The organism is Caldimonas mangrovi (assembly GCF_023721835.1).
GTDB lineage: Bacteria > Pseudomonadota > Gammaproteobacteria > Burkholderiales > Burkholderiaceae_C > Caldimonas > Caldimonas mangrovi.
In genome coordinates, this window is the sequence record NZ_JAMKFE010000011.1 from 57,672 (window position 1) to 114,303 (window position 56,632).

At 66.6% G+C, this 56,632-nt stretch carries 50 protein-coding genes (2 of these 50 only partly in view); 10 read left to right on the forward strand and 40 right to left on the reverse strand.

Annotated features, from left to right (window positions below; translation table 11 throughout):
- The 4 genes in view from M8A51_RS17390 to M8A51_RS17405 are tightly spaced (at most 52 nt apart) and all read right to left on the reverse strand, a layout consistent with a single transcriptional unit that may run on beyond the window.
- A protein-coding gene (locus M8A51_RS17390) for a thermonuclease family protein (protein ID WP_251779789.1) crosses the window boundary here: on the reverse strand, positions 1–208 show its 5' portion. Its footprint begins 308 nt before the window's first position; 208 of the gene's 516 nt are visible here — the first part of the coding sequence; the start codon lies at positions 206–208; its stop codon lies off the left edge, out of view.
- Complete coding sequence (locus M8A51_RS17395; RefSeq protein ID WP_251779790.1) at positions 205–597, reverse strand: YkvA family protein; 393 nt, start codon at positions 595–597, stop codon at positions 205–207. Before M8A51_RS17395 ends, M8A51_RS17390 begins: the two co-directional genes overlap by 4 nt.
- A complete protein-coding gene (locus tag M8A51_RS17400; RefSeq protein WP_251779791.1) occupies positions 594–3,041 on the reverse strand; it encodes a ligase-associated DNA damage response DEXH box helicase in 2,448 nt (815 codons plus the stop codon). The genes M8A51_RS17395 and M8A51_RS17400 overlap by 4 nt, the downstream gene beginning before the upstream one ends.
- Positions 3,042–3,093: 52 nt before the next feature.
- Complete coding sequence (locus tag M8A51_RS17405; RefSeq protein ID WP_251779792.1) at positions 3,094–3,921, reverse strand: DUF429 domain-containing protein; 828 nt, start codon at positions 3,919–3,921, stop codon at positions 3,094–3,096.
- A 95-nt stretch (positions 3,922–4,016) separates the two neighbouring features.
- Here M8A51_RS17405 and M8A51_RS17410 point away from each other — a divergent pair, with 95 nt between their 5' ends.
- Positions 4,017–5,123, forward strand: a complete 1,107-nt coding sequence (locus tag M8A51_RS17410) for a DUF748 domain-containing protein (protein ID WP_251779793.1) — start codon at positions 4,017–4,019, stop codon at positions 5,121–5,123.
- A 16-nt stretch (positions 5,124–5,139) separates the two neighbouring features.
- On the opposite strand, the gene M8A51_RS17415 is transcribed toward M8A51_RS17410, so the two are convergent.
- The 11 genes from M8A51_RS17415 to M8A51_RS17465 all read right to left on the reverse strand — a co-directional run bounded on the left by M8A51_RS17415 (position 5,140) and on the right by M8A51_RS17465 (position 15,603).
- Positions 5,140–5,565, reverse strand: coding sequence for a BLUF domain-containing protein (locus M8A51_RS17415; RefSeq protein ID WP_251779794.1), 426 nt, complete (start codon positions 5,563–5,565; stop codon positions 5,140–5,142).
- A gap of 10 nt (positions 5,566–5,575) precedes the next feature.
- Positions 5,576–6,295: a GTP cyclohydrolase I gene (folE, locus tag M8A51_RS17420; RefSeq protein ID WP_251779795.1), complete on the reverse strand. Its 720-nt coding sequence runs from the start codon at positions 6,293–6,295 to the stop codon at positions 5,576–5,578.
- Positions 6,296–6,364: 69 nt separating this feature from the next.
- On the reverse strand, positions 6,365–8,050 hold the full coding sequence (locus M8A51_RS17425; protein ID WP_251779796.1) for an ATP-dependent DNA ligase: 1,686 nt from the start codon (positions 8,048–8,050) through the stop codon (positions 6,365–6,367).
- Between the two features lie 9 nt (positions 8,051–8,059).
- The gene (locus M8A51_RS17430; protein ID WP_251779797.1) at positions 8,060–8,551 is read right to left on the reverse strand and encodes a hypothetical protein; all 492 of its coding nucleotides are present in this window, start codon (positions 8,549–8,551) and stop codon (positions 8,060–8,062) included.
- Positions 8,548–9,594, reverse strand: coding sequence for a ligase-associated DNA damage response exonuclease (locus tag M8A51_RS17435; protein WP_251779798.1), 1,047 nt, complete (start codon positions 9,592–9,594; stop codon positions 8,548–8,550). Before M8A51_RS17435 ends, M8A51_RS17430 begins: the two co-directional genes overlap by 4 nt.
- 246 nt (positions 9,595–9,840) lie before the next feature.
- On the reverse strand, positions 9,841–11,148 hold the full coding sequence (gene clsB / locus M8A51_RS17440; protein WP_251779799.1) for a cardiolipin synthase ClsB: 1,308 nt from the start codon (positions 11,146–11,148) through the stop codon (positions 9,841–9,843).
- Between the two features lie 6 nt (positions 11,149–11,154).
- Positions 11,155–11,976, reverse strand: coding sequence for an endonuclease/exonuclease/phosphatase family protein (locus M8A51_RS17445; RefSeq protein ID WP_251779800.1), 822 nt, complete (start codon positions 11,974–11,976; stop codon positions 11,155–11,157).
- Positions 11,977–11,978: 2 nt separating this feature from the next.
- Positions 11,979–12,482, reverse strand: a complete 504-nt coding sequence (nudB, locus tag M8A51_RS17450) for a dihydroneopterin triphosphate diphosphatase (protein ID WP_251779801.1) — start codon at positions 12,480–12,482, stop codon at positions 11,979–11,981.
- A 150-nt stretch (positions 12,483–12,632) separates the two neighbouring features.
- A complete protein-coding gene (gene aspS / locus M8A51_RS17455; protein WP_251779802.1) occupies positions 12,633–14,438 on the reverse strand; it encodes an aspartate--tRNA ligase in 1,806 nt (601 codons plus the stop codon).
- Positions 14,439–14,549: 111 nt separating this feature from the next.
- The gene (locus M8A51_RS17460; RefSeq protein WP_251779803.1) at positions 14,550–15,221 is read right to left on the reverse strand and encodes a DUF502 domain-containing protein; all 672 of its coding nucleotides are present in this window, start codon (positions 15,219–15,221) and stop codon (positions 14,550–14,552) included.
- A gap of 52 nt (positions 15,222–15,273) precedes the next feature.
- Positions 15,274–15,603, reverse strand: a complete 330-nt coding sequence (locus M8A51_RS17465; protein WP_251779804.1) for an FmdB family zinc ribbon protein — start codon at positions 15,601–15,603, stop codon at positions 15,274–15,276.
- A gap of 134 nt (positions 15,604–15,737) precedes the next feature.
- On the opposite strand from M8A51_RS17465, the gene M8A51_RS17470 reads away from it, so the two are divergent.
- Positions 15,738–17,168 (forward strand): sodium:solute symporter family protein, encoded by a 1,431-nt coding sequence (locus M8A51_RS17470; RefSeq protein ID WP_251779805.1) that lies wholly within the window; start codon positions 15,738–15,740, stop codon positions 17,166–17,168.
- Between the two features lie 49 nt (positions 17,169–17,217).
- On the opposite strand, the gene ubiB is transcribed toward M8A51_RS17470, so the two are convergent.
- Complete coding sequence (gene ubiB / locus M8A51_RS17475; protein WP_251779806.1) at positions 17,218–18,765, reverse strand: ubiquinone biosynthesis regulatory protein kinase UbiB; 1,548 nt, start codon at positions 18,763–18,765, stop codon at positions 17,218–17,220.
- Positions 18,762–19,286 carry a hypothetical protein gene (locus tag M8A51_RS17480; RefSeq protein ID WP_251779807.1) on the reverse strand — a complete coding sequence of 175 codons (525 nt, stop codon included), beginning with the start codon at positions 19,284–19,286 and terminating at the stop codon, positions 18,762–18,764. Before M8A51_RS17480 ends, ubiB begins: the two co-directional genes overlap by 4 nt.
- A 278-nt stretch (positions 19,287–19,564) precedes the next feature.
- On the opposite strand from M8A51_RS17480, the gene M8A51_RS17485 reads away from it, so the two are divergent.
- From M8A51_RS17485 to M8A51_RS17510, 6 genes are read left to right on the forward strand one after another with little or no spacing between them, the layout of a single operon-like run.
- The gene (locus M8A51_RS17485) at positions 19,565–20,959 is read left to right on the forward strand and encodes an undecaprenyl-phosphate glucose phosphotransferase (protein ID WP_251779808.1); all 1,395 of its coding nucleotides are present in this window, start codon (positions 19,565–19,567) and stop codon (positions 20,957–20,959) included.
- A gap of 52 nt (positions 20,960–21,011) precedes the next feature.
- On the forward strand, positions 21,012–22,250 hold the full coding sequence (locus M8A51_RS17490) for a porin family protein (protein ID WP_251779809.1): 1,239 nt from the start codon (positions 21,012–21,014) through the stop codon (positions 22,248–22,250).
- A gap of 16 nt (positions 22,251–22,266) precedes the next feature.
- The gene (gene galE, locus M8A51_RS17495) at positions 22,267–23,295 is read left to right on the forward strand and encodes a UDP-glucose 4-epimerase GalE (RefSeq protein WP_251779810.1); all 1,029 of its coding nucleotides are present in this window, start codon (positions 22,267–22,269) and stop codon (positions 23,293–23,295) included.
- A 27-nt stretch (positions 23,296–23,322) separates the two neighbouring features.
- A complete protein-coding gene (locus M8A51_RS17500) occupies positions 23,323–24,801 on the forward strand; it encodes a mannose-1-phosphate guanylyltransferase/mannose-6-phosphate isomerase (protein WP_251779811.1) in 1,479 nt (492 codons plus the stop codon).
- A gap of 48 nt (positions 24,802–24,849) precedes the next feature.
- Positions 24,850–26,061, forward strand: a complete 1,212-nt coding sequence (locus tag M8A51_RS17505) for a hypothetical protein (protein ID WP_251779812.1) — start codon at positions 24,850–24,852, stop codon at positions 26,059–26,061.
- Positions 26,045–27,193, forward strand: coding sequence for an acyltransferase family protein (locus tag M8A51_RS17510; protein ID WP_251779813.1), 1,149 nt, complete (start codon positions 26,045–26,047; stop codon positions 27,191–27,193). Before M8A51_RS17505 ends, M8A51_RS17510 begins: the two co-directional genes overlap by 17 nt.
- Before the next feature lie 46 nt (positions 27,194–27,239).
- Here the strand turns inward: M8A51_RS17510 and M8A51_RS17515 are convergent, their stop codons facing one another.
- From M8A51_RS17515 to M8A51_RS17535, 5 genes are read right to left on the reverse strand one after another with little or no spacing between them, the layout of a single operon-like run.
- Positions 27,240–28,562, reverse strand: coding sequence for a UDP-glucose dehydrogenase family protein (locus M8A51_RS17515; protein ID WP_251779814.1), 1,323 nt, complete (start codon positions 28,560–28,562; stop codon positions 27,240–27,242).
- A gap of 47 nt (positions 28,563–28,609) precedes the next feature.
- The gene (locus tag M8A51_RS17520; RefSeq protein ID WP_251779815.1) at positions 28,610–29,356 is read right to left on the reverse strand and encodes a WecB/TagA/CpsF family glycosyltransferase; all 747 of its coding nucleotides are present in this window, start codon (positions 29,354–29,356) and stop codon (positions 28,610–28,612) included.
- 10 nt (positions 29,357–29,366) lie between these two features.
- Positions 29,367–30,569, reverse strand: a complete 1,203-nt coding sequence (locus M8A51_RS17525) for a glycosyltransferase (protein WP_251779816.1) — start codon at positions 30,567–30,569, stop codon at positions 29,367–29,369.
- The gene (locus M8A51_RS17530) at positions 30,566–31,717 is read right to left on the reverse strand and encodes a glycosyltransferase family 4 protein (protein WP_251779817.1); all 1,152 of its coding nucleotides are present in this window, start codon (positions 31,715–31,717) and stop codon (positions 30,566–30,568) included. The genes M8A51_RS17525 and M8A51_RS17530 overlap by 4 nt, the downstream gene beginning before the upstream one ends.
- Before the next feature lie 5 nt (positions 31,718–31,722).
- Positions 31,723–32,943, reverse strand: coding sequence for a glycosyltransferase family 4 protein (locus M8A51_RS17535; protein ID WP_251779818.1), 1,221 nt, complete (start codon positions 32,941–32,943; stop codon positions 31,723–31,725).
- Positions 32,944–33,285: 342 nt separating this feature from the next.
- Between M8A51_RS17535 and M8A51_RS17540 the strand changes: the two genes are divergently transcribed.
- Together M8A51_RS17540 and M8A51_RS26585 are read left to right on the forward strand one after the other, a co-directional pair.
- Positions 33,286–35,094, forward strand: a complete 1,809-nt coding sequence (locus M8A51_RS17540; RefSeq protein ID WP_251779819.1) for a glycosyl hydrolase — start codon at positions 33,286–33,288, stop codon at positions 35,092–35,094.
- 535 nt (positions 35,095–35,629) lie between these two features.
- A complete protein-coding gene (locus tag M8A51_RS26585) occupies positions 35,630–37,936 on the forward strand; it encodes a glycosyl hydrolase (RefSeq protein WP_251779820.1) in 2,307 nt (768 codons plus the stop codon).
- A gap of 239 nt (positions 37,937–38,175) precedes the next feature.
- Here the strand turns inward: M8A51_RS26585 and M8A51_RS17550 are convergent, their stop codons facing one another.
- The 18 genes from M8A51_RS17550 to M8A51_RS17635 form a co-directional block, all read right to left on the reverse strand.
- A complete protein-coding gene (locus tag M8A51_RS17550; protein WP_251779821.1) occupies positions 38,176–39,600 on the reverse strand; it encodes a lipopolysaccharide biosynthesis protein in 1,425 nt (474 codons plus the stop codon).
- Positions 39,601–39,658: 58 nt separating this feature from the next.
- Positions 39,659–40,600, reverse strand: coding sequence for a phosphoribosyltransferase family protein (locus tag M8A51_RS17555; protein WP_251779822.1), 942 nt, complete (start codon positions 40,598–40,600; stop codon positions 39,659–39,661).
- 39 nt (positions 40,601–40,639) lie between these two features.
- Positions 40,640–41,503, reverse strand: a complete 864-nt coding sequence (locus tag M8A51_RS17560; protein WP_251779823.1) for a glycosyltransferase — start codon at positions 41,501–41,503, stop codon at positions 40,640–40,642.
- Between the two features lie 14 nt (positions 41,504–41,517).
- Complete coding sequence (locus M8A51_RS17565; RefSeq protein WP_251779824.1) at positions 41,518–42,672, reverse strand: glycosyltransferase; 1,155 nt, start codon at positions 42,670–42,672, stop codon at positions 41,518–41,520.
- 109 nt (positions 42,673–42,781) lie between these two features.
- On the reverse strand, positions 42,782–43,750 hold the full coding sequence (locus tag M8A51_RS17570; protein ID WP_251779825.1) for a GDP-L-fucose synthase family protein: 969 nt from the start codon (positions 43,748–43,750) through the stop codon (positions 42,782–42,784).
- A 35-nt stretch (positions 43,751–43,785) separates the two neighbouring features.
- Positions 43,786–44,802 (reverse strand): beta-1,6-N-acetylglucosaminyltransferase, encoded by a 1,017-nt coding sequence (locus M8A51_RS17575; RefSeq protein WP_251779826.1) that lies wholly within the window; start codon positions 44,800–44,802, stop codon positions 43,786–43,788.
- Positions 44,799–45,920: a GDP-mannose 4,6-dehydratase gene (gmd, locus tag M8A51_RS17580; RefSeq protein ID WP_251779827.1), complete on the reverse strand. Its 1,122-nt coding sequence runs from the start codon at positions 45,918–45,920 to the stop codon at positions 44,799–44,801. Before gmd ends, M8A51_RS17575 begins: the two co-directional genes overlap by 4 nt.
- Before the next feature lie 49 nt (positions 45,921–45,969).
- Positions 45,970–46,653 carry an exosortase-associated protein EpsI, B-type gene (gene epsI, locus M8A51_RS17585; RefSeq protein WP_251779828.1) on the reverse strand — a complete coding sequence of 228 codons (684 nt, stop codon included), beginning with the start codon at positions 46,651–46,653 and terminating at the stop codon, positions 45,970–45,972.
- The gene (xrtB, locus tag M8A51_RS17590; RefSeq protein WP_251779829.1) at positions 46,650–47,522 is read right to left on the reverse strand and encodes an exosortase B; all 873 of its coding nucleotides are present in this window, start codon (positions 47,520–47,522) and stop codon (positions 46,650–46,652) included. The genes epsI and xrtB overlap by 4 nt, the downstream gene beginning before the upstream one ends.
- 14 nt (positions 47,523–47,536) lie before the next feature.
- Positions 47,537–48,454 carry a polysaccharide biosynthesis tyrosine autokinase gene (locus tag M8A51_RS17595; RefSeq protein WP_251779830.1) on the reverse strand — a complete coding sequence of 306 codons (918 nt, stop codon included), beginning with the start codon at positions 48,452–48,454 and terminating at the stop codon, positions 47,537–47,539.
- A complete protein-coding gene (gene epsF, locus M8A51_RS17600) occupies positions 48,454–49,878 on the reverse strand; it encodes a chain length determinant protein EpsF (protein WP_251779831.1) in 1,425 nt (474 codons plus the stop codon). Before epsF ends, M8A51_RS17595 begins: the two co-directional genes overlap by 1 nt.
- A gap of 15 nt (positions 49,879–49,893) precedes the next feature.
- Complete coding sequence (gene epsE / locus M8A51_RS17605; protein WP_251779832.1) at positions 49,894–50,706, reverse strand: polysaccharide export protein EpsE; 813 nt, start codon at positions 50,704–50,706, stop codon at positions 49,894–49,896.
- Entirely contained in the window at positions 50,707–51,690 is a 984-nt protein-coding gene (locus M8A51_RS17610; protein WP_251779833.1) for an EpsD family peptidyl-prolyl cis-trans isomerase, read from the reverse strand.
- 311 nt (positions 51,691–52,001) lie between these two features.
- On the reverse strand, positions 52,002–52,922 hold the full coding sequence (locus M8A51_RS17615) for a Tim44 domain-containing protein (protein WP_251779834.1): 921 nt from the start codon (positions 52,920–52,922) through the stop codon (positions 52,002–52,004).
- Positions 52,923–52,982: 60 nt separating this feature from the next.
- Positions 52,983–53,714, reverse strand: coding sequence for a bifunctional demethylmenaquinone methyltransferase/2-methoxy-6-polyprenyl-1,4-benzoquinol methylase UbiE (ubiE, locus tag M8A51_RS17620; protein ID WP_251779835.1), 732 nt, complete (start codon positions 53,712–53,714; stop codon positions 52,983–52,985).
- 127 nt (positions 53,715–53,841) lie between these two features.
- The gene (locus M8A51_RS17625) at positions 53,842–54,258 is read right to left on the reverse strand and encodes a gamma-butyrobetaine hydroxylase-like domain-containing protein (protein ID WP_251779836.1); all 417 of its coding nucleotides are present in this window, start codon (positions 54,256–54,258) and stop codon (positions 53,842–53,844) included.
- Between the two features lie 18 nt (positions 54,259–54,276).
- On the reverse strand, positions 54,277–55,911 hold the full coding sequence (locus M8A51_RS17630; protein WP_251779837.1) for a ShlB/FhaC/HecB family hemolysin secretion/activation protein: 1,635 nt from the start codon (positions 55,909–55,911) through the stop codon (positions 54,277–54,279).
- Positions 55,912–55,949: 38 nt separating this feature from the next.
- A protein-coding gene (locus M8A51_RS17635; protein WP_251779838.1) for a FecR family protein crosses the window boundary here: on the reverse strand, positions 55,950–56,632 show its 3' end. The gene runs 715 nt beyond the window's last position; 683 of the gene's 1,398 nt are visible here — the last part of the coding sequence; its start codon lies off the right edge, out of view; it ends in the stop codon at positions 55,950–55,952.

Genomic DNA, 56,632 nt, shown 5'->3' on the forward strand with positions numbered 1-56,632 from the left:
GCGACCCCCAGGGCTGGCAACGCTCGGGGGCGTCGATGCCTTCAAGCCGCAGCTTGACCGGCTTGCTCGCCGGCTCCTCGCCTTCGATGCGCAGCCACAGCGTGTCGCCGTCGCTGACGCGCGTCACCGTTCCTTCGAGCCGCTGCCCGTCGGCGTGTGCCAGAGCGCAGGCACACGCCATGGCGAGCGCAAGGCTCAGGCCCCTCATGCGCCGGCCCGGGTCACCAGCCACCAGATGAACCAGCCGAGCAGGACAGCCCAGAACAGCGCGACGAACACCGCCCCCCAGACCAGCCTCGGCAGCTTCTCGCGCGAGACTTCCGCCTCGCGCAGCAGTTGCTGCCACAGCGGCTTGGGCGTCAGCTTCACCACCGCCGCGACCCCGAGCGGGATCAGGATCAGGTCGTCGAGCTGGCCGAGCACCGGAATGAAGTCGGGAATCAGGTCGATCGGGCTCACCGCATACGCCAGCACGACGATCGCCGTGATCTTCGCCGCACGCGGCGTGCGCGGGTCGCGGAACAGCTTCCACAGAGCGATCAGGTAGGTGGCGAGGCGCGCAGTGTTGGCGGCGCGCACCAGCTTGGTCAGTTTCATGGCGTCTTCTGCAGGGTTTTCTCGGCATCCCGCAGGATGCGGTCGAGGCGGTCGGCCAGCTTCTCGGTCGTCAGCTGCTCGCGGAAGCGCTCCACCATCAGCGGCAGCGACATCGGGCTGGGGTGCTTGAGCACCACCTCGTCGATGCGCTTGGCACCCATGGCCTTCAGCGTGGCACGCAGCCGGCGAATGTCGAGCTCCTGGCTCAGCACTTCGCGCTCGGCCTGCGCGAGCAGCAGGTTGCCTGCATCGTACTTGCGAAACACCTCGTAGAAGAGCGAGCTGGAGGCCTGCAACTGCTTCATGCTCTTGGGCGCTCCGGGATAGCCGGTGAACACCAGCCCGGCCACACGGGCAATCTCTCGAAAGCGCCGCTGCGACAGCTCCGACGAATTGAGGCTGGCGAGCACGTCTTCCAGCAGGTGCTCGGTCGAGAACGCACTGCCGTCCAATACGCTGCTCACGTCGACGGGCAAGGCGCTGAGCAGTTCCAGTCCGTAATCGTTGAACGACAGGCTGAAGGTGTTGGGCCGGTCTTTCGCGAGCCGCCATGCCAGCAAGCTGGCGAGCCCCATGTGCACGTAGCGGCCGGCGAACGGGTAGAGATAGAGATGGTGTCCTTCGCGCGACACATGGCGCTCGATCAGCAACGTCTGCGGCGTCGGCAGGTGCGACAAGCGCTGCTGCGTCACCAGCATCGGCTCGGCCGCCTGCAGCTCGGGCTCGAAAAAGTCGCCTTGCTCCACGCCGCGCAGCACCTCCAGCATCATGTCTGCCATCTCGTTGGACAGCGGCATCTTGCCGCCGTTCCAGCGCGGCACCGCACCCCGCTTGCGCTCGGCCTTCCTCACATAGGCCACCAGGTCCTGCACGCGCACGAACTCCAGGAGCCGACCGCCGAACAGGAAGCAGTCGCCTTTCTTCAGGCGCGCGATGAAGCTCTCCTCGATCGTGCCGATCTTGCCGCCGCTCATGTATTTCACCTGCATCGTCGCGTCGCCGACGATGGTGCCGACCTGCAGCTTGTGCCGACGCGCGATGCCACGGTCCGGGACGCGGTAGACCCCATCGACGAGTTGCACCCGGTGGTATTCGGGATACGCGTGCAGGCTCTCGCCGCCGCGCTCGACGAAATTCAGCGCCCATCGCCATTCCGCGGGCGTCAGATCGCGATACGCGTAGGCGCTGCGCACCTCGTCGTACAGTTCGTCGCTCGTGAAGCCGCCGCCGAGCGCGATCGTCACGAGGTGCTGCACCAGCACATCGAGCGGCTTGTCGGGCGACTCGCGCTTCTCGACCCGCGTCGCTTGCGCAGCCCGTCGTGCAGCGACGGCTTCCACCAGTTCCATCGTGTGCGTCGGCACCAGCGTCACGCGGCTCGGTCGCCCGGGCGCATGACCGCTGCGACCGGCCCGCTGCAGCAGCCGCGCGACGCCCTTGGCCGAGCCGATCTGCAGCACCCGTTCGACCGGCAGGAAGTCGACGCCGAGGTCGAGCGACGAGGTCGCGACCACCGCCTTCAGCCGCCCTTCTTTCAGCCCCAGCTCCACCCATTCGCGCACGTCCTTGTCCAGCGAGCCATGATGCAGCGCGACGACGCCTGCCCAATCGGGGCGTGCCGCGAGCAGCATCTGGTACCAGAGCTCCGCTTGCGAACGCGTGTTCGTGAACACCAGCGTCGTCGCCGAGCGGTCGATCTCGTCGATGACCGGCTGCTGCATCTGCTGGCCCAGGTGCCCGGCCCACGAGAACCGCCCCGGGTCGCGCGGGATCAGCGTGTCGATCAGCAGCGACTTGTCGATGCGGCCCTGCACCAGCGCGCCGTGCGCGCCCCCGAGCAACACGTCCATCGCCTGCATCAGGTTGCCGAGCGTTGCGCTGAGGCCCCAGGCGATCAGTTGCGGGTTGAAGCGGCGCAGGCGCGCCAACGCCAGCTGCACTTGCACGCCGCGCTTGTTGCCGAGCAGCTCGTGCCACTCGTCGACGATCACGGTGTGCACCTGGGCCAGCTCCTCGCGCGCGCGGTCGCGGGTCAGCATCAGGCTCAGCGACTCCGGGGTCGTGACCAGTGCCGTCGGCCAGCGGCGGTCCTGCCGCGCGCGTTCGGCCGACGGCGTGTCGCCGGTGCGCAGGCCCACGGTCCAATGCGGCGCCAGCTCGGGCAGCGGCGCCTGCAGTGCCCGGGTGCTGTCGGCCGCCAACGCCCGCATCGGTGTGATCCACAGCACCTGCAGCGGTGCGCTGCCACGGCTCGGCGCGTTCAGCTTCTGCCCGCGCAGCAGGGCGCCCAGCCAGACAGCGTAGGTCTTGCCCGAGCCGGTGGTGGCGTGCAACAGGCCGCTGCGGCCCGCCAGCATCGCCTGCCAGACCTCGTGCTGAAAGCCGAAGGCCTGCCAGCCGCGGGTGGCAAACCAGGCGTCGGCCGGAGTGAGCGGGCTGTCCATGCCCGCCATTATTCCGGGGCCCGGAGCCGACGTGCCCGCGCAGCCTGCTTCTTCATGCCGTGATGATCCAGCCTTCGAGCGGGTCGGCGTCGAGAGGCTTGCCCCAGTTCGGCTGCCCGGTGGCCCAGGCGGCCTGCATCATGCACAACACCGCATCCAGGCTGTCCGCCATCGGGTCGGCCGCCAGAAGGTCGCGCTGGGCATGCGTGATGCGCAAGCGCAAGCCCAGCCGGGTGCGGCCCTGCTCCAGCGCTTCGAGCATGTCCTTGCGGGCGATCAACCGCTCGGGCGTCTGTCTGGCACGCTCGTCGGCCTTGTAGCTGCGCGAGCCGATCAGCTCGCGCGCCAGCAACCCGGGGTAGCCTTCGAGCGCCACGCGACTGCCGTCGCCGTCGAGCAGCCCGGGAAGGTGGACACCCGCCTCGATCAGTCGGGGCACGCCCGCGTGCAACATGAACGCCACCGGCGGGTTCACCCATTTCATCGACGGCGACGATCCGGCCGGCGCATCGCAGGCCCGGTGCGCGAACTTGCCACCGGCAGGCCGTGCCGCGCAGAAGGCCGCGAAGGTGTCGCGAACCGTCTCGCGCGACAGCGACGCGTAGTGGCGAATCAACGGCAGCCATTCGGTGGGCCAGCCGAGGTGCTCGACGAGTTCACGCGGCAGGCCGAACGGAAAATCGAACGCGCCGACCCAAGGCCCCGGTGTCGCCAGCCAGTGCGCGAAGGCTTCGTCGCCGGGCAGTTGGTTCAGCGCCTTCAGCTGCACCACATCACCGCTGCGCTGGCCGCGCGCAACGGTGATCGGCTTGCGCGGCGTCGGGCGGCTCGTGAAATCGACGCCGATCACGGCCGGGTCGGGAGCGGACCAGACATCCATCGCGCCATTGTGTGATGAATGGCTACCCTGGGCGCACACCCGTCATGCTCATCCTGCAAAATCCTGTCCATCCTGCTGTCTTTCGCGCATTGGCCTTGGAACCTCACCTCCCCGTCCCGTCGAAGCTCCGCACGCGGCGCATCGCCGTCACCGTGTCGGTCGTGCTGCTGGCGCTCGTGCTCCTCGGCGCCGTCGGCTTTCGCGTCGCGGTGCGCGAACTGCAGCAGCAGATCGAAGCCGCGCTCGGTCCGCGCAGCCAGGTGGGCAGCCTGCGCGTCACGTGGGCCGGCGTCGAGGCACGGGATGTGCGCGTGCGCGGCGACCGCTCGCAACGCTGGCCGGCCGAGGACGAACTGCGCGCAGAGCGGGTGCTGGTGGTGCCGGACCTGCTCGGGCTGTTGAGCGCCGACGTGCGCATCCGCCAGGTGGTGATCGAAGGTGGCTACGTCGCGATGCAGCGCACCCGCGACGGCCGGCTCAGGGTGCTGCCGGCGTTGACCGAAGACCGACCGGGCACCGGCAAGAAGACCGGCGCCGCACCGATGCGGCCGGTGTCGATCGGCAACATCGAACTGCATGACGGCACGCTCGAGTTCTTCGACGCTTCGGTGCGCCGTCCGGCGCTGAAGCTGCGCCTGGAGCAATTGCACGCGCAGGTCGGCCCGCTCGACTTGCCGACGCTCGACAGCGCCACCAGCGTCCAACTCGACGGCGTGCTGAAAGGCGTGCACCGCGACGGTCGCCTCCGCATCGGCGGCGACCTGACGATCGCGACGCAGGACGCCGACATCGAAGCCCGTTTCAACGGCGTCGACCTGGTGGCGCTGCAGCCCTACCTGATCAAGGTGTCGGAAGCCGGCGTGCGGCGCGGCACGATGGACCTGCGCATCGACGCCACCGTGAAGGACAAGCGGCTGCATGCGCCGGGGCATCTGGTGCTGATCGACCTGCAGCTCGAAAGCGCGGGCGTGCTCGGCACCTTTGCCGGCGTGCCGCGCCAGGCGGTGATCGCGGCCATGAGCAAGGACCAGCGGCTGGAGCTGGATTTCACGCTGGAAGGCCGGCTGGACGACCCGAAGTTCTCGCTCAACGAGAACCTGGCGATGCAGGTCGCCTCGGGCCTGGCGAATGCGCTGGGCGTCAGCGTCGGCGGCGTCGTCGAAGGCGTCGGCAACGTCGTCAAGGGCCTGTTCGGCCGCTGAGCGCCGGGGGCGCCGCCTACGTGCGGCAGATGATCGACGCGGTGGCGATCAGCTCGTCGAGCAGTGCCATCGACGCCTTGCCGGACACCCGGTACGGGTCCAGCACCGGCTTCTCGGAGTACTTCAGCAGCAGCGAGGGGTTGGTCTTGGACAGGTTCACCTGCCCCATCGTCCAGCCGGCGAAGCGCCGCTCGGCAATCTCCTCGTAATGCAGGATGACCACGTCGCGGTGGCGCTCGTCGCAGACGATCTCCTTGTACAGCGTGTTGACGGCCTCGCGGCCGCCCTCGAGCACCTGCATGAAGATGTCGCCGCCGTGGCACAGGATGCCGGTGATCCCGAGCGCCGGGTTGCGGGCGCGCGACTGCGTCAGGATCTGTTCGATCACTTCCTGGCTCACCGGCTGGGCAGCGCGGCTGGCATAGAGCAAGCGGATCAGCATGGCATTCGACTCACTTCCGGTGGTTCAGCAGGGACAGGAATTCGCGTCGCAGCGACGAGTCCTTCAGGAAGGAACCTCGCATCACGCTGTTGACCATCTTCGAGTCCATGTCTTTGACGCCGCGCCACTGCATGCAGAAGTGGTCGGCCTCCATGACGATTGCCAGGCCGTCCGGCTGCATCTTCTCCTGCAGCAGGTCGGCCACCTGGGTCACCGCTTCTTCCTGGATTTGCGGGCGGCTCATGATCCACTCCGCCAGGCGCGCGTACTTCGACAGCCCGATCAGGTTGGAGTGCTCGTTCGGCATCACGCCGATCCACAGCTTGCCGAGGATGGGGCAGAAGTGGTGCGAGCACGCACTGCGCACGGTGACCGGGCCGACGATCATCAGTTCGTTGAGCCGCTCGACGTTCGGGAACTCGGTGACGGTGGGAATCTTCGCGTAGCGGCCCTTGAACACTTCCTGCAGGTACATTTTCGCGACGCGGCGCGCGGTGTCCTGCGTGTTGTGGTCGCTCTCGGTGTCGATGACCAGGCTTTCGAGCACGCCGGTCATGCGCTGCTGTACCTCGTCGAGCAGCGCTTCCAGCTCGCCCGGCTCGATGAAGTCGGCGATGTTGTCGTTGGCATGGAAACGCTGCTTCGCGGCCAGGATGCGCTCGCGGATGCGCTGGGACACCGGCACGCCCTCGTCGTGCGGTGCGGTGCTCACGGGGGAGACGGCTTTCATGGCGTGCACTGCTTGTGGTATGCCGGGCATGCTAGCAGCGTCGGCACTGCAGGAGTCACTGAAGGGGCATCAGCCGGCCAGCAGCGCCTCGAGCGTGTGCAGCGTATCCGCCTCGTGCAGCGGCTTGTCGGTGCGCATGCGCAACATCCTAGGGAAGCGCACCGCAATGCCGCTCTTGTGACGCGCGCTGCGGTTGATGCCCTCGAAGCCGAGCTCGAACACCAGCGTCGGCTTGACACTGCGCACCGGGCCGAACTTCTCCAGCGTGTGGCGACGGATCGCCGCGTCGACGACGCGGAACTCCTCGTCGGTCAGGCCCGAATACGCCTTGGCGAACGGCACCAGTTGCAAGCCGCCTTCGACCGGCGGCTCACGGCGCTCGATCGCGTCGACCACCGCCTGCGCCTCGGCGGCGGCGGCGGGGGGCCGGTTCCACACTGCAAAGGTGTAGTCGGTGTAGAGGCTTGCACGCCGGCCGTGCCCGCGCTGTGCGTAGATCAGCACGCAGTCGACACTCATCGGGTCGATCTTCCATTTCCACCAGGTGCCATCAGCCTTGGTGCGGCCGACGCCGTAGGCGGCCTCGCGATGCTTCAGCATGAAGCCCTCGACGCCGCGCTCGCGCGACTGCTCGCGCCACCCGGCCAGCGCCGCCCAGTCAGCCGCCTCGACCGTCGGCGACACCGGCAGCGGCAAGCCCGCCAACAGCTCGCGCCGCCGCCATTGCGGCTGCGCACGAACGTCCTGCCCCTGCCACTCCAGCATGTCGTAGGCCATGAAGCTGACCGGCGCGTCGGCCAGCACCTTCTTGGTCAGTGCCTTGCGGCCGATACGCTGCTGCAGCAGCGCAAAAGGCGCGGGCCGGTCATCCTTCCAGACCAGGATCTCGCCGTCGAGCACGGTGCCGTCCGGCAGTGCCTGCGCGAGCGCGACGACTTCGGGGAATCGGTCGGTCACCAGCTCCTCGCCGCGCGACCAGATCCACGCCTGCCCTGCGCGCCGGACCAGCTGTGCACGAATGCCGTCGTACTTCCACTCGACCAGCCACTGCGATGGCGGCCCCAGCCGCTCTTCGAAGCGTTCGAGCGGCAGGTCGATCTGGTGTGCGAGGAAAAATGGATACGGCTGCCCGCCATCGGCCGGTCCGTCGGCGTCGGTCGCCAGCAGCGCAGCGTAGCGCTCCGCGTTCGGCTGCGCCTCGCCTTCGCTGACCATCGACGTGAAACCCATCATGCGCTGCGCGACCAGCTTGGCGTCAATGCCGGCGTGCTCGGCGAGCGCCCGCGTCACCAGCAGACGCGAGACGCCGACGCGAAAGCCGCCGCCGATCAGCTTGCTCAGCAGGAAGCGTCCGGCCCAGTCGAGCTCGTCCCAGTACGCACGGATGCGCGCAGCCTGTTCGTCGCCCGGCATGCCACGCAGCGGCAACAGCCGCTCCTGCACCCACTGCGCGAGGCCCATCTGCGTCTGGCCGGTGCCGGGGGGCAGCACGTGCGCAATGGTCTCGGCCAGGTCGCCGACGGCCTGATAGCTCTCCTCGAACAACCAGTCGTCGATGCCGGCCACCTCGCAAGCCAGCGTACGCAGCTGCCGTGTCGGCACCACCTGCCGGGGCCGGCCGCCCGACAGGAAGTAGACCGCCCAGGCAGCGTCGGCCGGATGCGCCTGGGCGAAGTAGCGTTTCAGCGCCGCGACCTTGTCCAGCGTGCCGGTCGACGCGTCGAGCTCGGCGTACAGGCGCGCGAAAAGCTTCATCGGCGTCGCTCAGCCCGGGGCCTTCGGCTCGAGCAGCTGGCGCTTCATCGCCTCGAAGCCTTCGTCCCGGTCGGTATAGCTGGTGCGGATGTGCGCTTCGTCTTCCCGGCGTCGATCGGCGATGAAGCGCTCCAGTTCGACATGGTGATAGGGCGCGAGGTTGCGGTCGGTGAGGCGCACGATGTCGGCCACCAGCACCCAGTCGATCGTCTCGTGCGCAAGCCACAGCCGGCCGTCGACGGGCACATGGCGCATCAGTTGCACCAGGGCGGCCTGCGGATCGGGTGAGGCGATCGCCGCGACCTCGGGCCAGCGCGGCAGCACCGGTGCGCCCTCGGCCAACGGCTGCCACACCGCGACAAGGTAGTGCGGCGGATAGCGTTCGATGCGCTCTGCCTGCACGATCTCACCCTCGCCGAAAACCTGCCGGATCGCACCGATCCACAAGCCGGGGGCATGGTCGGCGCGCAAGCGGCGGGTGGCCTGGACGAAAGCGTTCATGGCGTGCTCCCCTGTGAGGCTGCCGGCGTTTCGGCCCCGGCAGCGGCCTCCTCGATGGCCTCGTCGCCGTACTCGGTACGGAAGGCGCCGGCCTCCAACCCCTGTTGCTGCAACCAGCGCACCATCACGGCCTCGTAGCCGTGGGTGACGATCACGCGCTGCGCGCCGGTCGCGCCGATGGCCTGCATCAGCCCCGGCCAGTCCGCATGGTCGGACAGCACGAACCCGCGGTCGACCCCGCGCCGGCGGCGTGCACCGCGCAGCCGCATCCAGCCGCTGGCGAAGGCGTCGCTGGCATCGGTGAAGCGTCGCTGCCACGGGCTGCCCTGCACGCTGGGTGGAGCCAGCACCAGTGCGCGCTTGAAGTCGGCCTTGTCGGTGACCTCGCTGACCAGCCGCGTCGGCGGCAGCCCGACACCCGCCGCCCGGTAGGCCCGGTTCAGCGGCTCGACCGCGCCATGCACGACGATGGGGCCGATGCCCGCGTCGATGCCGCTCAGAATGCGCTGGGCCTTGCCGAAGCTGTAGCCCATCAGCAGGCTGGGTCGGCCGGCCGCTGCATTCGCCGCCCACCACGCGTTGATGTCCGCAAACACCTCGTGTTGCTGCTGCCAGCGGTAAATGGGCAGCCCGAAGGTCGATTCGGTGACGAAGCAATGGCACGCTACCGGCTCGAAGGGGGCGCAGGTGGCGTCCGGCTCGATCTTGTAGTCGCCCGAGACGACCCAGACTTCGCCACCGCATTCGATGCGCACCTGCGCGGAACCGAGCACGTGCCCCGCCGGGTGCAACGACACCCGCACACCGCGGTGCTCCACCGTCTCGCCATACGCCACCGGCTGCAGCGCGATATCGCCCAGCCGCGCCCGCAACACCCCTTCCGAAGGCACCGCCGCAAGATAGTGCTCGTGCCCTGCTCGCGCATGATCGGCATGCGCATGCGTGATCACCGCTCGGTGCACCGGACGCCACGGGTCGATGTAGAAATCCCCGCTCGGGCAGTACAGTCCTTCCGGCCGCTCGACGACAAGGTCACCGGACATGGCAGCGCCTTTCGCCCATGCCACGGCAGGCCTTCCCGGCGAGTGACGCCGCGGATCCAGCTCCGCCGGTCCGCTGGCGTCGCCCCCTTGGGGGAGCCAGCGCAGCCGGTCGAGGGTGGTCCGTTCCATGCGCACCGCCCCTGGCGCACCGCGGAATATCGAGTGACGCCGCGGATCCGGCTCTGCCGGTCCGCTGGCGTCGCCCCCTTGAGGGGGCCGGCGCAGCCGGTAGGGGGTGGTCCATCCCTAATACCTCCCCGTCGCACCCGCCACGCGGAGGTACACGTGTGCGCACCAAGCCACGAAGCCGCGCCGCAGCCTGCTCCACCAGTTGGGCATGCCCAGCTCGGGCCGCGTGACCTCGTGCGAGACAGCGATGGCCTTGTCGATCTCCCGTGCCAACTCGCCGACGAACTGCCGGTCACGCACGATCACGTTGGCCTCCAGGTTCAGCAGCAGCGACAACGGGTCGATATTGGAGCTACCGACGGTTGCCCAGTCGTCGTCGACCAGTGCCACCTTCGCGTGCAGGAAGGCCGGCATGTACTCGTAGATGTGCACGCCGCTGGCGAGCAGCTCGTCGTACAGCACGCGTGCGGCCAGCCCTGCGATCCGGTAGTCGAGCTTGCCCTGCAGCACCAGCCGTACGCGGGCGCCGCGCCGGGCGGCCAGCTGCAGTGCGCGCCGGAAGGCGCGCCCGGGATAAAAATACGGCGACACCACGTCGACCCGCTCGCGCGCATGGCGGATGGCCTCGATGTAGCTGCGCTCGATGGTGCGGCGCTGGCGCAGGTTGTCGCGCACCACAAAGGCCGCGCGCACCGGGCGCAGGTCGGCCAGCTTGCCTTCCAGCCCGGCCCAGCGGGTGTTCTGCACACGCCGCAGGAAGCGCTTGGCGCGCGCCACGCGGTGCGGCGAGCGGGCCAGCTCCATCAATTCGTCGCGCCAGTCGCGGCCGAAGCATGCGCGCGTCCACACCGCGCGGGCGGTCTGCTCGATCGGCACGACCACCGGCCCGCGCAACTCCACCGCGTAGTCGAGTCGAGGTGACTCGCACCAGCCGTGCCGCAGGTCGAGCAGGTCGTCGATCACGTTGATGCCGCCGACGAAAGCCACCTCGCCGTCGACGACGCACAGCTTCTGATGCAGCCGCCGCAGCAGCCCCGGCTTCAGCCAGCTCCACCATCCCTTGATCGGGCGGTAAACGACCACGCCGACCCCGGCCTCGCGCAGGTGGGTCAGCAGCTTGGGCAGCGTGGCCCAGGACCCGAAGCCGTCGACGATCACCCGCACCCGCACGCCGCGCTGCGCGGCGCGCACCAGGCAGTCGCGCACGCCGAGCGCGGCATCGTCGTCATGGAAGATGTAGGTCGCGAACCAGACCTCATGGCGCGCCCGGTCGATCGCGGACACCAACGCCGGAAACAGCTCGCAACCACCGCGCAGCAGGCGCACGACATTGCCGCCGACGAAGTGCGCGCGCGACTGGGCATACCAGGCCAGCGGCCCGGTGCGCAGGTGGTCGGGGACACGGGGGTCGGTCGGCCAGGCCATTGCCGTTCAGGGCTGCAGCTGCAGCTCGGCCACCAGCGGCAGATGATCGGACATGCGCGCCCAGGTGGTGCCACGCGGCACGAAGGTGGACATGCACTTCAGCCGACGCACATAGATGCGGTCGAGCGCGAACACCGGCACGCGCGACGGAAAGGTCAGCGGCCGCTTGCCGCTGGGCGCCACCGCGCGCGTGAGTCCACAGCCCGTCATCAGCGAGTCGAGCTTTTCGCCCCAGTCGTTGAAATCGCCGGCCACGATCAACGGCGCACCGGGCGGCACGGTGTCGGCGATGAAACGGGCGAGCCGTTCGACCTGCCGCACCCGGCTCGAATGGATCAGTCCGAAATGCGCCACGATCGCATGCAGCTCGACGTCCTGCCATTGCACCGGCACGTGCAGCAGCCCGCGCTGCTCGAAGCGATGGTCGGAGACATCGTGGTGTCCGACGTCCCCGATCGCCCAGCGCGACAGCAGCGCGTTGCCGTGTTCGCCGCCGCGTGTGAAGGCGTTGGTGCGATACGCCACCTCGTAGCCTTCGGGCGCCAGGAACTCGGCCTGCGGCAGCGTCGGCCAGCCGAACGAGGTGCGCTGGAACTGCTTGGCCTCCAGGTCGTGGAAGCTGCGCACCTCCTGCAGGAAGACCAGGTCCGCGTCGAGCGCTTCGATCCCGAGCCCGAGGTTGTGGATTTCCAGCCGCTTGCCCGGGCCCACGCCTCGCACGCCTTTGTGGATGTTGTAGGTCGCCACGCGCAGCAGGTCGGCGTCGGCGGATGCACCGGTGGTGTCGCCGGACGGCAGGACGGTGGAATTGAGCGGGTTGGTGGCCATGGCTACGACAGGGCCGATGGGTCTGGAAGAAACCGCGGCAGTTGAAGGATGGCTTCCGCGTTGGACGGCGAGAAACACCGGTCGGCCGCCTCGCGCCAGGGCAGCCACGCGTGGCACAGGTGCTCGCGCGGTGCCAGCGTCACCGGGATGCCGGCTGGCACTTCGAGCCCGAACACGTGTTCGGTGTTCTGCGTGACGCCGGGAGCATAGCGATGGCGCCACACGGGGTAGATCTCGTAGACGTTGCGCAGGCCCCAGTCGCGCAGCCCGGCCAGCGCCGCTTCGGGCTGCCCGGTGCGCGGCGATTCGACGACGCGGATGCCGGTTTCCTCGCCCACCTCGCGCACCGCGGTCGACAGCGCCGGCTCCTCGGCACTGTCCTTGGAACCGGTCACGCTCTGCCAGAAGCCGGGCTGGTCGGCACGCTCGAGCAGCAGCACCTGCAGGTCGCGGGTGTGAATCACGACCAGCACGGATTCGGGGATCTTGTAGGGGCGGGCACTCACGTCTCGATGTCCTCGCGCAATCGGCGTCGCTCGGCTGATTGTGTCCCAGTCGCACGCCCGCGTGCCGTCAGTGCAACGCCGACGTGATGACCGGGCGCAAAAACGACCAAGGGCGGCCGCAGCCGCCCTTGGGTTCGGAGCCGAGCGCTGTCAGCCCTTGCTGGCCTCGGGCGCAGCCTGGGTATTGCGCAGGCGGATGTGCAGCTCGCGCAGTTGCTTCTCGTCGACCATGCTCGGCGCACCGGTCAGCAGGCACTGGGCCCGCTGGGTCTTCGGGAAGGCGATCACGTCGCGGATCGACTCGGCCTTGGTCATCAGCGTGACCAGGCGGTCCAGGCCGAAAGCCAGGCCACCGTGCGGCGGCGCGCCATATTGCAGCGCGTCGAGCAGGAAGCCGAATTTCATCTGCGCTTCCTCGGCACCGATCTTCAATGCGCGGAAGACCTTGCTCTGGACGTCTGCGCGATGAATACGCACCGACCCGCCGCCCAGTTCCCAGCCGTTGAGCACCATGTCGTAGGCCTTGGCGATGCACTGGTCGGGCGCCGTATCCATCAGGTCCTCGTGGCCATCCTTGGGCGCGGTGAACGGGTGGTGCACCGCGTTCCAGCGCTGCTCGTCCTCGTCGAACTCGAACATGGGGAAGTCGACCACCCACAGCGGCGCCCAGCGGTCCTCGAACAGGCCGCTCCTGCGGCCGAAGTCGCTGTGGCCGATCTTGACGCGCAGAGCGCCCAGGGCGTCGTTGACCACCTTGGCCTTGTCCGCGCCGAAGAAAATCAGATCGCCGGACTTGGCGCCGGTGCGCTCCAGCACCGTCTGCAAGGCCGCATCGTGCAGGTTCTTGACGATCGGCGACTGCAGGCCCTCGCGGCCCTTGGCGATGTCGTTGACCTTGATCCAGGCCAGGCCCTTGGCGCCGTAGATCTTGACGAACTCGGTGTAGGCGTCGATCTCGCCGCGGGTCATCTCGCCGCCGCCAGGAACGCACAGCGCGGCAACGCGGCCGCCCTTGGCGGTGGCCGGGCTCGAGAAGACCTTGAACTCCACGTCGGCCATCACGTCGGTCAGCTCGGTGAATTCGAGCTTGACGCGCAGATCGGGCTTGTCCGACCCGTACAGGCGCATCGCGTCGGCATACGTCATGACAGGGTAGTCGCCGAGCTCGATGTCCATCACGTTGCGGAACACCGTGCGGATCATGCCTTCGAACATCTGGCGGATCTCCTGCTCGCTGAGGAAGGAGGTCTCGATGTCGATCTGGGTGAACTCGGGCTGACGGTCAGCGCGCAGGTCCTCGTCGCGGAAGCACTTGGTGATCTGGTAGTAGCGGTCGAAGCCCGCCACCATCAGCAGCTGCTTGAACAGCTGCGGCGACTGCGGCAGCGCGAAGAAGTGGCCGTCATGCACGCGGCTCGGCACCAGATAGTCCCGCGCGCCCTCGGGCGTGCTCTTCGTCAGCATCGGCGTCTCGATGTCGATGAAGCCGTGGGCATCGAGGAACTTGCGCACCTCCATCGACACCCGGTAGCGCAGCATCAGGTTCTTCTGCATGTACGGCCGGCGCAAGTCCAGCACCCGGTGCGTCAGGCGGGTGGTCTCCGACAGGTTCTCGTCGTCGATCTGGAACGGCGGCGTCACGCTGGGGTTCAGCACCTCCAGCTCATGGCACAGCACCTCGACCTTGCCGCTGGTCAGATTGGCGTTCTCGGTGCCGGCCGGGCGGGGACGCACCTTGCCGGTCACCTTCAGGCAGAACTCGTTGCGCACGCCTTCGGCCGTCTTGAACATCTCCGGCCGATCAGGGTCGCACACCACCTGCACCAGGCCTTCGCGGTCGCGCAGGTCGACGAAGATCACACCGCCGTGGTCCCGGCGGCGGTGGGCCCAGCCCATCAGGGTCACGGTCTGGCCCATCAGCGCTTCGCTGACCAGGCCTGCGTATGTCGTTCTCATGGAATCACTCCAAATGCTTGTTCGAGGCTCGCGCAGCCCGCAACGGCTGCAAATGCGGTGGCACTGGCGGGCTGTATCGCAAGCCCTGAGGGTTGAACGGGAGCCGGCCGCTCAACCCTGCGGATTTCGCGGCAGTTCGACCAGCGGCCTGGCCTGGCTGTCGAGGATGGCAGGCGGCGCCACCACCCCCATCGAGATGATGTACTTCAGGGCCTCGTCGACGCTCATCTTCAGCTCGACCACGTCGGCACGCGGCAGCATCAGGAAAAAACCGGAGGTCGGGTTCGGCGTGGTCGGCACGTAGACGCTCAGATAGTCCTCGGGGTGCAGATGTTCGCCGACTTCGCCGCCCGGGCGCCCCGTGACGAAGGCGATGGTCCACGCGCCGTGGCGCGGGTACTGGATCAGCACCGCCTCGCGAAAAGCATTGCCGCTGCTGGAAAAGAGCGTGTCCGAGACCTGCTTGACCGACGAATAGATCGACTTGACGATCGGAATGCTCGACAGCAGCCGGTCCCATTGCTTCAACCACCACTGGCCGAAGATGTTGGCGACGAACAGGCCGGTCAGGAACATGCCGATCAGCATCAGCAGCACGCCGAGACCCGGAATCTTCGCCAGCCGCTCCAGTGCCGGGTGCAGCGTTTCCGGCGTGATGGCCTGCGCGGCCGACATCATCCAGATGAACACGCCGTCGAGCAGGCCCACCACCCACAGCAGCACCCAGACGGTGATGGCCAGCGGCAACCACACCAGCAGGCCGGTGATGATGTAGGTCCTCACCGCGTGCCCGAAGGGCGCGCGCGCGGCAGCAGGACGGGACGCCTCGCGAGGCTCAGTGACAGGCACAGGAGCTGCCGCAACTGCCGCCGGACCCCGCCGCGGCATCAGCCTTCGCTTCGCTCTTCGGGGAAGACGATTCGGATGACGAGGGCGACCCGTTCGCATCGGATTTCGACGCAGCGGCAGAGCCGTTGGACGCGCCGCCGCGGAAGTCCGTCGCATACCAGCCCGAACCCTTGAGCTGGAAGCCGGCTGCGGTCAGCTGCTTGCGGTAAGCCGAAGCGCCGCATTTCGGGCAATCGGTCAGCACCGGGTCGGAGATTTTCTGCAGCACGTCCTGCCCATGCCCGCAGGACTCGCATTTGTAAGCATAGATAGGCATACCGCCACCAAGAAGGGAAACGCAAAGCCCGCAATTATAGGTGGCCCACGTCGGGCACGTTTCGTGCATTGGGCGCGCGGCGCCCCACACCTATAATCCGCGCGCATTTATCCCTCCTGCGAAAGGATGCCCCGATGCTGCTGACCCTTGTATTCGTCTATCTGGCGGTGTCGATTGGCATCGGGTTATACGCATCGCGGCGGGTGCACAGCGCGCGCGACTACATCACGGCCAGCCGCCATCTGCCCTTCCCGATGGTGATGGCCATGGTGTTCGCCACCTGGTTCGGTGCCGAGACCGTGCTGGGCATTTCGGCGACTTTCCTGGAAGAGGGCTTCCGCGGGCTGATCTCCGACCCGCTGGGCGCGTCGCTGTGCCTGGTGCTGTTCGGCCTGGTCTTTGCGAGGCCGCTCTACAGGCTGAACCTGCTCACGCTGGGAGACTACTTCCGCACGCGCTACAGCCGCTCGGTCGAGCTGGCGGTGTCGATGTGCATTGTCATCTCCTACCTGGGCTGGGTGGCGGCACAGATCACTGCACTGGGGCTGGTGTTCAACGTGCTGTCGGGCTCCGCCGTCTCGATGAACCAGGGCATGCTGATCGGCATGGGTGTCGTACTGCTGTACACGGTGTTCGGCGGCATGTGGTCGGTGGCCGTGACCACGTTCGTGCAGATGATCGTCATCGTCGTCGGGCTGCTGCTGGTCACCGGCGAGGCCGCCAGCCAGGCCGGCGGCGTCGCCCATGTGGTGGCGAAGGCCGCCGCTGAGGGCAAGTTCGAATGGCTGCCGACGCTCGACGCGGTCGACATCCTCGGCTGGACGGCAGCGCTGCTGACGATGGCGCTGGGCTCGATCCCCCAGCAGGACGTGTTCCAGCGCGTCAACTCATCGAAAAACGAGTTCGTCGCAGTCTGGAGCACCGCGCTCGGCGGAGTCGCGTACTTCTTCTTCGCAGCGGTGCCGCTCTTCCTGGCCTACAGTGCCAGCCAGATCGACCCGGCGCTGGTCGCGCGGCTCACTGCGATCGATTCGCAACTGGTGCTGCCGACCCTGGTGCTGGAGCGCATGCCGGTGTGGCTGCAGGTGGTGTTCTTCGGCGCGTTGCTGTCGGTGATCATGAGCACGGCGTCGGGCACGCTGCTGGCGCCGGCGGTGACCTTCGCCGAGAACGTGCTGCGGCCCTACCTGAAGGGCCAGACCGATCAGCAGTTCCTGAACATGACGCGCATCATCGTGGCCTGCTTCGCGATCGTCGTGACCACCTATGCGGTGGCCACCGATGCCACCATCCACACCATGGTGGAGAACGCCTACCGCATCACGCTGGCGGGCGCCTTCGTGCCGCTGGCATTCGGCTTGTTCTGGAAGCGAGCGAACAACCGTGGCGCGGTGCTGGCGCTGGTGTTCGGTCTGGGCACCTGGTTGGTGCTGGAACTCCTGGGCATCGACGAGCCGGTGGAACCGCAGCTGTTCGGCCTGGTCGCCAGCGCGGTCGGCATGATCATCGGCGGGCTGACCGGCCCGGCGACAGCGCCCCAGCAGTCGCCGGCGCACGCCGCCTGACGTCCGCGTGCGGCCACGGCAGCCGCGCGCCGACCAACCCGGACCTTCTTCACCAGAGCCCGGCGCCGAGCAGCAACTGCGCCACCGCCACGGCGAGCAGCGCGCCCAGCACGATGCCCACCCCCGCCAGCGCGCGGTTGGTGCGCCGGCGCTCCGCAATCAACGCGTCCAGCCGTGCCTGCAGCAGCGGCACCTGCGTCAACGCCTGGTGCGTGAGCCGAGGGAGTTCGGGCAGCAGCTTCGCATAGCGCGGCGCCTCATTCTTCAAGCGCTCGAACAGCCCGCGCCAGCCGACCTGCTCGTTCATCCAGCGCTCGAGGAAGGGCTTGGCCGTGCTCCACAAGTCGAGGTCGGGGTCGAGCTGGCGCCCCAGGCCCTCGATGTTCAACAGCGTCTTCTGCAGCAGCACCAGCTGGGGCTGGATCTCGACGTTGAAGCGGCGTGAGGTCTGGAACAGGCGCAACAGCACCTGCCCGAGCGAAATGTCCTTCAGCGGCTTGTCGAAGTGCGGCTCGCAGCAGGCGCGAATGGCCCCTTCCAGTTCGTCGATGCGGGTGTTCGGCGGCACCCAGCCGCTTTCGACGTGCAGTTCGGCGACCCGCTTGTAGTTGCGCCGGAAGAAGGCGATGAAGTTCTGCGCGAGGTATTCCTTGTCGTACTCGGTCAGCGTGCCGATGATGCCGAAGTCGAGCGCGATGTAGCGGCCGAAGGTGGCCGGGTCCAGGCTGACCTGGATGTTGCCGGGGTGCATGTCGGCGTGGAAGAAGCCGTCCCGGAACACCTGCGTGAAGAAGATCGTGACGCCGTCGCGCGCCAGCTTCCTGATGTCGACGCCCGCCTCGCGCAGCCGCTGCACCTGGCTGATGGGCACGCCTTTCATGCGCTCCATCACGATGACCTGCTCGGTGCACAGGTCCCAGATCATCTCGGGGACGATCACGAGGCCGAGCCCCTCCATGTTGCGGCGCAGCTGGGCGGCATTCGCGGCTTCACGCACCAGGTCGAGTTCGTCGTGCAGGTATTTGTCGAACTCGGCCACCACCTGCCGCGGCTTCAGGCGCTTGCCATCCGCCCACACACGCTCGACCGCGCCGGCCAGCGTGCGCAGCAGCGCCAGGTCCTCGTCGATCACCCTCAGCATGCCCGGGCGCAGCACCTTGACCGCGACCTCGCGGCCATCCTTCAGCACCGCGAAGTGCACCTGCGCGATCGAGGCGCTCGCAACGGGAATGCGGTCGAAGCTCGCAAACACCGCTTCGAGCGGACGCCCGAAAGCCGACTCGACCATACGCACCGCCGCTTCGGCGGGAAACGGCGGCACTCGGTCCTGCAGGTGCGCCAGCTCCTCCGCGACATCGAGCGGCAGCAGGTCGCGCCGGGTCGACAGCACCTGGCCGAACTTGACGAAGATCGGCCCGAGCCGCTCCAGCGCCATGCGCAGCCTCGCGCCGCGCGGCGCATTCAGCCGGCGTCCGGTCGCAACGATGCGCGACAGCGCCCGCAGCCACGGCTGACGCAGGCTCCCGAGCGTGATCTCGTCCAGCCCGTAGCGCAGGACGATGAAACCGATGAAGACCAGCCGCAGCAGGCGCCTCATGAGGCAGGACGCTCCGGCACCAGGCGTCCCAGCGCCGCCAGACCCTGCCGCAGCGCTGTGGCGCCGAGGCGCACCGCTTGCGCGATCTGGCGGGCAGGCATCGGCCCCAGCACGCGGGCCATGTCGTCCTCGTAGTCCCACCGCAGGTTGTCCATCAGCCAGCCGATGTCAGTCGCCAGGCCCGCGTCGCCCTGGATCGAGACCGCCGGGCGCTGCCCCGACACCGCGGCCTCGATCAGCCGCGCCGGGTTGGACAGGTCCATTTCGATGCGCAGGTCGCTCGATCCCGGTGCATCGGCCTCGAGCGCCTCGAGCAGGCCCGCCGGTGTGATACGAAACGCAAGAAGTTCAGGCGCTTGCAACAAGGCCGGCACCCCTTTCGGTAACACTTGAAGCACGCGTCCGGCATGCGGTCTGAGCCGTTCCGAAGCCTGCGCCTCAGAGGCAAGAACGTGGTTGAGCGCCAGGGTCAGACGCTCGATCAGCAGGGGCCCGACCCAGCCTGAAAGTTGTTGCAGCATCCAACGATTGTAGGGACAGCGGCCCTGTCGACCCCGCGATCGCGTGACCAAAATGACATAACGCTCTGCGAGAATCGTTCGGCACTTGAGCGGCACGGTCGCGCCATCGCCTTTTTCTCGGGCGTGGCGCAAACATTGCGAGGTGTCCCGTGCAGCCAGGGGGGCTGCATGCGCGCAGCCCGCGGACCACTTTGGATTTCAAGCTTCGCTGCCCGCGGCCACCGGCCGGGGAACAGCAGGCGGATTCCGTGGGCGCGACCGAGTGGACGGGCAGTTCCATGTTTGAAGATCGAACCTACACAAGAACCTTTTATAGCGCTCCGCAGTCCGTCACGTCCTTCGTGGCTGCCTTCCTGGAGCCGGCGATCACGGTGGCCTGCTTCCTGGCCATCGTGCAGTACTACGGCGCGGCCGTCGACGGCGCAGCGATGACGCTGTGCCTGCTGGTGTTCGCGCTGTCCTTTCCGGGGCGCAACCGGTTCAAGGATCCGAACCTCACCGCCATCGTCGACATCGCCTCCTCGTGGGTCAGCCTGTTGGCCATCCTGGCGCTGTGCGGCTATGCAACGCGCAGCCTCGACAAGTTCGACGAGGAAGTGCTGGTGGCCTGGGCGTTGTTCACCCCACTGGTGCAGTGGGGTGCGGTGGCGGCCGGGCGCGAGATCGTCAAGATCAACGCGCGCAAGCCCGAGGCGCGGCGCTCGGCCATCGTTGTCGGTGCCGGGCCGCTCGGCATGAAGGTGTCCAAGGCGCTGGAAGGCCATGAAGGCTTCGGTGTCGACTTCCTCGGCTTCTTCGACGACCGCACCGACATGCGGGTGCACCAGGACGCGTCCGACAAGGTCATCGGCCGGCTCAGCGACGTTTCTTCGCACGTGATGCAGCACGGCGTCAAGGAGGTCTACGTCACGCTGCCGCTGACCTCGCAGCCGCGCATCAAGGCGCTGCTCGAGTCGCTGCAGGAAACCACCGCCTCGCTGTTCTTCGTGCCGGACGTGTTCGGCATCAGCATCATCCAGGGCCGGCTGCAGGACGTGAACGGCGTGCCGGTGGTCGGCATCCTCGAAACCCCCTTCACCGGCACCAATGCGATGGTCAAGCGCATCAGCGACATCGTGCTGGCGTCGTTGATCCTGGTGCTGATTTCGCCGCTGTTGCTGTTGATCGCCCTCGGTGTCAAGCTCAGCTCGCCCGGTCCGGTCATCTTCAAGCAAAAGCGCAACGGTCTCGACGGCGAAGAAATCACCGTCTACAAGTTCCGCTCGATGCGCGCCATGGACAACGGCGCGGTGGTCAAGCAGGCGACCAAGGGCGACCCCCGCATCACGCGGTTCGGCGCCTTCATCCGCAGGACGTCGCTCGACGAGCTGCCGCAGTTCTACAACGTGCTGCAGGGCCGCATGAGCATCGTCGGGCCGCGTCCCCATGCCGTGGCGCACAACGAGCAGTACCGCAAAATGATCAAGGCCTACATGGTGCGCCACAAAGTCAAGCCCGGCATCACCGGCTGGGCTCAGGTCAACGGCCACCGCGGCGAAACCGACACCATCGAGAAGATGGAAGCGCGCGTCGAGTACGACCTCGAATACCTGCGCAACTGGTCATTGGGCCTGGACCTGTTGATCATTGCGCGCACAGCACGCCTGATGTTCTTCGACCGGCACGCCTACTGAGGCACCGAGCCGTTTTTTCCCGCCGGCATCACCATACGACAGAGGAGGTCGCATGTCATACCTGTTCGCCCGTCGCGCGCTCGTGCGCCAGCTTCCCGTTGCCGCCGCGTGCGCGCTGATGTCCGCGGGGGCGGCTGCCGAAGCGAATCCTTACTACCTGAAGGCCAAGCAGGCGTTCAGTCACGACAGCAACATCTTCCGCTCGCGCGAAGGCTCCGAACAGAGCGAACGGATTTCGTCGACCGGTCTCGAGGTGGGCATCAACCAGCCGATCAGCCGGCAGCGCTTCATCGCGAATGCGCACGTCGAACGCAACCTCTATCGCGACAACGACCACCTCGACAACACCGCCTACGGCGTCGGGCTGCGTGCCGACCTGGAAACCGCCGGCAACATCGGCGGCGGCCTGCGCTACAGCAACAACCGCAGCCTCGCCAGCTTCGACAGCTACACCGGCGCCTCGCGCGTCACCGAGCGCAACATGATCACGCGACAGGACTACGGCGCACATGTGCAGTACGGCGGCGCATCGCTGCTGGTGCTGGAAGCGGGCTACAACCACCGCGACCAGGACTATTCCGCCGAGGCCTTCGAGAACCGCGAACAACGCACCGACGCCGTCAATGCCGGCGTGCGCTACCGTCCGAGCGACCTGATCTCCTTCGGCGTGTCGGCGCGCTACACGCGCGGTCGCATCCCCAACTACACGCCGACAACGGCCGACAAGTACAAGCGGCGCGACCTCGATTTCACGACCACCTGGATACCCACCGGGCTGAGCACGCTGAGCGCCCGCGTCAGCCTGACGTCGACCGATCACGATGTCGCCGAGGCACGCGACTTCGACGGCGTCACCGGTGCACTGAGCTATCGCTACAAGCCGACCGGCAAGCTGGCCCTGAACCTGCAACTGGTGCGTGAGACCAACGACGAAACCGGGTACTACTTCGAGGAGCCGGACTCGCCCGACGACCCGCTGGAGCCGACCGCGCTGCAGGAAACCAAACTGATCCACACGATGCGCGTCGGAGCTTCGTACGAGGCCACCGCGAAGATCCGCGTCAACACCGGTGTGCGCTACATCGACCGTCGCATTCGTGTGCAGAGCGGCAGCGGGTCCGACCGCACCACCGTGGTCGACCTGGGTGCCACCTACACCATCTCCCGCGCCTGGCTGGTGGGCTGCAACCTGGGCTGGACCCAGCGCTCGGCTGGTGACAACTCGGCTGACGTAAGCTTCGATTACAAGTCCCGCCGCGCGAGCTGCCTCGCGCAGCTTTCGTTGAAGTAATCGAAGCAAAGTCCCCATGCCCACCATCCTGCTCACCGGCGCAACCGGCTACATCGCTTCCCACACCTGGCTGTCCTTGCAACAGGCCGGACTGGACGTGGTCGGTGCCGACGACTTCTCCAACAGCTCGCCCGAGGTACTGAAGCGGCTCGAGCGGCTGTCGGGCAAGACCCCGGTGTTCCACCGGCTGGACGTGGGCGACCGGTCCGCGCTGCGCGCCGTGTTCGAGCAGCACCGTATCGACGCCGTGGTGCATTTTGCGGCCTTCAAGGCGGTCGGCGAATCGACGCAGAAGCCGCTGGCCTACTACCGCAACAACCTCGGCAGCCTGCTCACGGTGTGCGAGACGATGGACGCCTTCGACGTGCGCCGCATCGTGTTCAGTTCGTCGGCCACCGTCTACGGGCAACCCGAATCGCTGCCGATCCGCGAGAACGCGCCGCTGTCGACCACCAACCCGTACGGCGCGACGAAGCTGATGAGCGAACAGGTCCTGGGCGACCTGCAGCGCTCCGACCCGCGCTGGCGGATCGCCTGCCTGCGCTACTTCAATCCGGTCGGCGCCCATGAAAGCGGACTGATCGGCGAAGACCCGCGCGGCATCCCGAACAACCTGATGCCGTATGTCGCGCAGGTCGCGGTGGGCCAGCGCGCGAAGCTGCAGGTGTTCGGCAACGACTACGACACGCCGGACGGCACTGGCGTGCGCGACTACATCCATGTCGTCGACCTGGCCGAAGGCCACGTCGCGGCGCTGCGCTACCTGCTCGACCAGCAGCCATCGCTCACCGTCAACCTCGGCACCGGGCGCGGCTACAGCGTGCTGGAGGTCATCCGCGCCTACGAGCGCGCGAGCGGCCGCACCGTGCCCTACGACATCGTCGCGCGCCGCCCGGGCGACGTTGCCGCCTGCTACGCCGATCCCGCCCTGGCGCGATCCGTGCTGGGATGGCAGGCCGCTCGCGATCTGGATGCCATGTGCGCCGATTCGTGGCGCTGGCAAAGCATGAACCCGTCAGGCTTCGGCGACACCTCGCCGAGCTGACCTCGACATTTCACAGGGAGCTCCACAATGAAACAGACTGTTCTTCCCGTCGTCATGGCCGGCGGCTCCGGCACGCGGTTGTGGCCCTTGAGCCGTGCGCTCTACCCCAAGCAGTTCCTGGCCCTGTCGGGCAAGGACACCTTGTTCCAGCAGGCCGTGCAGCGCCTGAAAGGGCTTGCCAACGACACCATCGACCTGGCGCCTCCCTGCATTGTCGGCAACGAGGAGCATCGCTTCCTGACGCTGGACCAGTTGCGCGAGATGAAGGTGCCCGCCGCGGCCGTGGTGCTGGAGCCCATGGGCCGCAATACGGCCCCGGCGCTGACGCTGGCAGCGCTGTATGCCCGCGACGAAATGGGCAACGCTGAAGATCCGATCCTCGTCGTCACACCGGCCGACCAGACCGTGACCGACGTGCCGGCTTTCACGGCCGCCCTGCGCCAGGCCGTGGACGCCGCCGCCGACGGCAGCATCGTGATCCTGGGCATCCAGCCCGACCGGCCCGACACCGGCTTCGGCTATATCCGCACCCGTGCCGACGGAGCCGTCCAGCCGGTGGCGGCCTTCGTCGAGAAGCCCGACCTCGAAACCGCAAAGCGCTACCTGACCGAGGGCTGCTATTACTGGAACAGCGGCATGTTCGTGCTGCGGGCGTCGGTGTGGTTGAAGGCGCTGGCGCATTTCCGCCCTGACATCGCGCAGGCCACCGAAGCGGCGTGGCGAGGAAAAAGCACCGACAACGGCTTCATCCGCCCGGGCAAGGATGAGTTCGCCGTCATCCCGAGCGAGTCGGTCGACTACGCCGTGATGGAGAAATGCCCGGCCGAGCCGAAAGCCGGATTCGGCGTGAAGATGGTGCCGCTGGCTGCGGGCTGGTCCGACCTGGGGGCCTGGGAAGCAGTGTGGCAGGTCAGCGAGAAGGACGGTGACGGCAACGTCGCGCAGGGCGACGCGGTGATCGCGTCCAGCCGCAACACGCTGGTCCACGCAACGAGCCGGCTGGTGAGCGCGGTGGGGCTGGACAACGTGGTGATCGTCGAAACGCCCGACGCGGTGCTGGTCGCCGACCGCAGCCGCAGCCAGGAAGTGAAGAAGATCGTCACCGAACTGGAGCAGCGCGAGCGCAGCGAATGCACGCTGCACCGCCTGGTGCACCGCCCCTGGGGCTGGTACGACAGCATCGACTGCGGCCCGCGTTTCCAGGTCAAGCGCATCATGGTCAAGCCGGGCGCGAGCCTGTCGTTGCAGATGCACCACCATCGTGCCGAGCACTGGATCGTCGTCTCCGGCACCGCCGAAGTCACCTGCGGACAGAAGAAGCTGCTGATCACCGAGAACCAGAGCACCTACATCCCGCTGGGCGAGGTGCACCGGCTCACCAACCCCGGCACGATCCCGCTGGAGATCATCGAAGTGCAGTCGGGCGCCTACCTCGGCGAAGACGACATCGTGCGCTTCGAAGACACCTACGGGCGCATGCCGGCGCAGGTGCCCGCGGGTGCCTGAGTCCGTCTCTCGCCGCGTGCGGCCCCGAGCAGCGTGAGGACGTTCCCCATGTTCAGACGAACCCGATACATCCCTCCGGCCATCGAGCACCGCGGCACGCTGCACATCGATGCGCTGTTTGCGTTCTTCTGCTTCATCACGATCTGGCTGGGGGTCGCCTTCGGTTCGCCGATCCGCTATCTCACCTACCTGATCCCGGTGATGGGCGTCGCGTTCGCGATGGCGATGGGCGGCATCCACATGCCCGACATCTACCGGCCCATGCTGGTGCTGGTGATCGGCGGCCTGGCCATGGCGCCGCTGGCCACCCTGTGGGGCTGGCAGGACATCTACCTGATCCTGATCGGCATCATGCCGTTCTGCCTGGGCTACCGGCCCCGGCTGACCTGGTGGCAGGTCTTCTGGGGTTTTGTCGTCGGTACCGTGCTGGGGCTGGCGGTGGTCAAGCTGCTGGGCAACAGCGCGATGGCCGGCGAGGTGAAATTCAACCCGCTGCTGTCGCAGTCGAGCTTCGAATCGCCGTACGGCCACGCGTTCGGGGTGCTGGCCATATGGGCGGCGTTGACGAAACGCTGGAAGCACTTCCTGCTGGCGCTGGTGCTGGCGTTCCTGGCGCTCAAGCGCATCGCGGTCATCGCCACGGTGATCTGCGGGCTGGTCTACCTGCTGCCCCGCGGCATGATCGACCGGCTGCTGCGTCCCTGGTTCATGATTCCGGCCAACCTGCTGATGCTTTCGCTGGCCGTGATGTACGGGCTCGGAGTCTTCGACCGCTGGATCTACGACACCATGGGCGCCAGCAGCAACCACGTCAGCATGGGCCGGCGCTGGCTCTATCACTGGCCGGCTCGCGACATCATCGGTTCGCTGCCGGGCCTGGCGCTGCTGGGCGACGGCGCCGGCCACGTCTATCAGGTGCTGATGCAGAAAGCCGGCTACGGCGGCAAGTACCAGCTGCACAGCGACCTGATGAAGCTGATGCTCGAGTACGGCGGTGTCGTCTTCTTCCTGTTCTTCTGGTTCGCCTACCGGTTCAAGTCGCTGGCCACGCGAATGTTCTGGCTCTACTTCAACATCATCATGCTCACCGACAACGCATTGAACTACCAGTACCTGGTGTTCGTGCTGGGCTTGTGCTGCATGTGCGCGCGACGGGAACTGGGCGACACGGAAGGGATGATGTCTTCGCTCTACACGTCGAACTCTACGGCCGCCACCCTGATCCACCGCACGCCGGTCCGCAATGTCAACAGCCCATAGCCCCGGCACCGCCCCGATCGCCGCCGTTGCGGCGGCCGTCCCCACGAGCCGTACAGCAGCAGCGCTCGACGCGGAGGTGTCGCGGCGGCTCAGTTTGCTGCGCTTTCCGCTGATCGTCGGTGTGGTGTTCATTCACGCTTACGAAACGACCGTCTGGCTCTCGGGATACGCGGTGGCTGCGGCTGGCCAGGCCGCCTGGTCGCAGTTCGTGCGCGACCTGGTCTCGCAAGGTGTGGCACGGGTCAGCGTGCCGCTGTTCTTCCTGATCGCGGCGTATCTGCTGTTCTTCGGCTTCGATGGCAGCGCTTCCGGCTATCTCGCACGGCTGAGGTCCCGCGCTCGCACGCTGTTGGTGCCGTTCCTGTTCTGGAACCTCGCCGTCGTCGCGGTGTTCGCGCTTGCGCAGGCCTTGCCGTGGACCGCCCCGCTGTTCAACAGCGGCAAGCCGACAGTCGCATCCTACGACGCGAAGCAGTGGCTCGATGCCCTGCTCGGCCTGACGCAGCCGCCGATCGCCTACCAGTTCTGGTTCATCCGCGACCTGTTCCTGCTGGTGCTCGCTGCACCGCTGGTTTACCTGGCCGTGACCCGTGCGCCGGCGGCCGGTGCGCTCGCACTCGCCGCATGCTGGCTGGCCGGCATCGGCCTCGGCATCCCATCGATCGAGGGGGTGTTTTTCTTCTACCTGGGGGCCTGGCTGGGCGTGCGTCGCATCGACCTGTGCCGGATCGACCGCTTCGGCGCCGTGCTGGTGGCCGTCTTCGTGGTGCTGGTGCTCGCCGATGCGTCGAGCAAACCGTGGGTCATCAACGACTATCTGCACAAGGCTGCGATCGTGACCGGTGTGGCCGGGGCCCTCTATGCCGCCGGGCGGGTGCACCACGGCGGGCGGCTCGAGCGGCTGCTGATCACCTTGTCGCCGGCGAGTTTTTTCGTCTTCGCGATGCACGAGCCGGCGCTGACGTTCGCGCGCAAGGTCACCTACCGCCTGATCGCGCCGGAGACGGCTGGCGCCACGATCGCGGTGTACTTCGCGATCCCGCTGACGCTGATCCTGCTGTTGACCGCCCTGTACTTCCCGCTGAAGCGGCAGCTGCCGCGGCTGATGGCGCTGGCCACCGGCGGCCGCTGACCCCCACGCTGCCGCCCCTGCGACGAGGGGCGGCAGCGTGGAACGCTCAGGTGCGGCCGATGCCGTGGTACTCGATGCCGAGCGTCTTCATCAGCTTCGGCTCATACAGATTGCGGCCGTCGAACACCGTCTTGTCGGCCAGCGCGTCCCGCAGCCCGTCGAAGTCCGGCGTGCGGAACTCCTTCCATTCGGTGACGATGACCAGCGCGTCGGCCCCCTCCAACGCAGCACGGGCCGAGTCGGCATAGCTGAGGCCCGGCGTGCCTTCCAGCACCCGCTTCGCTTCATGCGTGGCGACCGGGTCATAGGCCTGCAGCTTGGCGCCGCGGCGTGCCAGTTCGGCGATCACCACCCGGCTCGGGGCATCGCGCATGTCGTCGGTATTGGGCTTGAAGGCCAGGCCCCAGATGGCCAAGGTCCTGCCGGACAGGTTTTCACCGTAGCGCGCGACGACCTTGTCGACCAGCACCTGCTTCTGCCGGTCGTTGACCGACTCGACCGCTTGCAGCAGTTCGAGCGGCTGGCCGGCATCGGCGGCGGTCTTCACCAGCGCCTTCACGTCCTTCGGGAAGCAGGAGCCGCCGTAGCCGCAGCCCGCATACAGGAAATGGAACCCGATGCGCGGGTCGCTGCCGATACCCTGGCGCACCAGTTCGATGTCGGCGCCGAGCTTCTCGGCAACGAGCGCCAGCTCGTTCATGAAGCTGATGCGGGTCGCAAGCATGGCGTTGGCGGCGTACTTGGTGAATTCGGCACTGCGCACGTCCATCACCATCATGCGGTCGTGATTGCGCACGAAAGGTGCATAAAGCGCCTTCATCAGCAGGATGGCCCGCTCGTCCTCGGCACCGACCACCACCCGGTCAGGGCGCATGAAGTCGGCCACCGCGGCCCCTTCCTTGAGGAATTCCGGGTTCGATGCGATCGCGAAATCGAGCTTCAGGCCGCGCTTGTTCAGTTCGTCCTGCACCGCCGCCTGGACCTTGTCTCCGGTGCCGACCGGCACCGTGCTCTTGTCGACGATGACCTTGAAGTCCGTCATCGTGCGGCCGATGTTGCGCGCCGCGGCCAGCACATACTTCAGGTCGGCCGAGCCGTCTTCATCGGGCGGCGTGCCGACCGCGATGAACTGGATCGTGCCGTGCGCGACCGCTGCTTCGATGTCGGTGGTGAACTCCAGACGCCCGCCGGCGGCATTGCGCTGCACGATCTCGAGCAGGCCGGGCTCATAGATCGGAATGCCGCCCTCCTTGAGCACGCGGATCTTCTCCGGATCCACGTCGAGACACACGACGTGATTGCCCATTTCCGACAGGCAGGCGCCCGTGACCAAGCCCACATAACCGGTACCGATGACCGTGACCTTCATGATGTTTCAACCTCGATTGACAAATGTTCGTTCTGGGTGCGGCCACATCAGCGGCCACGAGCAACCGCGCGGCGCGAGACCAGCGCGGGCAGCATGCGCATCACAAAGATGCTGTTGGTGACCAGATAGCGCTTCCACAGCCGGCGCGGCTCGCTGAGCAGCCGGTGGAACCACTCCAGCCCGCAGCGCTGCATCCACAGCGGTGCCCGCTTGATGGTGCCGGCGTGGTAATCGAACGCTGCGCCGACCCCGACCATCACGGCCTGCACGCGCTCGCGGTGAGCGGCCATCCACTTCTCCTGCTTCGGGCAGCCGATGCCCACGAACAGCACCGCCGTGCCGGCCGCGTTGATCTGCTGCGTGTAGGCCTCGTCCTCCTCGGCCGACAGCGCCCGGAACGGAGGCGACACCAAGCCCCCGATCTTAAGGCCGGGAAACGCGCGCAGCAGCGCCTGGCGCAGCTTCGCCAGCGTGTCTTCGGTGCCGCCGTAGAAGAAGACCACCTGGCCGCGGCGCTCGGCCTCCTCCAGGTACTTCCACATCAGGTCGGGGCCGTTGATGCGCGGCTGGCCGTCGAAGCCTGCGCGACGCAGCGCCCAGGCGACCGGTGCGCCGTCTGGCGTGGCCATGTCGGCCTCGTCGATGACGCTGCGGAATGCGGCATCCTGCGTCGCTGTGACGACGGAATGCACGTTGCAGATGCAGACGTAGCGCGACTCGCGGCGCTCGCCCCATTGCACGAGGCGCCCGACGGCGTCGTCCCAGCTGACCGCGTCGATGAACGAGCCCAGCACGGGCGCGCCATCACGCGACCTGACGGGCACCCTGACGGACATGCTCGATGGCGTCGACATAAATCTCCATCAACTGTTGATAGTTGCGCTCGGGCGTGTAGTGCGAGTCATAGGCGGCGCGAGCCGCCCGGCCCATCTCGCACATCGCCTCGGGGTGGTCTTCGGCCCATTGCAGCTTGCGGGCCAGGTCCTCGGCATCGCCGGGCTCGAACAGCAGCCCGGTGACGCCGTCGGTAACGATCTCGGCCAGCGCACCGATGCGGCTGGCGATCACCGGCAACCCGCACGAGAACGCCTCGACGATCGTGCGCGGAAAATTCTCGTACCAAATGCTGGGCACCACCAGGTAGAGCGCGTCACGCATCAACGCAAGGATGTCCTCGATCTGCCGGAAGCCGAGGTAGCGTTCGCCGAAGGCCTCGATCGCCAGGGGCGTCAGTTCGCCACCGCCGACCACGGACACCGGGTTGCGTCCCAGGTGGCCTACTGCGCCGGCCAGCACGTCAAGCCCCTTCTCGGCCGACAGGCGCCCGACGAAGAGCCCGCCGTGCCGGTGCGCCCACGCAGGCCGATCATGGCTTTCAATGAAGTTCGGCTTGATGCGTATGCGGTCCGCCGGCAGCCCACCCTGCACGAACTTGTCCCTGCAGAACCGGTTCAGCGCGATGTAGCGCGTGACCTTGTTCTGGTAGGTGCCGAGCGCGCGGTGCAGCGTCACCGTACCGGCCAGCACGCCGCTTTGCGCCACTGAACCGCGGTAGCAGCCACGCACCACACCGCGCCACGGCAAGCGGCCGACGCAGTCCTCGCAGACCCGGCCTTCGCGCAGCAGCATGGCCTGCGGGCACATCAGCCGGAAGTTGTGGAGCGTCTGCACGACCGGCACGCCGGCACGGTCGGCTGCCCAGTACAGCGACGGCGATATCAGCGGAAAGGTGTTGTGCGCGTGGATGACGTCGGGACGGAAGTCGTCGATGACTCGCGCCAGTTCATCGGTGGTACGAGTCGACCAGACGGTCTGCGCGGCCAGGGCCACGCGCGACTGGCCGGCGATGTCGTCGTTGTGCCGTGAGAACAACTGCACCGCATGCCCGTGTGCGGCGAGCAATGCGAACTCGGCGTCGCAGACAGAATCCTCGCCGCCCCGCTGCTGGTAGGCGTTGTGGACCATCAGCACGCGCGCAGCGAGTCCTTCGTTGCGGCTGGCGCTCATGTCTTCCACTCCGCCGTCCGCTCACCGAGCCTCGGTGCGTCCAGGCAACGTCCGATGCCGTCGGTGAAGCGGCGTGCCATGTTCTCGACCGTGTAACGCAGCGCGCTGTCGGCGCAGCCCTGCTTCAGCCTTTGCGACGCCTCGGGTTGCGTCAGCAGTGTCACCGCTGCCTCTACGTAGTCCTCCAGCGTGTCGGGTGTGATCAGGCCGTTGTGACCGTGCCGCAAATAGGCAATCTCCGGGCTGTGCAGCCGGCAGTCGGTCGTCAGCATCGGCACGCCGCAGGCGAATGCGTCGAGCACGCCGAGGCCGACAAGGCCCGGATTGAGCATCACTTGCGCCAGTGCGATCGCCTCGACCTTGTCCTTCCCTTTGCGCACGCCCAGGTAGCGCACCCACGGATGCCGGCCTGCATGCTGCTCCACCATCGAGGCGAGCGGCCCGCCGCCGGCAATCAGCAGCTCGAAGTCCGGCACCCGGCGGCGGACCTCCTCGGCCGAGCGCAAGAGAAAGTCGATGCGCTTGTCGGTATAGAGCGAGCCGACAAACACGCCGACATGGCGGCCGGTGAGGCCAAGGCGGCGCCGGGCCGCGTCGAGCGCGTCGTCATCGAGACGACGGCGCCATTCGGTCAGTTCCTGCGTATCCACGGCATTGTCGAGCACGGTGATGCGCTCCGGCGCGTAGCCTTGCGCCCTGACCAGTTCCGCGCTTATGTCGGTGTAGGCGAACCACCAGTCGGCGCGGCGGGTGGTCCAGCGCTTGAACTGTTCCTTCAGCCCGTCCGGCCGGTCGGACTGTAAGTTGCCGCCGTGACCCCAGAACGCAATGCGCGACGGCCGCCGCAACGTCAGCGCAACGAGGTTGTACAGCAGCTTGTTCTCCTGCGTGACGATCACCAGATCGGACCCGCGCACGTGCGGCCCGAAGTTCTGCCAGCACAGCCGCCCGCCGGCGTGGTACTGCGTCGGCACATGCTCGGCCCATGCGATATGGCCGCTGTCGCGCTTGGTCGCCTCGAGCGGCGTAGGGTCGCCGTGCAGCAGCCGCAGCTTCATGCCGGCCTGCGCCATCATCGCGTGCATGCGCTCGAACAGCGGCACACGATAGCCCGTCAGGCGACGCTGCACGACGACGATCTCGGACATGCCGTTCACAGGCGCCCCCCACCGGCGGCCGGTGTCGCAGGCATGGCGTCGCCGGATCCTGTGCCGAGCATGTCGGCGTACAGCCGCCGCCAGCTGTCGACGAAAACACTCGGGTGGCAGCGCTGCACTGCGCGCTGAGCAGCGGCGGCCATGCGCCGCAATTCGTCCTCAGGCAACTGCAGCATCGTCTCCATGGCGACACGGATGGACGCGGCATCGCGTTCGACCGCCCAGCCGTTGACGCCGTCGTGGACCAGGTCCTCGACGCCGTAGAGGCCGCGACTGACCACAAGCGGCAGGCCGGCTGCCGCCGCCTGGTGGATCACGAGCGAGAAGGTCTCGTAGGTGGAAGGAAACACGAAGGCATCGGCGCACCAAAGATGCGGCCGTACGTCCGATTGCAACCCGGCGAAGCGGATCTTGTCTTCCACCAGATGACGCCGCGCGAGTTGCCGGAACTCGTCGATCTCACCGGCCTGCCCGCCCACCACCAGCACCTCCGCACGTTCGCCCAACGGCTGCGGCAACGCGGCGAGGGCTTCGATCACGAGGCCCAGGCCCTTGCGCGAAAAGTCGCCGAGCGCGATGAAGGCGAAAACGAAGCTGTCGTTGCGCAACCCGAGCTCGGCGCGCACCGGCCGGCGGTCGAAATCCTGCGGCCGGCCAAAGCGATCGACGTCCACCGGGTTCGGGATCGTGGCGAGCTTGGCTTCGCTGCCCGGATAGCAGGCGGCCAGTTCACGCGCCAGGCCGAGCGACGGCACGACGACGCGCGAAGCACGCATGACCGCACGGGCCTCGGTGTAGGCATTGAAGCGGTGATTGAGCCAACGTGCCCAACGTCGCGGCCCGGTGACGCCGGACTTCTTCCAGGCGTCTTGCAGATAGGCACGGTGACAGAAGTGCGCATAGACGATGTCGGCGCCGACGAACTGCCCCTGCGTTGCCTGCACCAGCACCGACCGCCCACCGGCCAGACGCCATGCAAGCACCCGCAGGCGTACCAGCGCCTGGAACGCCACGTAGCGCAGCAACAGGGGCTTGCGCGGAACGGCCACGCGCTTCCATACGAGATGCTCGTTCGGAGGAGACTCCCACTGATCCGCGAACACCGTGACGTGGTGGTCGGGCATCAGCCCCTGGATCTGGGCCAGCACGCAGCTGCCCGCCGGGCTGCGAGACGTCGGCGATTGATCGATGACGACAAGGCGCGGTGGCGTGCTCATCGACGGACCGGTGAAGTGATCGATCGCGGTCGCAGTGCATGCGTCTGTGCATCTGCGAACGCTTCAGGCCGGTGTTCCAGCCATATGGTGTGCATGTGTTTCCTCCCGGGACAGGGCCTCGCGGCAGACGGTGCCACGATGCGGACCCGCATTGAAGCATTTCCCGGGCCAATGAAGGGGGTGTGACACACACAGCGTTTCATGTTTAACGACGGCATCCCCCTCACCCACGGGTAGCATTCCGCCCGAATTCACTTTTTTGCCGAAGGTTTTCCCTCTTGCATGACGCAAAAGGGGCCGACCAGCAAGTCCCGCAACCTTTGCCTCAGGAGATCCTGCGCCATGTCGCGCCCGCTGCGTCCTGCATCGTCGACCCCGCTGCCCGCAAGGTGCCGCCGAGTGTTCGCGATGGCCATCGCATCGGTCACCGCGAGTGTGCTGCCGGTCCTCGCGTCCACCCACGCGCCCGCCGACGACCCGGTGGTCTCATTGCCTGCCTCGTCGTCCGCCGCTGCCGCCACATCGCGTCCGGCGCCACCACGTCTGGGCGCTCGGGTGAACGTATGGGGCAATGCGCGCTATGAGCATGAGGCCGGTCGCGCCAAGGCCGCGGCGGCCGGCTCGGCATCGGCTTCCAGTGGTGGCGCGCAGCGCTTTCGTGTCACCGACCGCGCCAAGGGAGACGCGCATCTCGTCTACGCCTTTCCCTATGAACGCGGGCGCCTGTACCGTGCATCGCTGAAGCTGCGTGCCGACAAGCCGACACGCGTCGAAGTCATGATGCGGCGCGACGTGCCGCCCTACGACGCCTTCGCGTTGACGACGGTACAGGCTGGACCGAAATGGCAACGCGTCGACCTCGAGGGCCGGCCCATCGCGCGGGGAGGCGGCTCTCTGCGCATCGCCCCCGTCGAAACGGGCGTCAACGTCTGGGTGGACGAAGTCAAGATCGAGCCGGGCGCCGAGCAGGACTTCCGCCCGGTGCTCGATCAGCCCATTGCACCTGAACTGTTCGGCCTGCACCTGATGCGGCTGGGCATGCACATGAACTGGCCCGAGTTCGATCCCGGCGTCGTCCGCCTGTGGGACACGCGCACGATGTGGAAAGATCTGCAGCCCGAGCCACACCGGTGGGACTTCTCGAACACCGGCTTCCGACGCCTCGATCTCTATGTCGACCACATTCGCAAGCACAGTCCGGCCACAAAGATTCTCTACGTGCTGGGGCAGACGCCGCAATGGGCTTCGAGCGCCCCCGAGTCGCACAGTCCTTACGGTGCCGGGCACGCCGCGCCCCCCAAGAATCTCGAGGACTGGCGCGAGTACGTGCGCACGCTGGCGCGCCGCTATGCCGGGCGCATCACATATTGGGAACTGTGGAACGAGCCTGACTTTCGGCTTTTCTACCTCGGCTCGGTCGACACCATGGTCGAGATGGCCCGCATCGCGCACGAGGAACTGAAGGCCGCAGATCCCCGCAACACCATCGTGTCGCCAGGACTCACCGCCGGTCAGGGCCTGCGATGGCTCGACCGCTTCCTTGCGGCCGGCGGGGGCCGCTACGTCGATATCGTGGCCTTTCATTGGTACTACGGCTTCGGGCCGGAGGCGATCGCGCCGTTCATTGACAACGTGCGCGGCGTGATGCGCGCACACCACGTCGACGACAAGCCGCTATGGAACACCGAAGGCGCGCTCGCGTTCCCCAAGAAGGACGGGGACGGCGTCCCCGTGCGGCTGACCGAAGCGCAGCAGCGCGGGCTGACGCCTCGCGCGCTGCTGACGATGTGGTCGCGCGGCGTCAGCGGCTTCGCCTACTACTTCTGGGAAGGCCGCCTGCCGGGCGAGAAGATGCTGTCGAACGACTTTCGCAGCTACACCGAGGCCGGCCGCAGCTACATGCGGGCTGCCGGCTGGATCAAGGACGCGCGCATCGTCGACGGCTACCGCGCCGAAAAGGGCGTGCAGGTGTTCCGGCTCGAACGAGATGGCCGCCACTTCCAGCTCATATGGTCTGTGGAAGAGCCGGTCTCGGTGCGTTTGCCCGAGGCATGGCATGCACGACGCATCGCGCGGCTCGACGGGTCGACCGAGGAAATTTCGACGGATCAGCGTGTACTTGTTACCGGGGAACCGGTGCTGATCGATTAGGCAACCGCTACCGATCGGGTGCAGGAGAGCGATCGGTAGGTTCGCGCCACGCGCGAATTTATTCACATAACGAGGGCAGCCACTTTCTTTTACTTACTTCCGACGCAGCCAGGTTGCATTTCGCAGGTGAAACCTGTTCCGTGCACAGCCGTATAGACGGGTATCGCTGATGGTGCCCAGCGCTCAGATGACTGTCTGACAACGCCATATGCGGGAACGGGTAAGACACCGACGTTGACGTCGCGCCGAGCTTTGCCGGCGCAGTGGCCTGCTGCATTTCCCGCGTCTTCCGCTCGAACCACCGCGTCCGCGTGCCGCCAAGGCATGCCTGCGCCCGGCTTCGACACGCAAACACAGACAGTTAGGACCACGAATGACTTCGTCCCTTCATCGTTGGGCATCTCTTTTGACCGTGCTCGCACTCGCCGCCTGCGGAGGTAGCGACGGCGGGTCATCCACAGACAATGAAACAGCCTCTGAAGAATTTTCCCTTTCAGAGACAGCCGATACGCTCCCCGGGGATGCAGCAGGCGACGTGCCTGCGGAGGAAAGCCCCGAGATGATGGAGGCGGGTGCCGCCACCCCGGGCGCGCTTCACATGGGCCCCGAAGAGGGCGCTGCCACTGAAAGCGCGATGGCGCTGTCCACCACCAGCGCGGACGACCCGACACTGGTCACCAGCAGCGACTTCGAAGGGACCTACACGGGCCGCGCGCCGGGATGGAGCGTCAACTATTGGGGTGCCGTGAAGTTCGCCGTCTCGCGCGAAACGACGTCGTCGAACGTCTATGCCGGCAACAGCTCGCAGCGCTTTCGCATCACGAGCCGTCCGGCCGGTTCGGAAGCGCACCTGATCCGCTCCTACGGCTTCGAGAACGGCAAGACCTACCGCATGGCGGTCTACCTGAAGGCGAGCGCGGCGACCACGGCCACCGTGCAGATGCGCTACGACCTGAAGCCGTACACCGTGTTCGCAAGCAAGAAGGTCAATCTGACGACCGGCTGGCAACGTGTCGAGATCGAAGGCGCTTACGATTTCGCCGGCGGCGGATCGATCCGCCTGCAGGTCGGCTCGACCAACGTCGACGTCTACGTCGACAACATGACGCTGCGCGAAGTGCTGCCCACCGCCTCGGACGCCTCAGACGGCATCGTGCTGCCGGCGGCCGGCGGCTCGGCCACCCAGATCGTCTCACTCGCCTCGTCCAACCTCGAAGGCACGTACGCATCGACGGCTCCTGGCTGGCGCGTGAACTACTGGGGCACGCCAACCCCGAGCTGGGCAGTGAGCCGCGAGACCCGCGGCGAGCATGTGCACTCCGGTTCGTCCTCGCAGCTCTACCGGGTCAATAGCATCGGCAACGGCGACGTGCATCTCACCTACCCGTTCGGCTTCAAGAAAGGCAAGAAGTACCGCGCGACGATGTGGATCAAGTCGAGCGTCAATGCGACGGTCCAGGTCTTCATGCGCCGCGACATCCACCCGTGGGATCCGTTTGCGACCAAGACCGTCGCAGTGACGCCCACCTGGCAAAAGGTGGAAATCACCGGTACCTACCTCGCCGATGTCGGCGGCACGCTGCGCGTCTCGCCGAAGACGATGGGTGCCACCGTGTGGATCGACGACATGACCATCTCCGAAGTCGTCGAGAACTCGATGGCGCCGGCGAACACCGATGCGATCCCGAGCACGCTGTTCGGTGTCCACATCAACAAGTTCGGCACCCATCAACAATGGCCTGGCCTGGGCCACGGCGTGGTCCGTCTGTGGAACACCGGTACGACATGGCGTGAGCTCGAGCCGAGCAACGGTGTCTGGAACTTCACGACGAGCACCGCCGGCCGCCGGCTCGACATGCTGGTCGACTATGTGAAGAAGAACGATCCGTCGGCGAACATCCTGTACACGCTGGGCCAGACGCCGCAATGGGCCTCCAAGACTCCCGGCATCTCCGGCCTGTACGGCGTGGGTGCGAGCGGTGCCCCCGCAAACATGGCCGACTGGCGCGACTACGTTCGCACCCTGGCACGCCGCTATGCCGGACGCATCCGCTACTGGGAGCTGTGGAACGAGCCCGACTACGGCCCGCACTACAACGGTTCTGTCTCCGAGATGATCGAGATGGCTCGCATCGCGCAGGAAGAACTGAAGGCTGCCGACCCTGCGAACAAGTTGGTATCACCGGGCGTGACCGCCGGCCAGGGCATGCCGTGGCTGAACAACTTCCTCGCGGCCGGTGGCGGCAGCCATGTCGACATCATCGGTTTCCACTGGTACTTCGACACGTCGCCCGAGAAGCTGGGCCCGGCGATCGACAACGTGCGACAGCTGATGGCGACCTACGGCGTCGCTGACAAGGAGCTGTGGAACACCGAAGGTGCGCCGGGTTGCGATGCATTGATCTATACGTGTTCGGCCTTCGTACCCAGCATCGAACAGAAGCGCTCGACCACTGCCCGTGCGCTGATGATGATGTGGGCCAAGGGCGTCAGCAACCAGAACTACTACTTCTGGGAGCGGACCGAAGCGCTGTCCAAGCTGGTCGAAAGCGACTACAGAACCCCGACTGCAGCGGCTGTCGCCTACAAGGAGATCGCGACCTGGATGAAGGGGGCACGCATGGTCGATGCGTACCGCGTGAACGACAAGGTCTACGTGTTCCGCATGAACCGCGGGACCGAGAACTACGTGATCATGTGGTCGACGGCCGGTGGCACGGTGGTCAACCTGCCGTCCTCGTGGAGCGTCTACAAGACTCGCTCGCTGTCCGGCACCGAAGCGTCGATCCCGAGCTCTCGTCAGCTGACCATCGGCATCGAGCCGGTGATGCTCAAGCCCTGAGGCCAAGGATGCCAGTGATGGCAGCAAGCAAAAAGCCGCCCTCGGGCGGCTTTTTTTTGGCTCGTTCCCGATCTGGGCGAACGATGGGCGTTGTTGGAGCGCGGCGTCGTCGCATGGGCGTGCAGGCGGCGGGCCACGCTTCGACGTGCAGACCCGCTGGCGGAAGGTGCCCTTGCGTCTTGCGGTTGCGCCGCACCATCAAGAGACGGCTTCGAACGGAAGCCGTGCCCTTGGGGGCGCTACCGGGTGACGAAGCGCCGGAACTCCTGGATGGCGGTGCGATTGAGAACGAAGGTCAGCGCCGCGTACACGGCCACGCCGATCGCCACGCCCGCGACCAACCGCAGCAGCACCGAGTGCACTGCAAACGACAGCGGCTCGCCGGCCAGCACGACGGCGACGGCCATCAGCGCGGTCACCCCGAGCGGGCGCGCGAGTTCCCGGGCAAGGTCGGGCAACCCACGACCCACTTGTCGAAGCGCAATATGCAAGCACGGCAGCGCGTTCAACACGTTGGCGACGAAGTAGGCCTGCGCCACGCCGAGCACGCCCCATTGCACACCGATGACGAAGGCAGAGACGGTCAGCACCGCGCTGTAGATGCCGAGAAAAAACAGCAACCGCGTACGCCCTGTCGCCATGAACACCGTGCCGGTGGTGGAGACGAGCGACTGGATGAAGCCGACCGGTGCGAGCCACGCGACGATGTCGGCCACCTCGTGCCATTTGCTGCCCAGCACCGTGTCCACGAACTCGTCGCGCAGCACGAACAGGCCGGCCATCAGCGGGCCGGTCACGCAGGCAATCACGAACAGCGCTCGCAGGTACAGGCGGCCCATCGCCTCTTGGGTATCTTGCTGCCGGCTCATCACCGGGAACAGTGCCCGCGACGCGACGAGCGTCAGGTTCAAGATCGGAAACAGCATCAGCCGGTAGGCCAGCGTATAGGGTCCCAGGCTCGCCGGCCCGAGAAAGCGGCCGATGATGAAGCTGTCGGTGTTGCGCGAGAAGTAGTTGACCAGCTGGAAACTCACCAGGTAGCCGCTGAAGCCCCACAGACCCCGCAAGGCCGGCCGGCTGAACCTGAGCCTGGGACGCCACGGAGAGGCATGCCATAGCTGCAGCGCCCCGAGGATAGGCGCCACCAGCGTCTGCACGACCAGGCTGTAGGGGCCGAGCCCGTTCAATGCCGCCACGATGCCGGCCAGCAGTCCGAATGCCTGTGACGTCACCTCGATGCGGGCGATGGTGGCAAATCGATGTTGCCGCTCCAGCAGCGCCTGGTGCACGGCGGACGACGCGCCGATCGGAAACGGCAAGGCCAGCAGCATCAGGATGCCCGCCACCTCCGGCGTGCGGTAGCCGGCGGCGAGCAAGGGGGCAATCAAGACGACGGCAAGGCCGACCGCCAGACCCATCGCGCAGCTGAACCAGAAGGCCGTCTGGGTGGTTTCCTCGTCGAGTTCCTTCTTTTGGATCACGGCCTGCGCGGTGCCGAGATCTCGGATGATCACCGCGAAGTTGGTAACGACCAGCGCCATCGCGACAAGACCGTAGTCCCGCGGGCTCAGCAGACGCGACATCACGAGCACACCGCCGGTCTGCAGCGCGACGCGTGCGGCCTGAGCGACACCCAGCCAGCGTGCGTTGCTCAACGCGCTCATGCCGACCGCTCTCCACGGGTGCGCAGATTCGGTCGCGCGATGCAGCTGCCGGGCCGCATCATGTCAGCAGAGACTTCAGGCGCAGCGCAATCTTGCGCTGCAGGCTGGCCGACCGGTTCACGACACGCGAGACGTTCCAGCTCGGCTGCACCAAACGCTGTTGACCGAAGTCGAGCACGGGTTTGCCCGATCGCAGGGCAATCTCTTCGGCCTGCCGGGACTCGCTCTCGATGAACAGGAAGGTCGAGTCCAGCCTCGCATACACCTTGGCCTTGTAGGAACCGTGCGCGCCCTGCTGCCGCCGCTCCTGCGCCGACGGCAAGTCCAGCATGTGGAGTTCCCCGAACTCGATGCCCGCGGACTTCAGCCACTGCTCGGTCTGCGGGCGGTACTTCTCGAGCCGGCTCGTCACGAGGTGCCCGATGCGGTGGGTCGGCCGTGCAAGCGTGGTCGCATTGACGAGGAACTCAAGATAGCGATCGCCGTCGTCGTTCTGGTCATGGGTCGGATCGAGGCACAGCACGCCGTCGATGTCGACGCAGCAACGCTCGAGTTCCCAGCGATGAAACAGGTTCCACTCGAACAGCCTGGGCAGCTCGAGTCGCGCGAAATGCAAGTCCAGCGCTGCGTGGCTCCGTTCGGTGGCATAGACAGCGGCATACAGCACCTCGCATGGCACGCCGGCGGCAGCCACCGCCTGGCGCACTTCCTGCATCGATTTTCCGGTCGCGATGCTGTCATCGAGTACGAGCACCTTGCGCGCCTGTTGCGGATGCGTCATCTCGCTCGCATAGGCACGCCGTGTGGAGCCGTTGTAGAGCGGGCGGTTCTCGAGGAAGGCCGCGAGATCGCAATACTTGCGATTGATGAGCAGCGCCAGGATGGAGGCAGCCATCAGGCCACTGCGCGGCACCCCGACGATCAGATCCACGTCCCGGGGCACCTTGTACAGGTTGGTCGAGAGATCGCGCGCCAGGTCGGCCACCGATTTGTAGTTCATTGCTTTTCCCTGATAGATCTTGGCAAGGCGGCCGCCGGCTCAACGCCCCAGCGGCCGGCGCAGTCCGAGCATCAGCGCCACGAGCTTGAGCGCCGACATCGGGTCGAAGCCCAGACTGAAGAAGTGCGCGATATCCCTGGGTCGGGGCCGGAAGCCGTAGACCTTCGAGAACACCTGCAGGAACAGACGCTGCCGCAACGCGGACGGTTTGTCCGGGTACTTGCTCGACATGCGCAGATAGGCTGCCATGATCTTCTCGCGCGAGGCCTTGGTGATGCGGTCCGGACGCGGCGCGTCGAGAAAATAGTACAAGCCTGCGTCAAGCAGCCGGCCCGGCCCGTGGGTCATCAGCACGCGCATGTAGAAGTCGAGGTCCTGCCAGGCCGGCATGCCTTCGTCGAACAGGCCGGCATCGACGAAGGTCTGACGTGGTGCGAAGATCTGATTGCCGACGAGGTTGGCGGTGAACATCTGGTCGGCACTGACCGAACCCGCGCGCCGCGTGGCGAACTCCTTGCCGCGTCCGACGACGACATCCTGCGTGTACAGGCACGAGAAGCGCTCCCCTGCCTGCACCAGCACGTCCCAGTACGTGACGAGCGACTTGAGTCGTTCCGGGTGGAAGTAGTCGTCGTCGTCGAGACCGGTCACGAAGTAGCCGCTGGCTCGGAGGATGGCCTTGTTGCGCGCGGCAGGTGCGCCGCCCGAGGTGTCGTTGTGGATCGCGGTAACGCGCGCGTCGCTGGCTGCGAGGGCGTCGAGATAGGCCCGCGTGCCGTCGGTGGACGCGTCGTTGACGACGATCACCTCGAAGTCGTCATGGCTCTGCGCGAGCACCGACTCGACCGCGCGCTGCAGCAGGTCGAGCCGGTTTCGGGTGGGAATGTAGACGCTGACTTTCATCGAGCCGTTCGCCTTCAGGAGTGGATGGCGGACACCGCCAGCGCAGGTTGCACTTCGCCGAGCCAGTCGATGAATGGCACCAGCGTGCGCTGCCACGCGTATTCTCTGACGGTCGCCCGCACCTGGTCGGCGCTGAGCGGTGCAGGGCGATCGAAATAATGCCGCAGCGCCTGCGCCACCGCGTCGCCGCTGTGCGCGTCGATGAACACACCGTTGGCCGGGTTCACCAGTTCGTTGAAGCCCCCCACCCGGGTGGCAGCAACCGGCACGCCGAGTGACAAGGCTTGCAGCAGGACGCCGCTCTGATCGATGTGACGGTATGGCAACACCACGAGATCGGCCGCCGCAAAGACTTTCGCGACGGTTTCTTCTTCGACGTAGCCGTCGAACCAGCGCAGCCTGCCGGTTTCGCGCAGCGCCACGAGCCGCGCACGTATCGAGTTGCCATAGGCGTCGGGCGTGCAGCGGCCGGCCATCAGCAAAGTCACGTCAGGCATGCTTTCAACCGCGTCCATCAGCAACTCGACGCCCTTGAACGGCGACACGTGGCCGAAGAACAGCACGGTGCGTGCATCGGGCGGCAGATCGAGCTGCTGCTTCGCTTCGACCTTGCTGCAGGCCAGCGGCACCACGGCGTCGTTCAGGCCATGCGGCACCAGCAGGATTTTTTCGGCGCGGATGCCGAACTGTTCGATCAGGCCTTGCCGGGTACTCTCGGTGTGGACGAGCAACCGGTTCGGCAGCCGATAGATCAGCCGGTACAGGCGCCGCATCTTCGCGGTGTGCCGGTCGTGCGGCAGGATGTTGTGCACGGTCAGCGACACCGGCCGCCCGGTCAACCGGAACAGTGCACACTCGAACAGGCCGACGAACCATTCCGGTCGCAGCATGCCGATGATCATGATCGGGTGGCGCGGGTGCAGCAGGGCGAGCGCGATCAGTTTCAGGTGATAGCTCAACAGGCTGGTGGCCTTGCTCCAGCGCGGGCGCTTCTCGTCCTGCGACCCTCGCAGGTTCTGAAAGCGCACGCCTGGGTGCAGCCGCTGCACCAGCGTGGTGTCAGAGCCGAGCAGGCGCACCGGCACGCCTTGTTGCGCCAACCCGTTCGCGACGCCCAGCTCGTAGTGCGACTGAAAGCCATGCGACACGAGAAGGAGTTCTTTGGGCATTTCTCGCATTCCCATCAAAGAGGGGCCGCTGCGATGTGCAGCCGCCCCCGGAGGTCATCGCGGTCGGGCCGGCACGGCGCCTGCGTCGCGGCGCGCATGCCGGTCGGCATCATCGCAGCCTGGCCTCGGACCGCCGCTGACAGAAGTCGGCCCAGCTGAGCCGGATGCCGTCTTCCAGCGTGGTGCCGGCGCGCCAGCCGAGCGACCGCAGCCGCGAAACGTCCAGCAGCTTGCGCGGCGTGCCGTCGGGCTTGGAGCTGTCGAACACGATCTCGCCTTCGAACCCGACCACACGCATCACCGTCTGGGCCAGTTCGCGGATCGTCACGTCCTCGCCGGTACCGATGTTGGCGAGCGGACCATCGTAGCCCTGCTGCATCAGGAACACGCAGGCGTCGGCGAGATCCTCGACATAGAGGAACTCACGCCGCGGGTTGCCGCTGCCCCACACCGCAAGCGAGCGGTCGCCGCGCTCCTTGGCCTCCTGTGCCTTGCGGATCAACGCCGGCAGCACATGGCTGTTCTGCAGGTCGTAGTTGTCGTTCGGGCCGTAAAGATTGGTCGGCATCACGCTGACGTACTGCCGGCCATGCTGGAGGTTGTAGCTCTCGCACAGCTTGATGCCGGCGATCTTCGCAATCGCGTAGGGTTCGTTGGTCTGTTCCAGCGGGCCGGTCAGCAGGTAGTCCTCCTTGATCGGCTGGGGACAGTCGCGCGGATAGATGCAGCTGGAGCCGAGGAACATCAGCCGTTGCACCCCTGCCCGGTGGGCGCCATGCACGAGATTGCACTCGAGTACCAGGTTCTCGTAGAGGAAGTCGGCCCGGTAGGTGTTGTTGGCCAGGATGCCGCCGACCTTGGCCGCCGCGACAAACACATAGTCCGGCTGCTCGGCGCGCAGGAACTCGAGCACGGCAGTCTGGTCCAGCAGATCCAGCTCTTGCCGCGATGGCGTCAGCACGTTGTCGTAGCCCGCTGCCTGCAGGCGCCTGACGAGCGCCGATCCCACCATGCCGCGAGCGCCGGCGACGAACACTTTGCTGGAGCGATCGACGACCGTCGTGGAAGCAATCGACATGTCTTGTTTTCCCTGAATGTGATGTGCGACCGGTGTCAGGCCGCGAGAACTGGTTGTCGCTCCTGCAGGTGCAGCACCTCGCGGTCCAGCCGGTCGAGCAGGCCCTTCGACGCGGCGGAGGTCACCTTGCGCACGAAATAGCGAGACGATGCACGCAGCTCGTCGAAGTCGCTGTCCGTGTGCACCTTGCGCAGCCCCGGAGGAATCAGGTGCAGGTTGGACAGCAGGTGCACCGACGGCGCCTGGTAGGGCACGAAGCCATCGCAGCGTGGCAAAAAATCGGAGTTCGCGACGATGGTGTGGAAGAACTGCTCGTCAGGCGCGAACGACGACTTCATCCAGCGGACGACCTCCGGCCGCTCCTGTGCGAAGCGCAGCACATGCTCGCAGCACTCCCGCGTCAATGCCCAATAGGCGCTGCCCCAGGCAGGGATCATGCCGGGCGGGCGCTGCTTCTTGGTCACCTGCCGCAGCAACCGGCCGAAGCCGCGCCGCATCTTGGTCTGCAGCCAGCCGGACGGCAGCCAGGGGATCTCTTCCATGAACCAGTAGTGCTCGTGGAAGATGCGAAAGTGCGCGGGCTTGGACGCGTCGATGAAGCGGATGAACTCGTGCTGCGGGCGTTGCGCGAACAGTTCGCGCAGCGCCGCGGTGGACTTGATCGGATAGTCGAGCCCCGACAACATCACGAAGCGCCGGTAGGGGCGGCCGCTGTCGAAGGCGGCACGCAGCATCCGCAGCGTCGCCTCCACCTGGGAGTACCCTGCCCAGGACACACGCACGCGACCGTCGATGAAGTGCACGCAACGCGGCAGCGGTTGCTCGACGAACGGCCGCAGGTCGCACTTCGCGTCGACATGCACGTAGACGTCGGCATGGTCGTCGAGTGCGTTGCACAGCCGCGCGAGCTGGGCCGGGTCGGTGTGCGCGAGCACCAGATAGGCGATCTCGGGCTCCGGTGCCGCATCGTCGCGCACAGGTCGTGCAAGGCTGGCTCCGGCCGACGGCGGACCCGCCGGCACACCGAGCTGGCTGTACGCGAGTTCGCTCATTCGTGGTAGTCGTACGCCTGGAATCCCGCCATCTTGACCAGCGAGTCACGCCGTGCGGCGGTGTAGTCGCACTCGATCATTTCCTTCACGAGTTCCTCGAAGCTCGTGCGCGGCGTCCAGCCGAGTTTTTCACGCGCCTTCGTCGGGTCACCCAGCAGCGTCTCGACCTCGGTGGGGCGGAAGTAGCGCGGGTCGACGCGCACGACCACATCGCCGACCTTGCACTTCGCACGGTTGCCCTCGACCTTGGAGACGATGCCGATCTCGCGTTCTCCCTCGCCTTCGAAGACGATCGTGATGCCGAGTTCGGCTGCCGAGCGCTCGACGAACTGGCGCACGCTGTACTGCCGACCGGTCGCGATGACGAAGTCTTCCGGCTGCTCCTGCTGAAGCATCATCCACTGCATCTCGACGTAGTCGCGCGCGTGCCCCCAGTCGCGCAGCGCGCTCAGGTTGCCGAGATAGAGGCAATCCTGCAGACCGAGCGCGAGGCGCGCAACCGCACGCGTGATCTTGCGTGTGACGAAGGTCTCGCCGCGCACCGGGCTCTCGTGGTTGAACAGCAGGCCGTTGCAGGCATACATGCCGTAGGCCTCGCGGTAGTTCACGGTGATCCAGTAGGCGTACAGCTTGGCCACCGCGTAGGGGCTGCGCGGGTAGAAGGGGGTGGTCTCCTTCTGGGGGATCTCCTGGACCAGGCCGTAGAGTTCACTGGTGCTGGCCTGATAGAAGCGGGACTTCTTCTCGAGTCCGAGAATGCGCACGGCCTCGAGCAACCGCAATGCGCCGATGCCGTCGGCATTCGCGGTGTACTCCGGCTCCTCGAACGACACTGCCACATGGCTTTGCGCCGCAAGGTTGTAGATCTCGTCCGGCTGCACCTTCTGCACGATGCGCACCAGGCTGGTGGAGTCGGTCAGATCGCCGTAGTGCAGGATGAAATCGCGGTTGTCGACGTGCGGGTCCTGATAGAGATGGTCGATGCGATCGGTGTTGAACAGCGAGGTGCGACGCTTGATGCCATGCACCTCATAGCCCTTCTCGAGCAGAAATTCGGACAGGTATGCACCGTCCTGGCCGGTGACACCGGTGATGAGAGCCGTTTTCTTCTGAGTCATCGTCGTTGAGGTTGGAGACGTGCTTGGGGCCGTGCCCGGCACCGGCCCGTCAGAGGGCGGTGGTGCCGAACACGCGGGATTGGAATTGCGGAGCGATCGACGTGGCCAGGTCACGCAAGAACTCTGTCTGTATGCCGTAGGCCGTCGCGCTGCTGGGATGGATGCTCGAGACGCGCACGAGCATGCCGTCCGGGATGCGTCCGCGCAGGCCATAGCTCAGCTGCGCGAGCTTCTGCTCGGTGTTGGTGCCGACGACCCGGTCACCGACGACGATCCAGTACATCACCGGTTCGTTGCGGCTGCCCAGGCGCGTGAGCACCTTCTGCACCGGAATGTCGCGGCCGGCGAGCTGGTTGAGTTCGCCGCGATGCACCGAGAGCACCTGGAAGCCTTGTGCGGGGTAGCAGATCTCGGGGCGATGTACCTGCATGCTGTCGGATTGATCGCCGCCATAGGCGACCGAGAGCATCACGCGCTCGCCACGCGAGTTGACATAGGTGCGGGCGAGCACCTGGCTGTAGATCTTGTCGAGCTGCGCCTGCACGTCCGGGGCGGGCAACACCACCGGTACACGGTCGTCGATGCGCCAATCGCCGAACTGACGCGGGAACATGGTCTCCAGATCGACGGCGGGCCCCTGCTCTGCCATCCGGATGGACGGCCTCGCCACCACTGCCATGGCCGCGGCCAGGCACATTAGACCGGCGACGATCCAGACGCGCATCCTGATCATGTGGAGGCCCCCTTGCGGCTGCGGCCGCGGTCGAACAGGCCGAGGACCCCGTCGAAAGCGAACAGCAGCACCAGTGCGATGACGAACAACACCATGCCGGCCGCACCGTGGATGAACCCCTGTCCGGCTTCGTCACCGAAGTGATAGGTCACGAGAACGAGGATCATCACGCGGATCGCATTCGCGATGAAAGCGATCGGCAGGATGCTCAGCACGATGGCGACGTTGCGCCAGCGGCTCGGGTGATTCATCAGGTACAGATAGAGCAGGCCCAGTGCCGAGAGGCTGAACATGCTGTTGAGGCCCGAACAGGCATCGGCCACCAGGAGCTGGTACTGGCCGATCGACAGCACCACCCCGCTTCGCGCGATCGGGTAGCCGAGTTCGTACAGCACCGTTTCGGCCACCACCGACACGGTGCGCTTCAACGGCCCCGTCATCGAGTCGATGATGGCCGCCGGCAGCGGCGCCATGAACACCAGGAACAGCAATGGAAACGCCACCGCCCGGACAGCGCGCCAGCCGAACAGCACGGCGCCGGCACCGGCGAGCAACGGGATCTGCGAGCCGACCTCGAACAGCAGGATCTGCTGTGAGCGGCCGAACACGTACAGCAGCAGGCCGAACGCCAGCAGCGCCCACGCGAGGACAGACTTGCCACCGTCCTGCGCAGCGGCCATGAACTCCTCGCGCTTCTGCCAGAACAGCCACAGCGAGACAGCAAGAATCAACGGCCCGTGGCCTTGTTCCTCGCTTTGCCAGACGGTGCGCGACAAATGCACGATGGTCGGCACATACATCAACAGCAGCCCCGCGAGCAGCGGGGCAGCCATGGTGAGCCAAGGCCGGCGCGTGTCGGCTATGGGCATGGCAGTTTGCATCGTCAATACTCGTTCATGATCACGCCGGCCAGTTTGGCGGGGCTGCCCGTCAGCGTGGCGACCAGGTCCTGCAGGCGGTCCACGCGTGAACGGCCCTGCCGTGCCACGACCAACGCCGACCCGCAGCGCGCGGCGATCACGCTCGCATCCGAGCCGTAGGCGGCTGCCGGTGTGTCGACGATGACATGGTCGAACTTGTTGAGCAGCTCGCGCATCAACAGGCCGAAAGCGGGGCGTTCGACCAGTTCGAGCGGGTTCGGCGGCGTGATCCCGACCGGCAGCACGAACAGGCTGGGCAGGTTGGGAATGTGCTTGATGACGTTGGTTTCGGCGCGGCCGGACAGGATGCCGGACAGCCCCGAGCTGCTGTCGAGTTCGAACACCTCGTGCTGGCGCGGACCACGCATGTCGCAGTCGACCAGCAGCGTGCGGCCGCCCAGCTGCGACAACACCACGGCCAGGTTGGCCGTGAAGAAGGTCTTGCCGTCGCCCGGGTCCGGACTCACGACCGCGAGCGCGCGCCGCGGCTCGTCGGCGGTGAACAGCCGCATCATCAGCTGGCTGCGGATGGCCCGGAAGGCCTCGGCCTGGTGCGAGAACGGTTGCGTCGCGGTGATCAGCTCCGAGCGCAGCTCGCGGCGCTGGTCGGGCGCATAGGGGTAGTGGAATTGCTGCGACAGCGCGAACAGGACGTCGTCGTCGCTCGCCAGCCCCAACGCGACAGCAGCTTCGCCGAAGCGCACGCCCTTTTCACGCTGGAACTGCAGCACCTGATCGACCTGCTCGGCCGACAGCTTCTTCTTGCGACGGATGATGTCGCCGATCGGGCGGTCATGGATCGCCGTCGGCTTGACGTCTTCTACGTCGTTCGGCACGGGATGCAGGTGAGGTGCCGCATTGGCATCACGAAAGATCGCCATCAGACCCCCTTCGGACGCGGCAGCTGGCCCAGCACGCGCCGCGGAATCATCAGATTGTTCTTGCGGCCCAACAGCATGCCGCGACGCACCGGCCGGGGCATCACGCCGAGCACCGGCAGACCGAGCAGCTGCACCACGTCGGCGAACGAGCGCACGCGACGGTCGAGCAGTTCAAGCAAGAAGCTTGCCCCGATTGCGAGCACCAGACCGACGCAGCCCGCCAGCGCGACGTTGAGCATGATCTTCGGTGACGAAGGACTGCTCGGCGTGACCGCCGGGCTCAGCATGGATGCGTTCGTGAGCGTGGTGTGGCTCTCCAGGTTGGTCTGGTTGAGCCGCGCCAGCACGCCCTCGTAGGCGCGCTGCGCGTTGGTCACGTCGTTCACCAGCACCGCGGCCTCGTCGCGTTGTTCACGCATCTTCAGCACCCTGTCACGCTGTGCTTCCAGCGCTGCCTTGATCTCGGCCTCGCGCTGCCGGTTGATCGTGTTGCTGACCGTGACGCCGCTGGTGACGCGGCGCGTCTCCGCCGCGATGCGCTCTCGCAGCGCAGCGATGCTGGCCTGCGCCTCGATGACCTGCGGATGGCTGCTGCCGTAGCGTGCGCTCAGCTCCTGCAGCCGTGCCTCCTGCCGGTTCACGTCGCCCTTGAGCCCGGAAATCAGCGGGTTCATCAGCACTTCCTGCATGCGGTCGGCGGAAGTGCCCGCCTGGTGCTGCCGGCTGCTGGAATCGACGGCCAGCGCTTGTATCGTGACCAGCTGCGAGGACAGTTCTTGCAAGCGGGCGCTTTCGATGTCGAGCCGCTCGTCGGTGGCAACGAGGCCGTGCTTCTTCTGGTATTCCGACAAGCGCGCCTGCGCGGCCTCGAGCTTTTCGCGCAGTTCCTTCGCGCGACCGTCGAAGAAGGACGAATACTGCTTGGCCGGCTCCACGCGCAGATCGACGTGCGTGTCGATGTAGCCCTGGACGAAGGCGTTGGCCATCAGCGCGGAGAACTTCGGATCGACCGACGTGTAGTTGACCATCAGCACCTGCGAGTCACCGGACGGCTTGACTTCGAGGCTGCGCAGCAACGCTTTCGCGAGCCAGGACTCGATATCGATGCCGCCGCCGGTTGCTTCGCGCCACTGGTCGCGGGTCTGCGGACTCTCGGCCAGGCGCAGATTGCGCACCACCCGCTGCGCCACGCGCTCGCTGCGGATGATCTCCAGTTGCGTCAGCAGGTAGCCTTGCGCCCCCGGAAGAATCATGCCGGCCACCGGGTCGGGCGAGCGGACGTCGACGACCAGGGTGGACGTTGCGGTGTACTGCTTGGGCATCCACAGGCTGATGCCGATGGCGCTGCCGAGCACCACCACCAGCACCGCCAGGGCGACCTTCCATCGCGCCAACAGGATGGAGAAGAATTGACCGAGGGTCATGACGGCTCCTACTTCCTAGAACAGGCTCTCGCGCACGTAGACGACGTCGCCGTCGCGCAGCGTGTCTTCCATCGAGGGCTGGATCACCTGCACCCGCCCGTCCGCGCCTCGGCGGTGCACCCGCAGCCCCCGCTCGGTGCCGCGCTGCGTCAAGCCGCCGCCGGTGGCCAACGCCTGCATCACGCTCATGTCACGCTCCAGGCGCAGCGCACCCGGACGCTGCACCTCGCCGTAGATGTAGATCGTGGGCATGCGGTCGACGTAGACCACGTCGCCGTTCTGCATGACCATGTCGTCTTCGGTCTTGCCGCCCATGAAGATGCTGGGCAGGTCGATTTCCTTGCGGAAGGGCTTGGTGTTGCGCACACCGGTCACGACGATGACGTCGGCGCCGCCGGTCGCCACGCCGCCGGCCATCGCGATCAGATCGGTCAGCCGGGTGTTGGCGAGTTCGAGCGGGTATTTGCCCGGGCGGTTGACCTGCCCCAGCACCGAAGCCTGGTTGCCACGCACCTGCACGACCAGGATCGACACTTGCGGCTGCTTCACGTAGTTGCCGCTGCGCAGGCCGTCGGCGATGCGCTTTTCGGCTTGCACGACGGGAATGCCGCCGACCTGCACCTGGCCCAGCAATGGGTAGGTGATCGAGCCCGATTCGGACACCCGCGCCTCGAGCGAGAGGTCGGGGCTCTGGAAAACATTGATGCGGATCACATCCCCGGGGCCGAGCACGTATTCACGGGTGTTGGCCAGTTGGGCCGCGGCATGGCCGGCTGCCACCAGCAGCAGCACGGCAAGCATCCATCGACGGAGAAGTAGTGTTGTCATTTATTTGATTCCAGACAGACCTTTGCTGATCGCCGCCGCATCATCGTCGGCGGCCACGGAAGTGCCTTGTTGCTGCGCCGTCGCCGGCTGATCTTTCGCGGCGGCCTGCGCGGCCGTCGGAGCACCGTCGGCGAACTTGCCGACGTATTCGATCTCGGCACCCGCCCGCAAGGCCTTCAAGTCCTCCTCGACCATCTTGCGCTTGCGATCGTTGAGGATGAACTGCTCGATCGCGGGACGTGCTCGCACTTCGTCGACCGGCGCTTCTCGCGAAGCGACCAGAAAGATCGCCTGCGCCCCCGAAGGCGACGGCACCATCATTGCCTGCCCGTCCTTCAGTTCGTGGAAGGCGTCCAGCATGTTCAGCGGCAGTTGTTCGGCAGCGCGTGCGGCCTGGTTCACCGCGAACTGAATGCTGTTCGCTCGCAAGTATTCGAGGAAGTCCGACGTCGACTTGGCGCTCTTGAGGTGCTGCTCGATCTCGGGCAGCTTGGCCTGGTCGGCCTGGATGGCGACTTCCTGCAGGTTGTACACGCGACGTTGGCTGAACAGCGCCGGCTTGGCGTCGTAGTAGGCCTTGACCTCTTCCGGCGACGGCTTGGACGCCGCCTCGGCGACTTTCTCGAGATAGAACCGAGCCAGGATCTCGCGGCGCGCCGCCTCGATGGCCTGCACGGCACGAGGGTCTCGGTCGAGCTTCATTTCAGTGGCACGTTGCACGGCCAGTTCCTGGTCGATCAGCTTCTGCAGCGCTTCCTTGCTGGCGACCTCGGCCTGCTCCTGCTTCAGCCCCGGCTGGCGCTGCAGCACGTAGTTGATCTGGTGGACGGAAATCTCACCCTTGTTGACCTTGGCGGCGACCTGACTGGCAGGCTTGTCTTTCTTGTCGCCGCAGCCGGCCACGAAAAGCGCAGCGATCACGGCGGATGCCACAGCGAGACTGCGCATCGTGGCCATCGCGTTGGAATGGTGGATGGTGTTCATCTTCGAAACTGCTCCCTGCGCCCGGGAAGGCGCTCTGCTGTGGCCCGGCGTCGCCAGACCCGTGTTTCCACTATTGCGCGGATGGTCGAACTCTGCGAAAGCACAATCGGTGCCGCAAAGTCGAAGACGAGTGTACTGGTGGGACTTCCGTGCAAGGTAACCCCTGGTTAAGGGGCCTGACGGAAACAAAAAGTCTCAGACTGCCGAGCCAAGATCAGCTTAGGCGCTTGATGTGACGCCCGATTGACGGGCACGCGAAACGCTTCCGTCGCGCTGCGCACCGTGACGGCTCGCAACGGAAACGGCAGGCCCTATTGCAGTGCCTGCACGCCAGCGAGCAGCCAACCCGCCGAGCCGTCCTTGGGCTTCGTCAGGTTCCACACCTCACGAAACGGCGCAGCGCCGGCGGTCACTTCCTCTCGGATCATTCCCGAGAATTCGACACTGGCGATATAGGTCGTGCCGATGTCCTCGACGCCCAGCATCTCCGCGTTCAACGTGACGACGTCGGTGCGGTTCGGCTGGTCTCCGCGCTCGTCCAGCTGCAGGCGGATATGACCCAGCATGTCGTCGGTCATCAGCAACCGCAAGGTCTCGATGTCGGCCCGGTCCCAGGCTTCCTGCAACAGCACAAAGTTACTCTTTGCCGATTGCAGGAACCCGGCCGCGTCGAAACCGGCCGGCACACCCCAGCGGAACTCTCCGGTGCGCGAAGCAACCTCTTCGATGCCGCCGGCGCCGTAGTGCACGCTCGACTCGGGCGCCAAGGTTGCCGGCTCGTAGTGACTGGAGGCGAAGGACGAGCGCGCCGCGGGCGGCGTGGCCGACTGGAAGGCCAGCGAAGCCGGCGCAACGCCGGCCGACCGCTTCAGCAAACGCCACAGCACCCAGCCGAGCAACGCCAGCAGCAGCGACACCACGGCGAACGAGAACCAGCCGGCCGCTTGCGGCCCGACGCCGAAACCATGGAAGAAGCCTGCGACACCGAGCCCTGTGGCCAGCCCGGCGACCACGCCGACCGAACTGCCCGCCACCCCGGCGTCCGACTCGTCGGCACCCACGGCCACCGGTACTGTGGCTTGCGTTTCCTGCCGCTTCGGCCCGGCGTCCCGGGCGACTTCGGTGCTGGCCGCACCGCCCGCAGCGTCACCCCCCGAGCGCTTGGCCTGCGCTGCCGGCGTCAGCCCCAGCATGGCAGCGAGACAGAGGACGACAAGCTTGGAGGTGTTCATGGCTGGACCCGCGGGCAACGACGGCATGGCGGATGAAGCGTTGCGCGCCTCACCCCTCGATCAACATTTGATGCCCACGTGCAACGCCACCACTCCGCCGGTGAGGTTGTGCACGTCGACATGGCCGAACCCGGCGTCCTTCATCATGGTCTTCAACTCCTGCTGGCCGGGATGCATGCGGATGGACTCTGCCAGATAGCGGTAACTCTCGGCGTCGCCGGCGATCCATTGCCCCAGGCGCGGCAGGACTTTGAACGAATACCAGTCGTAGGCCTTCTGCAGCGGCTGGGCCACTTTGGAGAACTCGAGCACGAGCAGCTTGCCGCCGGGCCTCAGCACGCGGCACATCTCGCCAAGTGCGCGCTCCTTGTGCGTCATGTTGCGCAGTCCGAAGGCCACGCTGACGAGGTCGAAGCTGTTGGCCGCGAACGGCAGTGTCTCGGCGTCACAGATCGAGGTCGGCAGCACCAGCCCCTCGTCGAGCATGCGGTCGCGCCCGACGCGCAGCATCGCCTCGTTGATGTCGGTGTGCACGACGCACCCGGTCGTGCCGGCGTGCTTTGCGAAAGCACGCGTCAGGTCCCCGGTACCGGCCGCGATGTCGAGCACGCGATGGCCCTCGCGCACGCCGGAGACCGCGATCGTGTAGGCCTTCCAGGCGCGATGCAGCCCCATGGACATGACGTCGTTCATGACGTCGTAGCGCGAGGCGACCGAGTCGAACACGCCCCGCACGCGCTGCGCCTTCTCGGACTCGTCGACGGTCTGGAAACCGAAGTGGGTGGAACTCATGCTGTCATCGTACGTGGATGGGGCGCCTGCCCATGCTCACAACCCCGCACGGGTGTGGGGCATGCCACACGCTGGCGCTTCAAATGAGGGGAAAAACCGACAGTGGCGCGAAAGCAGCGCCAGTGCATCAGTGCGCATGCCCGCAGGCCGAGCCGCCCTTGTCCGGCATCGGTGCGTCGCGCTCGACGCCGGCGTCCTGCAGCCGCTTGAAGTAGTCCTGCCAGAGCCGCTCCTGTTCGGCCCCCAGGAAGTAGAGGTAGTCCCACGAAAAGATGCCGGAGTCGTGCCCGTCGCTGAAGGTGGGCTGCACCGCGTAGTTGCCGACCGGCTCGAGCGCGACGACACCGACCTCGCGCTTACCGGTTTGCAGCACCTCCTGCCCGGGGCCATGCCCCTTGACCTCGGCCGACGGCGAATAGACCCGCATCAGCTCGAAGGGAATCCGGAAGGACGCGCCGTCGCTGAAGGCCACCTCGAGGTGCTGCGACTGTTGATGCACCGTGATCGACGTGGGGATGGGCGTGTGGTTCTGCAGGCCTGCCATGGGAAAAGGTGGTGGGGTTCAGAAGACCAGCGAAAGGTTGACGTGCAGTTTGTCGTCGCCCTTCACCGGCACCGACGGATTCTCTTCCGGATCGGCGCGGCTGCCGGTGAGCACGTAGCCGTATTCCGCACTGACGTTGAGGCCACGCGGGTGCTCGTAGCGCAGACCGACGCCGACGCTGGTCAGACGGTCCTTGCTGCGGCGGGTGGGCCGGTCGGTCACGTCGCTGCGGATCAAGCCGGAATCGATGAAGCCGAGGCCGCGCAGCCCGGACATCCATGCCGGCGTGATGCCTTCGAGCGTGAGCGACGCTCCGGTGTCGCCATAGAGCACCCGGTCCGGCACGCCACGGATCGAGCCGACGCCGCCCAGGCCGAAGCCTTCGCCGGCCAGCAGCAGGTCCGGGCTCCATTGCGCCTGGCCGCGCGCGAGGAACTGCCAGCCGGAAGCCATCGCGCGGAAGAAGCTGGCACTCGCTCTCAACGCCTTCCAGTGCGTGGTGTCGATCTGGTCGTTCTCGGTGCGATAGGCCGCCAGGCTGTTGCCGCGGCCGCCGCTGACATTGGCTGCGAACTCGGCGCTGTACGCCACCAGTTGCCGTTCTGCCTCGATGCGTCCGACATAGCTGACGGACAACGGGCGCGAGCGGCGGTCCTGTTGCACCGTGGGCGCCCCCTCGATCTCGGTGGCCTTGTAGAGCTTGTCTTCCCACGCCAAAGTGAGGTAGGAGCGGTAGCCGCCGTCGGGCACGAAATAGTGCGAATAGCCGAGCTTGGAAGTGTGTCCGGCCGCGGTGCTGCGGAAGGTGTCGTATTCGGTGCTGGTCGAGTCGAGGCCGAAGGTGCCCGTGACGTCGGAATCGACATAGCTGGCGAACACCACGCCCCCGCTGCGGTACAGCGGCGCCCGGTAGGTCACGCCGATCTGCTTGACGCGCGACGGATGCTGCACCGAGGTGGTGTACGCCATGCCGAGCACATGGTCGCGGTTGAACAGGTTGTTGTAGCTGCCGCTGACGGTGAAGCGGTCGCGTCCGGTCTCGGACGTGCCGTAGTTGTTCCAGCCGATGCCGACCGACCATGGTGCCTGTTCGGTGACCCGCACGGTGGCAGCAATGCTGTCGTCTTCCTCGGCCTGCTTCAGCGACACCACCAGCTGGCGCGACGGGTTCTCGTTCGCCACGGCGGTCTCACGAGCAAGCTTGCGCAGGTTGGGCGACGTCCCTTCCTGGAGCTGCGGCAGCGCCGCGCGGACATTGGCGTCGTCGTAATACTTGCCGTTCCCCTGCAGCTGGACCTTCGCCAGCGTGAAGCGGACGATGTTCAGCGTCACGGTGTCGCTCAGCGGCTGCGGCGGCAGCACGACGCGATACAGCGAGTAACCGCGATCGTGCAGGGACTTCTCGAGCGCTGCCGTGGCTTGCTGCAGCACGGCCAGTGTGGCGTCTGCGCGCAGGAAGGGCGCCAGAATGGCGCTGGTCTCGCCGCTGCCGAGCGGGTTCTCGCCGTTGATCGCGAAACCCTTGATCGGGAACACGGCCTCGGGAGGTGCCGGCGGCATCGGGGCGGGGGTCTGTTGCGCATGTGCAGCGCCGAACGCCGCCAGGGCCAGCAGCACGGCGCGCGGCACCTGGGAGTAGCGAAGTATCTTCATCAAGGCATCCCTTAGATCACGGGCGCGTGCCGCGGCCATCAGCGGCAGACCTCGGCGCCCGCCGGCAGCAGGTCGCGCAGCAGACTGTAGAGCGCCGGGTTCTCCACGTCGGGCAAGGGGGTGCGATCGAACTCGATGAACAGCGGCATGTCGGCCGGCCGCGCGGTATTGCCGTTCAGGCTCGCGTAGCCCGCCTCCCCGCGCCCGAGATGCAGCACGTCGGTCGCCGTGAGGATCTCGACGTGGCCATCGCGCACGAAGACATAGAGCCCCTCTTCGTCGCCCATCGGCGCCGAACCGAACAACGCGTCCTCGTCGACCTGCACGCCATCGGGGCGCGGTGCGTCGATCTCGAAGCCCTGCACCAGGCGCTGCAGCACGCCCGGTGCGATGTACAGGCCCTGCCCCTGCCCGACGACCTCTTCGCCGCCGCCGTCCGGCGTGACGACGAGCGTGCCTTCCCACGTGAACAGCGTGAGGCCGCTGTCGGGCGGGCCCGACTCGCCGGCGCACGGGCCGGTACAGCTCATGTCGAAGCCGGTGCCGCGGATGCCGATGGTGGCGGTGGCCGTGGCGATGCCGACCCGCCTTGGATCGGCCTTCCCGATCAACCCGGTCAAGCCGCGCATCGTCCCGCGCGCCAGCCGCACGAGGAAGGAGCCTTCGGATGGCGTCTTCGGGTCGAACACGAAGTTTTCGATCTTCAGGCGGCTGTTGGAGC

What these genes read in the sequence shown, in the direction of transcription:
- M8A51_RS17395 (WP_251779790.1), bottom strand. Translation starts at nt 597, where the DNA reads ATGAAACTGACCAAGCTGGTGCGCGCCGCCAACACTGCGCGCCTCGCC.
- M8A51_RS17400 (WP_251779791.1), bottom strand. Translation starts at nt 3,041, where the DNA reads ATGGACAGCCCGCTCACTCCGGCCGACGCCTGGTTTGCCACCCGCGGC.
- M8A51_RS17405 (WP_251779792.1), bottom strand. Translation starts at nt 3,921, where the DNA reads ATGGATGTCTGGTCCGCTCCCGACCCGGCCGTGATCGGCGTCGATTTC.
- M8A51_RS17415 (WP_251779794.1), bottom strand. Translation starts at nt 5,565, where the DNA reads ATGCTGATCCGCTTGCTCTATGCCAGCCGCGCTGCCCAGCCGGTGAGC.
- folE (WP_251779795.1), bottom strand. Translation starts at nt 6,295, where the DNA reads ATGAAAGCCGTCTCCCCCGTGAGCACCGCACCGCACGACGAGGGCGTG.
- M8A51_RS17425 (WP_251779796.1), bottom strand. Translation starts at nt 8,050, where the DNA reads ATGAAGCTTTTCGCGCGCCTGTACGCCGAGCTCGACGCGTCGACCGGC.
- M8A51_RS17430 (WP_251779797.1), bottom strand. Translation starts at nt 8,551, where the DNA reads ATGAACGCTTTCGTCCAGGCCACCCGCCGCTTGCGCGCCGACCATGCC.
- M8A51_RS17435 (WP_251779798.1), bottom strand. Translation starts at nt 9,594, where the DNA reads ATGTCCGGTGACCTTGTCGTCGAGCGGCCGGAAGGACTGTACTGCCCG.
- clsB (WP_251779799.1), bottom strand. Translation starts at nt 11,148, where the DNA reads ATGGCCTGGCCGACCGACCCCCGTGTCCCCGACCACCTGCGCACCGGG.
- M8A51_RS17445 (WP_251779800.1), bottom strand. Translation starts at nt 11,976, where the DNA reads ATGGCCACCAACCCGCTCAATTCCACCGTCCTGCCGTCCGGCGACACC.
- aspS (WP_251779802.1), bottom strand. Translation starts at nt 14,438, where the DNA reads ATGAGAACGACATACGCAGGCCTGGTCAGCGAAGCGCTGATGGGCCAG.
- M8A51_RS17465 (WP_251779804.1), bottom strand. Translation starts at nt 15,603, where the DNA reads ATGCCTATCTATGCTTACAAATGCGAGTCCTGCGGGCATGGGCAGGAC.
- M8A51_RS17470 (WP_251779805.1), top strand. Translation starts at nt 15,738, where the DNA reads ATGCTGCTGACCCTTGTATTCGTCTATCTGGCGGTGTCGATTGGCATC.
- ubiB (WP_251779806.1), bottom strand. Translation starts at nt 18,765, where the DNA reads ATGAGGCGCCTGCTGCGGCTGGTCTTCATCGGTTTCATCGTCCTGCGC.
- M8A51_RS17480 (WP_251779807.1), bottom strand. Translation starts at nt 19,286, where the DNA reads ATGCTGCAACAACTTTCAGGCTGGGTCGGGCCCCTGCTGATCGAGCGT.
- M8A51_RS17485 (WP_251779808.1), top strand. Translation starts at nt 19,565, where the DNA reads ATGTTTGAAGATCGAACCTACACAAGAACCTTTTATAGCGCTCCGCAG.
- M8A51_RS17490 (WP_251779809.1), top strand. Translation starts at nt 21,012, where the DNA reads ATGTCATACCTGTTCGCCCGTCGCGCGCTCGTGCGCCAGCTTCCCGTT.
- galE (WP_251779810.1), top strand. Translation starts at nt 22,267, where the DNA reads ATGCCCACCATCCTGCTCACCGGCGCAACCGGCTACATCGCTTCCCAC.
- M8A51_RS17500 (WP_251779811.1), top strand. Translation starts at nt 23,323, where the DNA reads ATGAAACAGACTGTTCTTCCCGTCGTCATGGCCGGCGGCTCCGGCACG.
- M8A51_RS17505 (WP_251779812.1), top strand. Translation starts at nt 24,850, where the DNA reads ATGTTCAGACGAACCCGATACATCCCTCCGGCCATCGAGCACCGCGGC.
- M8A51_RS17510 (WP_251779813.1), top strand. Translation starts at nt 26,045, where the DNA reads ATGTCAACAGCCCATAGCCCCGGCACCGCCCCGATCGCCGCCGTTGCG.
- M8A51_RS17515 (WP_251779814.1), bottom strand. Translation starts at nt 28,562, where the DNA reads ATGAAGGTCACGGTCATCGGTACCGGTTATGTGGGCTTGGTCACGGGC.
- M8A51_RS17525 (WP_251779816.1), bottom strand. Translation starts at nt 30,569, where the DNA reads ATGAGCGCCAGCCGCAACGAAGGACTCGCTGCGCGCGTGCTGATGGTC.
- M8A51_RS17530 (WP_251779817.1), bottom strand. Translation starts at nt 31,717, where the DNA reads ATGTCCGAGATCGTCGTCGTGCAGCGTCGCCTGACGGGCTATCGTGTG.
- M8A51_RS17535 (WP_251779818.1), bottom strand. Translation starts at nt 32,943, where the DNA reads ATGAGCACGCCACCGCGCCTTGTCGTCATCGATCAATCGCCGACGTCT.
- M8A51_RS17540 (WP_251779819.1), top strand. Translation starts at nt 33,286, where the DNA reads ATGTCGCGCCCGCTGCGTCCTGCATCGTCGACCCCGCTGCCCGCAAGG.
- M8A51_RS17550 (WP_251779821.1), bottom strand. Translation starts at nt 39,600, where the DNA reads ATGAGCGCGTTGAGCAACGCACGCTGGCTGGGTGTCGCTCAGGCCGCA.
- M8A51_RS17555 (WP_251779822.1), bottom strand. Translation starts at nt 40,600, where the DNA reads ATGAACTACAAATCGGTGGCCGACCTGGCGCGCGATCTCTCGACCAAC.
- M8A51_RS17560 (WP_251779823.1), bottom strand. Translation starts at nt 41,503, where the DNA reads ATGAAAGTCAGCGTCTACATTCCCACCCGAAACCGGCTCGACCTGCTG.
- M8A51_RS17565 (WP_251779824.1), bottom strand. Translation starts at nt 42,672, where the DNA reads ATGCCCAAAGAACTCCTTCTCGTGTCGCATGGCTTTCAGTCGCACTAC.
- M8A51_RS17570 (WP_251779825.1), bottom strand. Translation starts at nt 43,750, where the DNA reads ATGTCGATTGCTTCCACGACGGTCGTCGATCGCTCCAGCAAAGTGTTC.
- M8A51_RS17575 (WP_251779826.1), bottom strand. Translation starts at nt 44,802, where the DNA reads ATGAGCGAACTCGCGTACAGCCAGCTCGGTGTGCCGGCGGGTCCGCCG.
- gmd (WP_251779827.1), bottom strand. Translation starts at nt 45,920, where the DNA reads ATGACTCAGAAGAAAACGGCTCTCATCACCGGTGTCACCGGCCAGGAC.
- epsI (WP_251779828.1), bottom strand. Translation starts at nt 46,653, where the DNA reads ATGATCAGGATGCGCGTCTGGATCGTCGCCGGTCTAATGTGCCTGGCC.
- xrtB (WP_251779829.1), bottom strand. Translation starts at nt 47,522, where the DNA reads ATGCCCATAGCCGACACGCGCCGGCCTTGGCTCACCATGGCTGCCCCG.
- M8A51_RS17595 (WP_251779830.1), bottom strand. Translation starts at nt 48,454, where the DNA reads ATGGCGATCTTTCGTGATGCCAATGCGGCACCTCACCTGCATCCCGTG.
- epsF (WP_251779831.1), bottom strand. Translation starts at nt 49,878, where the DNA reads ATGACCCTCGGTCAATTCTTCTCCATCCTGTTGGCGCGATGGAAGGTC.
- epsE (WP_251779832.1), bottom strand. Translation starts at nt 50,706, where the DNA reads ATGACAACACTACTTCTCCGTCGATGGATGCTTGCCGTGCTGCTGCTG.
- M8A51_RS17610 (WP_251779833.1), bottom strand. Translation starts at nt 51,690, where the DNA reads ATGAACACCATCCACCATTCCAACGCGATGGCCACGATGCGCAGTCTC.
- M8A51_RS17615 (WP_251779834.1), bottom strand. Translation starts at nt 52,922, where the DNA reads ATGAACACCTCCAAGCTTGTCGTCCTCTGTCTCGCTGCCATGCTGGGG.
- ubiE (WP_251779835.1), bottom strand. Translation starts at nt 53,714, where the DNA reads ATGAGTTCCACCCACTTCGGTTTCCAGACCGTCGACGAGTCCGAGAAG.
- M8A51_RS17625 (WP_251779836.1), bottom strand. Translation starts at nt 54,258, where the DNA reads ATGGCAGGCCTGCAGAACCACACGCCCATCCCCACGTCGATCACGGTG.
- M8A51_RS17630 (WP_251779837.1), bottom strand. Translation starts at nt 55,911, where the DNA reads ATGAAGATACTTCGCTACTCCCAGGTGCCGCGCGCCGTGCTGCTGGCC.